Source organism: Streptomyces sp. NPDC021224 (assembly GCF_044332905.1).
Taxonomy (GTDB): Bacteria; Actinomycetota; Actinomycetes; order Streptomycetales; family Streptomycetaceae; genus Actinacidiphila.
On sequence record NZ_JBIRPW010000002.1, the window covers coordinates 415,899 to 472,563 of the forward strand.

The following is a 56,665-nucleotide window of genomic DNA, read 5'->3' on the forward strand; positions in this document are numbered from 1 at the left end:
CACGTGTACACGATCGCCTTCCTGCTCGGCGTGGTGACCGTCGTCGACAACCCCACGCGGCAGACCTTCGTCGTCGAGATGGTCGGCCCCGACGTGGTCCGCAACGCCGTCTCGCTCAACGCCGCGAACTTCCAGGCCGCCCGGCTCGTCGGCCCCGCCGTCGCCGGTGTGCTGATCACCGCGGTCGGCAGCGGCTGGGCCTTCCTGATCAACGGCCTGTCCTTCCTCGCCCCGCTCACCGGCCTGCTGCTCATGCGCACCGCCGAGCTGCACACGATCGAGAAGGCGCCGCGCGGCCGCAAGGGGCAGCTGCGCGAGGGGCTGCACTACGTCGCCGGGCGGCCCGAGCTGATCTGGCCCATCGTGCTGGTCGGCTTCATCGGCACCTTCGGCTTCAACTTCCCGATCTGGCTGTCGGCCTTCGCCAACAAGGTCTTCGACAGCGGCGCCGGCACCTACGGCATCCTCAACTCGCTGATGGCCGGCGGCTCCCTCATCGGCGCCCTGCTCGCCGCCCGCCGCACCCGCACCCGGCTGCGGATGCTGGTCGCCGCCGCCGCGGTCTTCGGCCTGCTGGAGGCCGCCGCCTCGCTCGCCCCGGCCTTCTGGGTCTTCGCGGTGCTGCTGGTGCCGATCGGCGCCTTCGGACTCACCTTCAACACCACCGCCAACGCCAGCGTCCAGCTCGCCACCGACCCCGTCATGCGCGGCCGGGTGATGAGCCTGTACATGATGGTCTTCGTCGGCGGCACCCCGATCGGCGGCCCGGTCATGGGCTGGGTCACCGACACCTACGGCGCCCGCGTCGGCTTCATGAGCGGCGGCCTGATCTCCGCGCTCGCCGCCGCCGGTGTCGGCCTGGTCCTCGCCCGCGCGGCGGGCCTGCGCCCCCAGGTCGACCTGCGGCGCGGCAGCGGCCGTCCGCTCGTCGCCTTCGTGCCCCGCGACCCGGCCGGTGTGCCGGGCGCGCAGGCCGCCCAGCCCGCATCCGCCGTGCAGTCGGTGACGCCCGTGCCCGCCGAAGCGCCGGTGAAGGCCGTCCGGCCCGCGGCGCCCGCGCCCGCCACCTCCGCCGGGCCTGTCGCGTCCAGCGCGTGCGACGACGTGCCCGCCGCTCCCGACGGGGCCGCGCGGCGCGCCGGCAACGCGCCCAGCCCGGCACTGTGAGGCTCTTCGCGGCGCTGCTGCCGCCGCCCGGGGCCGCCGCCGAACTGACGGCGGCCCTCGGCCCGCTGCACGCGCTGCCGGGGGCCCGCGACCTGCGCTGGACCGCGCCGGACGGCTGGCACTACACGCTGGCCTTCCTCGGCGAGGTGCCCGACACCCTGCGCCCCGACCTCGACGAGCGCCTCGCCCGCGCCGCCCGCCGCCACGAGCCCTGCGCCCTGCGCATCTCGGGCGGCGGGCGGTTCGGCGACCGGGCGCTGTGGGCCGGGGCCGAGGGCGACGTACGGGCCGCGGGCGCGCTCGCGGCCACCGTACGGGCGGCGGCGCGCCGGGCCGGGGCCCCCGCCGACGAGGAGCACGGCTTCCGCGCCCACCTCACGCTCGCCCGCGCCTCCCGGGGCGCCCGCACCGACCTGCGTCCCTTCGCCGCCGCGCTCGACGGCTTCCGGGGCAGCCGGTGGACCGCGGCCGAGCTCAGCCTCGTCGCGAGCCTGCTGCCGCGCTCCGGTATCCCCGGCGAGCGCTCGCACTACACGGTCGTCGGCGCGTGGCCGCTCGGCGGGGGCGCCGCCGCACCGCCGCCCGCGCGCGGGGCGGACGGCGGCGCCGGTTAACCTCGAGGGGTGGACCCCAAGACCCGTACCCGTGTGATGACCGCCGCCCTTTTCCTGATGCTCGTGGTGGTCGCGGTCGCCGCCGCGGTGCGCTGACCGCGGCGGCGTACCGGCGCACCGCCGGGGTGCCGCCCGCCTACCAGGCGAAGGCCTCCGGGGACGGTCCCGGGCCCGGGAAGACCTCGTCCAGCGCCGCGAGGAACTCCGCGGACAGCTCCAGGTCCACCGCCCGCAGCGCCGACTCCAGCTGCTCCGTGGTGCGCGGGCCGACGATCGGCCCGGTGACGCCCGGCCGGGTCAGCAGCCAGGCCAGGCCCACGTCTCCCGGGTTCAGCCCGTGCTTGCCGCACAGGTCCTCGTACGCCTGGATCTGCGCGCGCTGCGCCGGGTCGGCCAGGGAGTCGGCCGCCCGCCCGCCGGTCGAGCGGGACGCGCCGCCCTCGGCCTGCTTGCGCAGCACCCCGCCGAGCAGCCCGCCGTGCAGCGGCGACCACGGGATCACGCCGAGGCCGTAGCCCTGGGCCGCGGGGATGACCTCCATCTCCGCGCGCCGTTCCATCAGGTTGTACAGGCACTGCTCGGACGTCAGACCGAGCGAGCCGCGCCGCCGGGCCGCCTCGTTGGCCTGCGCGATGTGCCAGCCGGCGAAGTTGCTCGACCCGGCGTAGAGGATCTTGCCCTGGGTCACCAGGACGTCGACGGCCTGCCAGATCTCGTCCCACGGCGTGGCCCGGTCGACGTGGTGGAACTGGTAGAGGTCGATGTAGTCGGTGCCCAGCCGCTGGAGGCTGGCGTCCACCGCGCGGCGGATGTTCAGAGCCGACAGCTTGTCGTGGTTGGGCCAGGCCTCGCCGTCCGCGCCCATGTTGCCGTAGACCTTGGTGGCCAGCACCGTCCGGTCCCGGCGGCCGCCGCCCTTGGCGAACCAGGAGCCGACGATCTCCTCGGTCCTGCCCTTGTTCTCACCCCAGCCGTAGACGTTGGCGGTGTCGAAGAAGTTGACCCCGGCGTCGAGGGCCGCGTCCATGATCGTGTGGCTGTCCGCCTCGGTGGTCTGCGGACCGAAGTTCATCGTGCCGAGGACCAGGCGGCTGACCTTGAGACCGGTGCGTCCGAGCTGTGTGTACTCCATGACCTCCAGCCAAGCCCTTGGAGTGCGCTCGAATCAAGGGACCGTCCGGGAGCTGGACCGGACGGTGTACGGCCAGGTGGGGCGCTGCCGGGCGCAGCGGACGCGGCAGGGCTCAGTGCCCGGCGTAGGGCGATCCGAGGCCCCACGCCTGGTGCATGGCGTCGGCGAAGGCGGCCGCCAGTTTGTGCTCGCCGGCCGCGTTGGGGTGGGTGCCGTCGTAGGTGTCGAGGAGTATGTCGTAGCCGTCCGGGCGGGAGGCCAGGAGCAGCGGCGAGGCGGGCGAGTCGTGCTCGGCGACGGCCTTGGCCAGCAGGGTGTTCAGCTCCGCGCACTGCACGGCGAAGTCCGGGTCCAGGTCGGCGCGGGTGTTGGGTATCACCGGCAGCAGCACCATGCGGATCCCGGGCGCCGCGGCGCGCGCCCCGCTGATGAAGCGCTCGACGTTGGCGAGGGTCTGCCCCGCGTCGGTGTAGAAGCCGAGGTCGATCAGGCCGAGGGAGACCAGCAGCACGTCGGGCCGGTGCTCGCGGACGACGTCCCCTATCAGCGGCGCCAGGTGCAGCCAGCCCTCGCCCCAGCCCGCCAGGTGCCGCCGGGCGTGCGGCGGGAAGGCCGGGTCGGCGTAGTCGGCGGAGACCGCGGCGTCCGCCGCCCGGTCGTACAGCCCGTCGCGCGGCCCGACCACGGCGAAGGGCTCGCCCTGCGCGACCAGGTGACGCCACATGCGGTAACGCCACGTGTAGTCGCCGGAGGCGCCGATGGTCATGGAGTCGCCGACGAAGAGGTAACGCATGCCGGGCATCATCCCCGACCCCCGCGCGACCGGGGACACTGGGGTGCATGCGCGCGTACCTCCCGACGGCCGCCGCCTGCGCCGCCCTCGCCCTGGCGTGGGCGGGCACGCCCGCCGCGGCCCTCGGCAACGGCCCCACCGTGGCCTTCACGATCTCCGACCCGCGGATCGCTGAGGCCAGCGGGCTGGCGGCCAGCCGCCTGCACCCGGGGATCTACTGGACGCACAACGACAGCGGCGACGGCCCCTACGTCTACGCGGTCGACTCGGCCACCGGCAAAACCGTGGCCCGGGTGACGATGCGCGGGATCCACCCCAGGGACGTCGAGGCGATATCGATCGGCCCGGACGGCGACCTCTACGTCGGCGACATCGGCGACAACCTCGACGGCGCCTGGAAGGAGGTGTGGATCTACCGCTTCCCCGAGCCGCAGAAGCTGCGCGACCAGAGCGTCGGCGTCACCCGCTACACCGTCCGCTACGACCAAGGCCCGCGCAACGCCGAGGCCCTGATGGTCCAGCCGAGGACCGGCCGGGTCTACATCGCCAGCAAGAAGCAGTCCGGCGGCGGCCTCTACCAGGGCCCGGCCGAACTCTCCGCCCACCGCGTCAACACCTTCCGGCGCATCGCCGACGTGCCGTGGGTGACCGACGGGGCTTTCTCCCCCGACGGCAGCCGCCTGGTGCTGCGCGGCTACTTCTGGTCGGCGGAGTACCGCTGGACGGGCGGTGTGCCGAGCAAGATCGCCGACCTCGACGTCCCCATGCAGCCGCAGGGCGAGGGCGTCACCTTCACCCCGGACGGCCGGGCGCTGATGTACGGCAGCGAGGGCCGCAACAGCCAGGTGTGGCGTGCCCCCCTGACGGACTCCCAGCTGCCCGACAGCGTGCCCCCGCTGCCCCCGAAGCAGACTCCCGGGAGCGGGACGGCGGGCAAGGGCGCGACGACGGCGCCCGGCGCGCGGACGGGCGGTGCCGGGGCGGAGGCGGGCGGGCAGAGATCCGGCGGCGCGGGCGGCCGGACGGTGGGCCTCGGAGCGCTGGCCTTGGCCGTCGCGCTGGGCCTGGGGCTGCGCGCGGTGCTGCGCCGCCGCCGGGGCTGAGCCCCGGCGGCGGGATGCCGTGCGGTCAGCCGGTCAGAGCTTGCCGATGACGTAGTCGATGCACGCGGTCAGCGCCTCGACGTCCGACGGCTCGACGGCCGGGAACATCGCGACGCGCAGCTGGTTGCGGCCCAGCTTGCGGTAGGGCTCGGTGTCGACGATGCCGTTGGCCCGGAGCACCTTGGCCACGGCCGCCGCGTCCACGCCGTCGGCGAAGTCGATGGTGCCGACGACCTGCGAGCGCTTCGCCGGGTCCGTGACGAACGGCGTGGCGTAGGAGGACTTCTCGGCCCACCCGTACAGCCGCGACGAGGAGTCGGCGGTGCGCTCGGTGGCCCACTTCAGGCCGCCCTGCCCGTTGATCCACTCCAGCTGCTCCTTGAGCAGGAAGAGCGTGCCGACCGCGGGGGTGTTGTACGTCTGGTTCTTCACCGAGTTGTCGATGGCCGTCGGCAGGTCGAAGAACGCCGGGATGTGCCGGCTGCTCGCGGCGATGGTGGCGGCGCGCTCCAGGGCGGCCGGGGAGAACGCCGCGATCCACAGGCCGCCGTCGGCGGCGAAGGACTTCTGCGGCGCGAAGTAGTAGACGTCCGTCTCGGTGATGTCGACCGGCAGGCCGCCGGCGCCCGAGGTGGCGTCCACCAGGACCAGCGCGCCGTCGTCCGCGCCCGCGACACGGCGGATCGGGGCGGCGACGCCCGTCGAGGTCTCGTTGTGGGTGAACGCGTAGACGTCCACACCGCCCTCGGCGACGGGCTCCGGGTGGGTGCCCGGGTCGGACTTGACGACCGTCGGCTCGTCCAGCCACGGCGCCAGCTGCGCCGCCTTGGCGAACTTCGACGAGAACTCGCCGAACGACAGGTGCTGGGACTTGGCCGTGATCAGGCCGTGCGTGGCGATGTCCCAGAACGCGGTGGACCCGCCGTTGCCGAGGACGACCTCGTAGCCGTCCGGCAGGGAGAAGAGCTGCTTGACGCCGTCGCGCACCTGGCCCACCAGGTTCTTCACCGGCGCCTGCCGGTGGGAGGTGCCGAGCAGGGACGTCCCGGTGGCGGCCAGGGCGTCGAGCGCCTGGGTGCGCACCTTGGAGGGGCCCGACCCGAATCGACCGTCGGCGGGCTTGATGTCAGCGGGAATCTCGATATCGGCCACGGACGCAGGGTAGCCCGTTACGGGCCTGTTTCAGGGGGCGTCCCATCGGGTGAGACGGTCTTTTGACGCATCCCGGGGACGCCCGGCGCCTCCACGCGCCCCTTGGATGCGCCGGTCCGCGCAGACGTGCAAGGTGGGGGCCATGACGGGTGGCGGCAGGGCGGGCGGGACCGCCGGACTGGAACGGGCGCTGCGCGCCGCGGTGCGCGGGGACGTGGCCTGGGACGCGGGCGCGCGGGCGCTGGTGACGATGGACGCGTCCAACTACCGGCGGGTGCCGCTCGGCGTGGTGGCCCCCGCGGACGCCGCGGACGTGGCGGCGGCCCTCGCGGTGTGCCGGGAGCACGGCGCGCCGGTGACGGCCCGGGGCGGGGGCACCTCGATCGCCGGGCAGGCCACCGGCACCGGGGTCGTGCTGGACTTCACCCGGCACATGAACCGGCTGCTGGAGATCGACCCCGCCGCGCGGACCGCTCGTGTGCAGCCCGGCCTCGTCCTGGACGACCTGCGGCGGGCCGCCGCCGGGCACGGGCTGACCTTCGGCCCCGACCCCTCCACGCACAGCCGCTGCACCCTCGGCGGCATGATCGGCAACAACGCGTGCGGCGCGCACTCGGTGGCCTGGGGCACCACCGCCGACAACGTCCGGGCACTGGACGCCGTCACCTACCGCGGCGAGGCCGTCCGGCTCGGCACCGACGGTCTGGCGGGCCTTCCCGCGCGGCTGCGCGACGGCATGACCGCGCTCACCGACGGCAACCTGGCACTGCTGCGGACCGGTTTCCCGCAACTGCCGCGCCGTATCTCCGGATACGCCCTCGACCGGCTGCTGCCCGAGCACGGCAGGGACGCGGCACGGGCCTTCACCGGCAGCGAGGGGACGCTCGCGGTGCTGACGGAGGCGACCGTGGCCCTGGTGCCCGCGCCGGCCGCGCGGGCGCTCGCGGTGCTCGGCTACCCCGACGAGAGCGCGGCCGCGCAGGCCGCGCACCTGCTGCTGCCGCTGCGGCCGCTGACGGTGGAGGGGATGGCGGCCGACCTGGTGGGGGAGGCGGCCGCGGCCGAACTCCCGCGCGGCGGTGCCTGGCTGTTCGTGGAGACCGGTGGGGACGGCCCCGACGAGGCGGAGGCACACGCGCGGGAGATCTGCCGGGCGGCCGACGGCGCGACTGGTCACGCCGTCGTCGCCGACCCCGCGCGGCAGCGCGCCCTGTGGCGGATCCGGGAGGACGCGGCCGGAACCGCCACCCGTATGCCCGACGGGACGGAGGCATGGCCGGGCTGGGAGGACTGCGCGGTGCCCCCCGCCCGGCTGGGCGGCTATCTGCGGGAGTTCCGGGCCCTGCTGGCCGCTCACGGGCTGCGCGGCGCGCCCTACGGCCACTTCGGCGACGGATGCGTGCACGTGCGGATCGACTTCGACCTCGCCGCACCGGACGGCGTCGCACGCTTCCGCCGCTTCTCCGAGGACGTCGCCGACCTGGTGGTGGCGCACGGCGGATCGCTGTCCGGCGAGCACGGCGACGGGCAGGCGCGCGCCGAGCTGCTGCCGAAGATGTACGGCCCGGAAATGATGGCACTCTTTTCAGATTTCAAGGATCTCTGGGACCCCGACGGCGGGATGGGCCCGGGAACGCTTGTGCGACCCGACCCCATTGATAGCAACCTCCGCTTCGCCGTGCTGCCTTCCGGAAACGCAGGTTTGATCCCGGTGGCCTTCACCTATCCGGGTGATGGCGGCGATTTCGCTGCCGCCGTCCGGCGCTGCGTCGGGGTGGCCAAATGTCGCTCCTCGGCAGCCGATTCCGGTGGTGGTTCCGGTGTCATGTGCCCGTCCTTCCGGGTCACCGGGGAGGAGCGGCATTCCACCCGCGGCCGGGCGCGGCTGCTGCACGAGATGCTCGCCGGGGAGATCGTCACCGACGGCTGGAGATCGACGGAAGTCAAGGAGGCGCTGGATCTGTGCCTTTCCTGCAAGGGCTGCCGATCGGACTGCCCGGTCGAGGTGGACATGGCGACCTACAAGGCGGAATTCCTCCACCAGCACTATCGCGGGCGGCTGCGGCCGCGCGCACACTACGCGATGGGCTGGCTTCCGCTGTGGCTGAAAATCGCTCGCAGGTTCGCCCGGCCGCTCAATTTCCTTGGCCGGACGCGGTCAACCGCATGGCTGGCCAAACGATTCGCCGGGATCGCAAAGGAGCGCGAACTGCCCGAACTGGCGACCGAGACATTCACCTGTTGGGCGCAACGCGACACCCCGGACGGCGTAGAGCGGATTACTCCGTCCGAGTGGTCTTCCACCGGACCGCGCACGGTCGTGCTGTGGCCCGACACGTTCACCGACCACCTCGCGCCCGCCGCCGGACGGGCCGCCGTCCGGGTGCTGCGGGCGGCGGGACTGCGCGTCGTCCTCCCGCAGGCTTCCGTCTGCTGCGGGCTGACCTGGGTCTCCACCGGGCAGCTCGACCGCGCTCGGGCGGTGATGCGGCGCACCCTCGACCGGCTGGAACCCGCCCTCGACGCCGGGCTGCCGCTCGTCGTGCTCGAACCGAGCTGCGCCGCCGCGCTGCGCGCCGACCTGCCCGAACTGCTCGGCCCCGGCGAGCCCCGGGCCGCCCGGCTGGCCGCCGCCGTACGCACCCTCGCCGAGGTGCTGGAGGAACTCGCGCCCGACTGGCAGCCGCCGCGCCTGGACCGCACGGCGGTCGGTCAGACGCACTGCCACCAGCACGCCGTGCTCGGCGACGCAGCCGACCGCAGGCTGCGCGCCCGCGCCGGACTGGCCGGTGAGCTGACCGGCGGCTGCTGCGGGCTGGCCGGCAACTTCGGCTTCGAGGACGGCCACTACGAGGTGTCCGCCGCCTGCGCGGAGGAGACGCTGCTGCCCGCGCTGCGGGCGGCGGACGGCGACGCGGTGGTGCTGGCCGACGGCTTCTCCTGCCGCACCCAGATCGCCCAGCTCGCGCCCGGCACCACCGCCCGGCACCTCGCCGAGGTCCTGGCCGAGGCACTGGACGCGGCCCCGCCCGGCCCCCCGCCCGGCTCCCGCTGAACGGGGGCCGGGCGGGGGGCCGGGCGGGGCAAGGGAGGCGCGGCGCCCAACGGGCAGGCGGCGGCCCGTGGCTCAGGACGTCGTCGTCAGGTCGCCCTCGATGGTGTGCAGGCTGCGGGTGCCCGGACCGGTGTAGCGGGCGGAGGGGCGGACCAGGCGGCCGGTGCGCTTCTGCTCCAGGATGTGCGCCGACCACCCCGCGGTGCGCGCGCACGTGAACATCGACGTGAACATGTGCGCGGGGACCTCCGCGAAGTCCAGCATGATCGCCGCCCAGAACTCCACATTGGTGGCCAGGACACGGTCCGGGCGCCGCTCGTGCAGCTCGGCGAGGGCCGCCTTCTCCAGCGCCTCGGCCACCTCGTAGCGCGGCGCGCCCAGTTCGCGGGCGGTGCGGCGCAGGACGCGGGCCCGCGGGTCCTCGGCGCGGTAGACGCGGTGCCCGAAGCCCATCAGGCGCTCGCCCCGGTCGAGCGCGCCCTTCACGTAGCCGGTGGCGTCGCCCGTGCGCTCGATCTCCTCGATCATGCCGAGGACGCGGGAGGGGGCGCCGCCGTGCAGCGGCCCGGACATGGCGCCGACCGCGCCGGAGAGCGCGGCGGCCACGTCGGCGCCGGTCGAGGCGATGACGCGGGCGGTGAAGGTGGAGGCGTTCATGCCGTGCTCGGCCGCCGACGTCCAGTACGCGTCCACCGCCGCGACGTGCCGGGGGTCCGGCTCGCCGCGCCAGCGGATCATGAACCGCTCGGTGATGGACCGCGCCTTGTCGATCTCCCGCTGCGGCACCATCGGCTGGTGCTGGCCGCGCGCGGACTGGGCGACGTACGACAGCGCCATCACCGCGGCACGGGCCAGGTCGTCGCGGGCCTGCCCGGCGTCGATGTCCAGCAGCGGGCGCAGCCCCCACACGGGCGCGAGCATGGCCAGCGCCGACTGGACGTCGACCCGTACGTCACCGGAGTGCACCGGGATCGGGAAGGGCTCGGCGGGCGGCAGCCCGGGGTCGAAGCGCCCGTCGACCAGCAGGCCCCAGACGTTGCCGAAGCTCACGTGCCCGACCAGTTCCTCGATGTCGACCCCGCGGTAGCGCAGCGACCCGCCCTCCCGGTCGGGCTCGGCGATCTCCGTCTCGAACGCGACGACTCCTTCGAGTCCGGGTACGAAGTCGGACATGCGGCGGCTCCTTCGATGCTGTCGGCAGTCGGGCGGCGGTACGGCTCTCCGGTCATGCCCCGTCATGCGGGAGCCCACCCTGCTCCATTCGGACCAGCCATTCTCCCGGTATGTGGACATGTCAGAGCGCGTGAGATGCCGCACACCGCCCGGTATCGGCCGCGGACACGAACCTTCCCTCCCCTGGAAGGATGTGCGCGTGCGAGAACCCCACGACCTCCTGCGGGACGGGCCCGACCCCGCCGCCATGCGCCAGCGCTACCGCTCCGTCGGCCTCACCGAGGACGCGCTGGCTCCCGAGCCGTACACGCAGTTCGCCCGCTGGTTCACCGACGCCGTGGCCGCGGCCGAGGACGGTGTGATCGCCGAACCCAACGCCATGGTGCTGTCCACCGCGGACGGAGACGGCCTGCCCACCTCCCGCACGGTCCTGCTCAAGGGCTACGACCTGGGCGGCTTCGTCTTCTACAGCAACTACCAGTCCCGCAAGGCCCGCGCCCTGGCGGCCAACCCGCGTGCCTCGCTGCTCTTCCCGTGGCATCCGATCACTCGCCAGGTCATCGTCTCCGGCACCGTCGCCCGGGTGACGCCGGAGGAGACCGCCGCCTATTTCCACAGCCGTCCGCACGGCTCGCAGATCGGTGCCTGGGCGAGCGAGCAGTCCACGGTCGTCGCCTCCCGCGAGGCGCTGGAGAAGCGGTACGCCGAACTGGCCGCGCGCTGGCCGGAGGGCACCGAGGTGCCCGTGCCGTCCTTCTGGGGCGGATTCCGGGTCGCCCCGGTGAGCGTCGAATTCTGGCAGGGCCGGGAGGACCGGCTGCACGACCGGCTGCGGTACGTCCGCGACACGGCCGGCGGCTGGTCGGTGGAGCGGCTGGCGCCCTGAGACCCGCTGCGGCCCGGTGGGAAAGGGCCGCGGACCGCGCGCCGGGAAGAACCCGGCGTGGCCGGAAACCGACCGGCAATATGTGCGCGCCGGGCGCGGCGATATGCGGCGGGAAAAGGAACGACCCGCGGGCTGCCCTCCGGAGCCTGGCGGCTCCGGACACCGGCCGGACAAGTCCGGCGAGCCCGCGGGTCGGGTGACTGCGTGGGATTGGCGCGCAACGCGCACGCCCAGTGCGCGGAGCTAGCCCGCGGTCACCTCACGTGTCCGACTGCAAACCATGCTTCAGACCACCTCCCTTCGTGTGTGCCGCCACATTAGGAAACCGTCCGGCGGCCGCACAACTGATTTACGGAAAGTGCGTGTGACCCACCCCACACAAGGGTTGAATGTGGTGACGTGCAGCCTTTCGACGCGCAACCGAAACCGCTGGGCAACGGCAGCGGCGATGACGACACCGGCGGTCCCGCGGGAACGACGGAACCGGCCGGAGGTGGGACGGACGCCGCTCCCGGCGGCGAGGCGCACGGCGGCGACGAGCGGCTGCTGGCGGCGCTCCTCGACGGCATGGAGGCGGGTTTCGCCGCCTTCGACGACGACGGCGTGGTCACCCACTGGAACGCCGAGGCGGCACGGATCCTCGGCTGGACGGCCGACGACGCGATCGGACGGCACGGCTTCGCCGGATGGGCGGCGCGCGCGGCCGACGCGGTGGAGGCCGAGGAGTGGCTGCGCCGGGTGATGGGCTCGCCCGGCCGTCACGTCCACGAGTTCGCGCTGCTGACCAAGGACGGCCACCGGGTGCTGGTCCGTACCCAGTCCGCTGCGGTGCCCGGCCCGGACGGGCGGCCCACGGGCGTCTACTGCGCCTTCTCCGAGGTGCACGCGCAGATCGACCTGGAGCGCTCCATCGCGCTCAGCGAGGCGCTCTTCGCGGGCGCCTCCTGGGGTGTGGTGCTGATCGACGCCGACCTGCGGCCCGCCGTCGCCAACCCGACGGCCGCGCGGATGCTCAGGACCGGCCGTGACGAGGTGCTGGGGCGCCCGCTGGGGAGTCTGCTCACCCAGGGCGTCGAGGAGCTGGAGACGGCACTCCAGCACGTACTGGCCGAGGGCCCACCGCCGGCCACCACGGACCTGTGGGTGGCCCTGCGCGCCGACCCGGAGGGCAGACGGCGCTGCTGGCGCTGCGGATTCGTACGGCTCGGCTCGCCGCTCGGCGAGGAACCCGCACCACTTGGCGTGGGCTGGCTCTTCATCGACATCACCCGGCAGAAGACCGCGGAGACCGAGGGCGCGCAGGTCCGCTTCCGCTACCAGCAGCTGCACCGCGCCGACCGCGCCGCGGCCGAGTGCGGCAGCGCCCTGGAGGCCGCAGCGCTGCACCTGGACTTCGCCCTCGCCGGTTTCGCCGACCACGCGCTGCTCGACCTCGCCGACGACGCCGAGCGGCTGATACGGATCGCCGCCACGCCCGCGGGCGAGCCGGGCCCTTGCCGGCTGCTCCTGGACTCGGCCGAGAGCGGCATCCCCGTCGGCTACCCCGCCACCCACCCCGCGCTCCAGGCCCTGGAGCGGATCGGCACCGTACGCACCAGCTACGGCCCCGAGGCCCCCGGGGACCATGCGGCGGAGGCCGGGCCGCAGGCGTGGGCGGCAGCGCGCCGCTGGCCGCCCGGGACGGCGCACGGGCTGGTCACCGTGCTGCGCAGCCGCGGCCGTACGGTCGGGGCGCTGACCTTCCTGCGCGGCCCGGGGCGCCGCCTGTTCGACCGCGCCGACGCCGCCTACGCCGAGGACGTGGCCGCGCGCGTGGCCATGGCCCTGGACCTCGCGGGGCTCGCCGGGGAGCGGTAGCCGGGCGGCGGCCCCGCAGCACAGCGCGGGGGACCGGCCGTACGGGGCCGTGACGGGGCGGGTCCGGCGGTCCGCCGCGGCCTCAGTGCCGGTAGAAGATCCGGTCCCGGTACTGCTCGAAGACCTGCACGTTCCAGTCGTGCCCGCCGTCCACGTTGCCCGAGCGGAGCATCGGCGGGATGACCCCGCGCGCGGCCAGGTCGGCGGCCGCGGTCGCGACGACGGCCTGCATCAGGGCGCTGGTCACGACGGTCGAGGCCGGGGCGAACGGCGCGGGAATCGAGTCGTCGGACAGCTCGGCGTCGCCCACCGCGATCTTCGAGTCCAGGACGATGTCGCAATGGTCCCGGAGGAAGGTGCCCGACACGTGCCGGGACGCGGTCTGCTCGGCGTAGGCGACCGATGTGACGCCGACCACCGTCGCGCCGAGCGTCCGGGCCTTCTGCGCCATCTCCACCGGAAGGGCGTTGCGGCCGGACAGCGAGATCACGAACAGCACGTCGCCGCGCCGGACCGGGCTGGTGTCCAGCACCACCCCGGCGAGCCCGTCGACCTGCTCCAGAGCGCTGCCCAAGGTCGCGGGCCGCACATCGATGCCCACCACGCCCGGCACCACGAGCAGGTTCATCAGGGCGAGGCCGCCCGCGCGGTAGACGACGTCCTGCGCGGGCAGCGAGGAGTGGCCGGCGCCGAAGGCGAAGACCCTGCCGCCTGCCTCGACGGCGTCGGCGACGGCGGCCGCCGCGGCCCTGATCGCCGGGCCCTCCTCGTCGCGCGCCCGGCGCAGCAGGCCGATGGCGGCGTCGAAGTACCGGTCCGACAGATCCTCGGCTGGCTCACTCATGCGGATCACCGTGCTGCCCTGCGCCGCCGGTGTCAAGGAGAGCCCGTGGCGGGCGGACACTCCACTTGGGGGCCGGTTGTCGGCGGCATGCGTCAGAATTGGTCGAGGGCCACGCACGATTCACATGAGGGGCGCGCATGTCCGGACTCATCGACACGACGGAGATGTATCTCCGCACCATCCTGGAGCTGGAGGAGGAGGGCGTGGTCCCGATGCGCGCCCGAATCGCCGAGCGCCTCGACCAGAGCGGACCGACGGTCTCCCAGACGGTCGCACGCATGGAGCGGGACGGCCTGCTGCATGTCGCGGGCGACCGGCATCTGGAGCTGACCGCCGAGGGCCGCCGCACCGCGACCCGGGTGATGCGCAAGCACCGCATCGCCGAATGCCTGCTGGTCGACGTCATCGGCCTGGAGTGGGAGCAGGTGCACGCGGAGGCGTGCCGCTGGGAGCACGTCATGAGCGAGGCGGTGGAGCGGCGGGTGCTGGAGCTGCTGCGGCATCCCACCGAATCCCCGTACGGCAACCCGATCCCGGGCCTGGAGGAGCTGGGCGAGGAGCGGGAGACCGACCCCTTCCTGGAGGAGGGCATGGTCAGCCTGAACGATCTGCGGCCGGGCGACTCCGCGGCCAGCGTCGTCGTGCGGCGGATCGGCGAGCCGATCCAGACCGACGCCCAGGTGATGCACACGCTGCGGCGGGCGGGCGTGCAGCCCGGCGCCGTCGTCAGCGTGACCAGCTCCGCCGGGGGCGTCATGGTCGGCAGCGGCGGTGAGGCCGCCGAGCTGGACGCGGAGGTCGCCTCGCACGTCTTCGTCGCCAAGAGCTGAAAGAGCCACAAGAGCGACAAGGGCGACAAAAGCCCAAAGAGCTGGACGGGAGCCGATCCGCACACCGGGTCGGTGCGAGACGAAAGGCCGCCTCGGCGTCGTCACGACGCCGGGGCGGCCTTTTCCCTCCCGGCCCCCACCCGCGCCCCTCCCTGCCCTCCCCGACCCCCCGCCCCTCCTGCTCCCGCCGCCCGTGCGGCTGCGCACCGCGCCCTCCCCCGGGACCGGGCGGGACCCGCGGAGGCGCCGGGACCCCGAGCTTCCCGGTACCTCCCCGCGACCCGCTTCCCCTTCGCGCCGCGCCCCGCTCAGAGATCTCCCCTCGGCCCGCGCAGCCAATCCTTGAGCGTTGTCACTCGAAAGAGCGGTGTTGGGTGCGTGAGCCCCGTGTTCGAATAAAAGTTCGATAGCGTGGTCGGAGACGGGATCCAGCGACAGCACCGGGACGGACGACGACCGGGGAGGAGGGTGGTGAGGCGTATGGAGCAGCAGACGGAGCAGTACCGGCCGCGCCGCTTCGAGGTCACGGGGGCGGACGGTGTCCGCCTCGTGGCCTGGGACTATGCGGCGGCGGCCGCCATCGCGGCACCGCGCCGGACGCGGGAGTCCGGATCCGGGACCGGCCCCGTGCCCGGCGCCGGGGGCGGCCTCGGGGGCGGTCCCGGCGCGGACAGCAGGCCCGCGGTCCTGCTGCTGCACGGGCTGCTCGGCCGGGCCTCGCACTGGGCGGAGACCGCCCGCCGCCTCGCACCGCACTACCGCACCGTCGCGCTCGACCAGCGCGGCCACGGTCACAGCGGCCGCCCGCAGGGTCCGTCAGCGCCCGAGGCCTACGCGGCGGACGCAGCGGCGGTCGTCGAGCAGCTCGGGCTCGGCCCGGTCAGCGTCGTCGGCCACGGCACCGGTGCGCTGACGGCATGGCAGCTGGCGGCGCACCGCCCGGATCTGGTCGCCGCGGTCGTCATCTGCGAGATGCGGGCGGCGGCGCCGGGGGAGGCGCTGCGGCGCGCGTGCGAGGAGTGGGCGCAGTCGTGGCCGGTGCCTTTCGCGACGCTCGCCGACGCCCGCCGCTGGTTCGCCGAGCACGATCCGTTCGCCGATCCGCCGAGTCCGGCGCGCGGGGAGTTCTTCGCCGAGGTGATGGCGGAGGAGGACGACGGCTGGCGGCCGCGGTTCGCCACCCAGCTGCCGGGGCCGGGGGATCCGTGGATACGCGACGCGCACTGGGACGAGCTGGCCGGTGTGGGCTGTCCCGCCCTGGTGGTGCGCGGGCTGGACGGGCAGCTCGGGCGGGCCGAGGCGCACGAGATGGTCCGGGTGCTGCCGCAGGGCCGGTACGCCGAGGTGCCGGACGCCGGGCACCTGGTGCCGTGGGACCAGCCCGACGCCTGGTGCGCCCTGGTCGGTGACTTCCTGCGGGAGGTGGCGCCGCGGCGCCCGGTGACCGGCCGCGGGTGCGGGACGTGCAACGCGGAGGTGGGGGTGACGCGCAGGTGAGTAGCGCCGAGGGGGGCGTGACGCGCAGGTGAGAGTGGCGCCGAGGGGGGACTGGCACGGAGATGGGAGTGACGCCGAGGTGAGAGTGGTGTGAGAGGTCGGTGACAAACAGCGGGGCCGGACGGGCTGTGGCGGGCTGCTGCGGCAGGCGGGGCGACCGGGCGGTGCGGCCGCGGGCTGCGGGGCGGTGCGGCGGCGCGCGCCCGCAGGGCCTCCGGGGGCCCTGATGCGAGCGCACACATCCTCATAACGCCTGCTGGTAGCTTGCGGTCGGCCGGATTCGTATCGCGTCATGGGGGAGCAGGGTGCGTCATAGAGTGATGAGAGCGGGAATCGCCGTGGTGGCGGTTGCCGTGGCACTGGCACTGGGCGGTTGCGGCAGCAGCGGCGGTGGCAAGGACGACGCGACGGCCAGTGCGACCGGGCAGCCCGACTCGCCCTCGGTGAGCCCGTCCGCGGACGCCTCCGCCGAGCCGGCCACCTCGACGGCGGCCGCGCCCACCGCCTCCGTGACGGATCCCACGCAGACGGCCGGTACGGACGGCGGCGCCGCCGACACCGTCGAGGGCGTGTGGCTCGCGGAGGAGGGCGCGACGAAGGTCCAGCTCGTTCTCGGCGCGGGCAAGGCGGGGCTGACCAGCACTCATCTCTGCGGCGGCACCTACACCGGCAAGGACGCCATCGCCATCACGCTCACCTGCATGGACGGCGACACCCAACGCGCCACCGGGCACGGGCAACTGGCCGCCGACGGCACGACGCTCACCGTCACATGGACGGACGGGACGACCGACGTCTTCGCGCGCACGGGCCTGCCCAGCGACTGACCGCACGTCACCGGCCCCGGCCCGGCTCCCCACGGCTCCGGCACCGCCCCGCAGGTCGCGATCGTGTCTTCCCTTCGCAACAACTGTGTAGTTGGTGTCAGAGGATGGGGGTGATCTACTGCAATCGGGTGGCTGGTGCGCTAGCGTCCCGAGGGCGGGCGAGGGGCCCGTGAACGTCCTTGAGGTAACGGGGAGGCTAGATATGTCCATCCATGGTGCTGATATCCAGCAGTTGCGCGACCTGTCCGGCAAGTTCAGCACTGAGGCGGGCAACCTCGGCACGCTGATCGGTCACCTGCAGAGTGCCACCTCCAGCAGCGAGAGCTACTGGAAGGGCCCGGCGGCCGAGCGCTTCCGCAGCGAGTGGGCGCAGCTCAAGCCCACCTTCGACAAGTTCGTGGCCACGCTGCACGACGCCCAGAAGTCGGCCAGCACGAACGCGGACAACATCGAGGCCGCGACGCGCTGACGCGCGAGCGCCTGACCGCGTGACCACCCCTGGGGGGAACGCGACGCAGCGAGGGGCCGGACCGGGATCACACCCGGTACCGGCCCCTCCGTCGTTTTCTGCCGACTCCGACTCCGACTCCGACTCCGACGCCGACGCCGACGCCGCCAACGGCCCGGCCCGCGCCCGCGGGGTCCCGGCGGCCGGGACCCCGCGGTCACCGGCTAGCCCAGGGCCACGCCCTGCACCTGCACCATCTCGCCGCCCCGGATGAGCAGCCCGCGCCCGACCGGCCCGCCGCCCACGTCACGCGGCAGCCGGACGTTGAACAGGTCGCCCTCGCTCGCGCCCTGCGGCGACAGCAGCAGCCCACTGCGCGAGCGCCGCGCCTCGACGAGGAAGCCGCGGTACTGCGAGCCCATCTGGTCCGCGGACCCGGCGGCGATCAGCCCGTGCTCGCCGTCCAGACCGGACTTGACGACCGTCTCCAGCGCGGAGTCCAGCGGGGTGTCGTAGATCAGCTCGCCGTCGTCCACGACCACGACGTAGGGCGCCCCGGCCCCCGCGAGGTCCGTCAGCTCCTTGAGGTCGTCGCCCGTCGCCTCGCCCGTCAGCAGCCCCAGCACCCCGGGTTCCCCGGCCAGTTCGCGCAGCGGGGAGCGGCGCGGGCTCACGAGGATCACCGGCACCCCGGCCGCGGTCAGCGAGCGGGCCGCGGCGATGAGGGTGGTGGAGCGGCCCGACTTGGGCGGCCCGGCGATGACGAAGCCCGGCCCGGACTCGCGCAGGTCGATGCCCACCGGCATCAGCTCGTCGCCGCCCACGCCGAGCAGCGCCCACAGCGGCGACGGCGGCGCGAACTCCGGGTCCAGTGCCAGCGCCTCGCTGACGGTGATGCGCGGCGGCAGGGCGTCCACCCGCATGGGCCGGTTGACGCGGGGCGAGCCGCGGTGGAGCTCGACGGCCTCGCGTCCGATCCGCTGCAGCGCCTCCACCTGGGCCTGGCCGGACGGTTCCGCGGCGAGCAGCGCGATCTGGCTCTCCTGCACCCCGTGGTCGGTGGGCCGCAGGGCCCGCCCGGACGGCATGGACTTGGGCACCTCGCGCACCGCGAGGCCGCCGGTGGTGTAGTCGTTGGGGTCGGCCATCCGCAGGATCAGCTTGTCGGCGAAGACCGACGAGATCTGCCCGGAGAAGCCGCTGCGGTCGGAGGTCATCACGATCTTGAGGCCGGCCGCGGCGCCCTCGCGGAAGAGCCGGTTGGCGGCCTCGACGAGCTTGCCGTAGTTGTACGACTCGAAGGTCGAGACGTAGCCCTCCCAGCTGTCGAGCAGCAGCACCATCCATGGCAGCCGCTCCTCCGGAGTGGCGGCCATGGCGCGCTGCTCGGCGGCGCTGGAGGCGCCGCGCAGGGCGAGCAGCTGCTGGCGCCGGGAGACCTCGGCGGCGAGCCGGTCCAGCAGTCGTTGGAGGCGTTCGGGCTGGTCGCGGGTGACGACGGCGCCGCAGTGCGGCAGTCCCACCAGCGGCAGCAGGGCGTTGGCGCCGCAGTCGATGCCGTAGAGGTGGACGTCCTGCGGGGAGGCGATCTGCGCCAGCGAACCGGCGAAGGTGCGCAGCGCGGTGGAGCGGCCGGAGCGCGGGCCGCCGACGATGAGCACGTGCTCGCCGTGCACGATGTCGACGGCGAGCGGTGCTCGCGCCTGCTGCGCGGGCAGGTCGGTGAGGCCGTAGGGGATCGGCGGCACGTCCTGCCAGCCGCCCGCGGCGGCGGGCGCCGCGCCGTGGCCGCCGCCGACCGCCGAGGCGGCCAGTTGCGCGACGGTGACGGTCTCCGGCAGCGGGTCCAGCCACGGCTTGCGCGGGGCGGGCAGCCCCATCAGGTCGGAGGCGGCAGCGATGGCGTCGACCAGCACGGCGAGGTCGGTGACCATGGTGCCGTCGTCCTCGTCGCCGCTCGCGCCGCGCGGCAGCGGGCGGCCGAGCGCGGTCCAGCCCAGTGACTGGACGCCCGCCTTGGCGCGGGTGCCGCCGACCGCGGGGCGGCGGCCACCGATGCGCGCGGACTGCACGCCGACCAGCGACTGGGCGCCGGAGCGCACATAGGCGCGGCCGGGTGTGGACTTGGCGATGGCGCCCGCGTCGGGGGCGTCGATGACGTCCCGCGACTCGTCGGCGTCGGTGACGCGCAGCGCGATGCGCAGGTTGGTGTTGGCGCGGATGTCGGCGCTGACCACACCGGCGGGCCGCTGCGTGGCGAGCACCAGGTGCACGCCGAGGGAGCGGCCGCGGCGGGCGATGTCGACCAGGCCCGCGACGAAGTCGGGGAGTTCGGCGACCAGCGACGCGAACTCGTCGATGATCAGCACCAGCCGGGGCATCGGCTCCAGTTCGGGCCGCAGCCGCCGCGCGTCGCCGTAGTCCTCGATGTCCTTGGTGGCGGCGTTGAAGAGGATCGTCTCGCGGTGGTGCAGTTCGGCGGCGAGCGAGGCCAGGGCCCGTTCGGTGAGGTGCGCGTCGAGGTCGGAGACCATGCCGACGGTGTGCGGCAGCCGGGAGCAGTCCAGGAAGGCGCTGCCGCCCTTGTAGTCGATGAGGACGAAGTTGAGCGCGTCGGGCCGGTTGGCGACGGCGAGCGAGGTGATCACCGTCTGGAGCAGCTCCGACTTGCCCGCGCCGGTGGTGCCCGCGACGAGCGCGTGCGGGCCGTCGCGGCGGATGTCGAGCACGAAGGTGCCGTCGGCGCCGATGCCGATGGGCGCCGCGGTGCTGGAGCCGCCGCGCTGCCAGATGCCGGCGACGTCCGGCCCGGCGGGGTCGGGCATGCCCAGCAGGTCCAGCAGCCGGGCGGAGGTGGGCAGCGCGCTGTCGGCGTCGTCCCGGCTGACGTCCCGGACGGGCGCGAGCGAGCGGGCGACCAGCTGGCACCAGTCGCCGCCGACCTGGTCGGCCAGCACGTCGCCGAGCGCCTCCAGGCCGGCGCCGCGCAGGTGGACGCGGGCGTTGTCCTGCGGCGACCAGCACACCGCGGCCCGTACCTCCTCGGGCAGCAGCCGCTCGTCGGCGTCCAGGCACAGCGCGAGGATGCCGAACCGCGGGCCCTCCTGGAGCAGTTGCGGTACGCCCGGGGTGCGCCGCAGCAGCCGGGCGCCGTCCAGGACGACCAGCACGAACGGGTCGGGCCGCAGGCCGCCGCCCCCGCCGGAGGAGACCGCCTCGGCCTTGCGCCGCTCCAGCTCCTGGAGCAGCTCGTTGATCCGGCGGCCGGTCGTCTCGCCGTCGGTGCCGACGAGCGAGACGCAGTCCTGGCCCTGCTGCGGGGCCAGGTGCGGCAGCCAGTGCGCCCAGCCCCACGCCTGCCCGGCGTCGTGCTCGGACGACAGCAGCACCATCGACAGGTCGCGCGGGCTGTGCAGCACGGCCGCCTGCGCCACCAGCCAGCGCGCGGTGGCCAGGGTGCGCTCACGCAGTCCCGCGACGCCGACGACGCCCAGCTCGGGCAGCGGCAGCGGCACCGGCACGTCGTTGACCTTCGGCGGCACCGGCTGCGGCGAACCCTCCTGCACATGGCCGCCCTTGGGCAGCAGCTCGATGTCGGCGAGCAGGTCGGCGACACCGATGCGCAGCCGCAGCACGTCGTGGTCGGTGAGTCGGCGCTCCCACAGCCGCATGCGCGGGCCGGTGGCCCACAGCAGGATCTGCGCGGCGTCCGGGAAGGCCGCCCGGCGCTCGGCGCGGTCGGTGAGCCGCGCGCTCTCCAGGGTCATCTCGTGCTGGGCCAGTTCGGCCTTGAACTGCTTGGCGGTGGTGCGGTCCTTGCGCTTGCCCTCGCGCGACTCGCTGAGCCACTGCCCGGCCAGCATCATGGGGCTCATCAGGCAGAAGAGCAGCATGTAGATCTGGTGCACCATGAAGAACATCGCCAGGCCGAAGATCAGCGGCACCAGTGCGGCGATGTACTGGAAACGGGCGCCCTCGCCCTTCTGCGGCGGCTGCGGCACGTACAGCCGGGGGCGCGGCGGCAGCGACTTCAGGCGCGGCGGGCGGTTGTAGGCCAGGCCGCCCTCGCCCATCGGCGACAGGTGCGCGTCGGGCTCGCTCGGCACGTCCAGCACCACGACGGTGTCACCGGCGCGTATCTGCGCGCCCAGCGGCCACTCGCGGTCCCCGGTGACCGGCTCGCCCTCCAGGGTCAGTTCGGCGCCCGGCTCCACGGCCAGCGTGACCGTGCCGTCCGCGGCGACCGACACCCGGGCGGCGGCCTGCGGGAGCAGCGGGTCCGGCACCGAGACCGTGCAGTGCTGCCCCGCGCCGATGGTGGCCTTGCCCAGGCCGAGCCGGGCGACCCGGCCGGCGCCGGGGCCGCCGCACACCCGCAGCTCGACCCGCCCGGAGGGCTCGCCGGTGCGCATGAAGGGGCCGATGGAGTCGTCGGTGGTGACGCGCATGCCGTCGCGCAGCACCGCGCCGGCCGGTGCCTGCGGGTCGCACAGCAGGCCGTCCGCCCACAACCGAGGCGCGCCGGGGGCCGCCTCGCGGGTGCCGGGGAAGGCCAGCACCGTGCCGCCGCCCACCGCCGCGGCGTTGAGCTGCGGTGCGCCGCCGCCCGCCGCCTGGGCCAGCGCGGCGGCCACGTCGCCGGCCGAGGCCCCGTCGTCCGCCGCGACGACGACGTCGCGCGCTTCCTCGCCTTGCTGTACGACCGTCACGGTCACCCGCATGGGATGTTCCCTCCCCCGCCGCGGCCGGCCGGCCCGAACCTCACGCTCCGGCCCCGGCCCGGGCGCACGTACCTGTCCCAGGAGGCTATCCGCCTCCGGAAACCTCACGTAACCCCCTCCCGGCCGGGCCGGTTGTGAGCAAACCGTGAACATCGCGCCGGACATCCCGGTACGGGTCCCGGTCCGGCGCGGCCAACGGTGCCCGTACGGGGCCGTGTTACCCGGCAATACAGGCCGCGACCGGCGGTGACGCGGTGCGGAACTGTTGCACGGCTGTGGTCCGTCTGTCGCCCAACGTCCTTGAGGGCCTTTGACGGGCGCTGGTAGCGTCCCGGTGACTTGACATTGGAAAGCGGTTCGGCAGCCAGGCACCCCGGTGACGGCCCGTCCGCGAACGACCGTAAGTCGCGTATGAGCGACGGGGGCAGTCACGTGAGGACCAGGGATCGTTCCAGCGGCGGCGGTGGCGGACACCGCCAGGCCGGTATGCCCGCACCCGCCATGGGTGTGCCGGGCGGCGGTGAGCGGCTGCCGACGGCGCCGCGCGAGCGCAAGCCGGCGCTCGCGGCGCTCGCCGTGCTGCTCATCCTGCTCGGCGCGTTCGGCGCCGTGCTGACGGTGGTGCGGGCGAGCCACAAGGAGTCGTACGTCGAGATCACCCAGTCCGTCGCGGCGGGTGACCCGATACCCGAGTCCGCGATCCGCTCGGTGGACCTGTCCGACGACTCCGGACTCGGCCTGATCCGCTGGGAGCAGCGCGGCGACCTGCTGGACAACTACCGGGCCGCGGTCACGCTGGTGCCCGACTCGATCCTGTCCGGCAACATGATCACCAAGAAGGACAACGTCCTGACGCAGGGCAAGTCCCTGGTCGGACTGTCCCTCCAGGACGGGCAGTTCCCCCGCAACTCGCTCAGCGTCGGCGACACGGTGGCCGCGTACCTCGTCGGCGACAGCGCCACCAAGGACAGCGGCGACGACTCGTCCAGCAGCGGCAGCGGCGGCGGCTCCCAGCAGAGCACCCTGATCAGCAACAAGCTGATCGTGAAGTCCATCGACGTGGACACCTCGGGCAACGGCAGCGGCAACACCTACGTCACCGTCCTCGCCGACACCGCGGACGCCGGTCCGCTGACCAACGCGGCCTCGGCCGGCAACGTCACCCTGGTGCGCATCGCGCCCGCCAGCGGGAACTGAGCGAGCGGCGGCACCTGACCCATGGCACTGATCGCCCTCGCGGCCGACAAGGGCTCGCCCGGCGTCACCACGACCGCGCTCGCGCTGGCCGCGGTGTGGCCGCGGCGCGCCCTGCTCGCCGAGACCGACCCGGCCGGCGGCGACCTGGTCTACCGCTCGCGGGCTGCCCACGGCGGCATGCTCGACCCCAACGTCGGCGTGCTCTCGCTCGCCGCCACCGCCCGCCGCGGCCTGGCCGCCGAGCAGGTGTGGGAGCACACCCAGCCGCTCGCCGGCGGCCTGGACGTCCTCGTCGGACTCGGCGGCTCGGAGCAGGCCGCGGGCCTGACCGGGCTGTGGCCCGTCCTCGGCGAGGTCTTCTCGATGCTCGGCCAGTCGCCGAGCGGCGCGGCCGACGTCATCGCCGACTGCGGCCGGATCAGCGGCGACTCCGCGTCCCTCGGCCTCTTCCAGCACGCCGCGCTGGTGCTGCTGGTGGCCAGGACCGAGGCCGAGCACCTGGCCCGGGTACGGGACCGGGCCGGCGCGCTGTCGGCGAAGCTGCACGGCTCGCAGCGCGGCGCCGGCGCCCTCGGCCACCCGCCGATCGGCGTGCTGCTGGTGGCCGACCCCGGGCACAGCGCCCGGATCGCCGGGCAGGCCAACGACATGCTGGTCGCCTCGCAGATATCCGCCCGGGTCGTCGGCACCGTCGCGCACGACCCGGCGGGCGCCGAGATGCTCACCGGGCGGCGCCGCGGCCGGCTCGACAAGTCCCTGCTGATCCGCTCCACGCGGCAGATCGCCGGCGACGTGCCGAACCGGTACGGGGTCTTCCGATGAGCGAGATCGACCACCAGCTGGTCAAGCGCTTCCGGGAGCAGGCCGGCGACCGGATCGCCGAACAGCGCAGGCTGGACCAGGTCTCCGGCGCGCCGGCGATGAGCCCGGAGGACGAGCGGCAGTTCGCCCGGGCGATCATCGCCCAGATCCTGGAGGACTACGCCCGCCGGGAGATCAACGCCGGCCGCACCCCGCTGGACGCGGTCGCCGAGGAGGCGTACGCGGCCGCCGTGCACGCGGCGCTCTTCGGCGTCGGACGGCTCCAGCCGCTGCTGGACGACCCGGACGTCGAGAACATCGACATCAACGGCTGCGACCAGGTCTTCGTCGGCTACTCCGACGGCCGCGAGCTCCAGGGCGAGCCGGTCGCCGAGAGCGACGAGGAACTGATCGAGCTCATACAGGTGCTGGGCGCCTACTCGGGCCTGTCCTCGCGCCCCTTCGACTCGGCGAACCCGCAGCTCGACCTGCGGCTGCCGGACGGCTCCCGGCTCTCGGCCGTGATGGACGTGACGCGGCGGCCCGCGCTGTCCATCCGCCGCGCCCGGCTCGGCAAGGTCTTCCTCGCCGACCTGGTCGGCAACCGCACGATCACCCCGGAGCTGGCCAGCTTCCTGCACGCGACCGTCATGGCCCGCAAGAACGTGATGATCGCCGGCGCCACCAACGCCGGCAAGACCACCCTGCTGCGGGCGCTGGCCAACGTCATCCCGGCGCACGAGCGGCTCATCACCGTCGAACGCGCCCTGGAACTCGGCCTCGACCAGTTCCCGGAACTCCACCCCAACGTGGTGGCGTTCGAGGAGCGGCTGCCCAACTCCGAGGGCCTGGGCGCCATCTCCATGGCCGAACTGGTCCGCCGCTCGCTGCGTATGAACCCCTCCCGGGTCATCGTCGGCGAGGTCCTCGGCGACGAGATCGTCACCATGCTCAACGCGATGTCGCAGGGCAACGACGGCTCGCTGTCCACGATCCACGCCAACAGCTCGGCCGAGGTGTTCAACCGCATCTCCACCTACGCGCTGCAGGCCAGCGAACGGCTGCCGATCGAGGCCTCGCAGATGCTCGTCGCGGGCGCCATCGACTTCGTGGTCTTCATCCAGCGCCGCAACGACTTCCAGCACGGCGGCACCCTGCGCCGTATGGTCACCTCGGTCCGCGAGGTCAACGGCGTGGACGGCAGGGTACTTTCCAGCGAGGTCTTCGCCGAGGGCAGGACCGGCGCGGCGATGCCGCACGCGCCGATCGCCTGCCTCGACGAACTCCTCGCCAACGGCTACCAGCCCACGGGGGTGTGGCGGTAATGACCGGTGTCTTCTCCTTGACCGTGATGTACGGGCTGCTGGCCGGCGCCGTCGTCGGCGGCGGCATCGCGCTGTTCGTGGTCGCGATCCGCGGCTGGGCGCCAAAACCCGTCGCACCCGGTGAGGCCCCCGCCGAGAAGGCGGGCGAGATGATGCGCTTCCTGTCGCAGCGCGGCTCGATCGCCGCCGTCGCCGGGATCGCGATCATCGCGCTCACCCGCTGGGCGGTACTCGGCATCGCCACCGCGCTGCTCGTCTTCACCTGGGACAAGCTCTTCGGCGGCGCCGCCGACGAACGCGCCGCGATGAAGCGGGTGGAGGCGCTGGCCGGGTGGACGGAGTCGCTGCGCGACACCATCGCCGGCGCGGTCGGCCTGGAACAGGCCATCCCCGCCTCGGCCCGCGCCGCCGCGCCCGCGCTGCGCACCCACCTGGAGTCGCTCGTCGACCGGCTGCGATCCCGCACCCCGCTGCCGGACGCGCTCCAGCACCTCGCCGACGAGATCAACGACGCGTCCGCCGACATCATCATCGCCGCGCTCATCCTCAACTCCCGGCTGCGCGGCCCGGGTCTGCGCGAGGTTCTGGGCGCGCTGGCCAAGTCGGCGCGCGAGGAGGTCGACATGCGGCAGCGCGTGATGGCGCAGCGCGCCAGCACCCGGCGCAGCGTGCAGATCGTCGTCATCGTCTCGGTCGTCGTGGTGCTCGCGCTGGCCATCTTCAACCGCGGCTTCGTCAAGCCCTACGGCACCCTGCTGGGGCAGATGGTGCTGCTGATCGTCTGCGCGCTGTTCGGCGCCGGCTTCTGGTGGCTGCGCAGCCTGTCGAAGGTCGAGACCCCGGCCCGCTTCCTCGTCCACTCGCCCGAACTCCACGCCCAGCGGCAGGAGGTGCTGCACCGGTGAACATGCTCGCACTGGCCGGACTGCTCGGCGCCGTGACCGGTATCGGCATCTACGCCCTCGTCCGGGCGCTCGCCCCGGGCCGCAGCAGCGCCGCGGCCACCGTCGCCCAGATCGACGCCCTGCGCGCGCAGGGCCCCGTGGCCGGCCCCGCCCCGCGCGCGACCGACCTGCGCGGCCGGATCGGGCAGCGGGTCGCCGCCTTCTACCTCGAACAGGGCTGGGAGCTGCGCTCGATGCGCGCCGACCTGGCCGTACTGGACCGCAGCTGGGAGGGCTTCCTCGCGACCAAGCTGCTGCTCGGCGCGGCCGGCCTGGTCTTCGGGCCGTTCCTCTACGCACTGGTCTGGCAGCTCGGTTTCGGCATCAGCCCCATCGTCCCGGTGTGGCTGGCGCTGGCCTGCGCGGGCCTGTTCTTCATGCTGCCCGACCTCGAAGTGCGCCGCGACGCCACCGAGAAGCGCAAGGACCTGCGCCGGGTGATCGGCGCCTACCTGGACCTGGTGTCGATGAACCTGGCGGGCGGCCGCGGTCTGCCCGAGGCGCTGATGGCCGCGGCCGAGGTCAGCGACGGATGGGCGCTGGTCCGTATCCGCAGCTGCCTCAACGACGCCCGGATCACCGGCATCAGCCAGTGGGTCGCGCTCGGCCGGCTCGGCACGGAGCTAGGCGTCGAGGAACTGCAGGACCTGTCCGTCGCGCTCGGCCTGGTGGCCGACGACGGCGCCAAGATCCGCGAGTCGCTGGCCTCCCGCGCGGAGACCATGCGGCACCGCGAGCTCGCCGAGATCGAGGGATCCGCGGGCGAGAACTCGCAGTCCATGCTCGTGGCGCAGCTGATGCTCGCCGCGGGGTTCCTGGTCTTCCTGATGTTCCCGGCCGCCATGCGCGTCTTCCAGGCGTGAACCGGCACCACCTCGGACGCGTCCCACCGACCGGGCGGCAACGGCGCCGCGGGCAGGACGCCCGACGCACGACGTATGAAGCACACGCACCACGCACCACGCACGACATGCACCGCACGACCGACAACCCGACTGAGAGTCGTCCGCCAGAAAGGATCCGGACCATGAACCGTCCCAACCCCCTCGCCAAGGCGACCACCGCGGTCGCCGGGCTCGTCCGCCGCCGTATCGCCTGGGCACGCAACGAGGGCCGCAGCATCGGCGCCTCCGCCGTGGAATGGGTGATCATCTCGGCGATCGTCGCCGCGCTGGTCGCCGGTATCGGCGTGACCATCAGCAAGGCGCTGAACAAGAAGACCGGCGACGTCAAGAGCTGCATCCAGAATTCGAGCACCACGACGAAGTGCTGACGCCCGCCGGACACCGGCGGACGGCAGGACAGCGGAAAGGACGGGGGAGACGATGAAGGCGGTGGGCCGCGTGCTGCGCGACCGGTTCGCCGCCGCGCGCGGCGACAGCGGCGTGGGGCGGCGCAGGGCGGACGACCGCGGGATGACCGCGATCGAGTTCGTCTTCCTGACGCCGTTGGTCTTCGGGGTCATCATCATCACCGTGCAGTTCGCGATGTACTACTTCGCCACGCACGTCGCGATCGCCGCGGCCCGCGCGGGTGCCCGGGAGGCCCGTACCCAGGCGGCCGTGAGCGGCAGCGACTGGCAGGGCCGGGCGCAGAAGAAGGCCGGCTCCTACATCGACGGGCTCGGCGGCAGCCTGCTCACCAGCCCGAAGGTCACCGTCCAGCGGGTCGCGGGGCACCGCGACCGGATCAGCGTCGAGGTGTCGGGCCACGTGCCGTCCATCCTCGGCATCGGCATCACGGTGGACCGCAAGTCCGAGGGCCCGATCGAGCAGTTCATGCCCAACGGGTGAGGGAGCGGCCCGGCATGACGGCAACGGGGACGGCACGCGAGGCCCGCAGCGCGCGTGCGACACGGAAGACGACGGGGACGACGGGGAGTTCGGGGATCTACGGGGATGACCGGGACGGGGACAGTGAGGACGGCGGGACGGTGACGTACAGGACGGCGACGGCCGCCGCGGGGGAGGAGAAGGGCGCGGGGGAGAGGGCCGGGGACGCCGGGATCTCGACGATCGAGGTCGTGATCATCGCACCGGTGCTCATCCTCTTCATCCTGGTGCTGGTCGCCTTCGGGCAACTGGCCGACGCCCGCGGCGAGCTGGACGGCGCCGCGCGCGACGCGGCACGGGCCGGTTCGCTGCACGGCAACCACGCCAAGGCCAACACCGCGGCCCGGCAGACCGCGACGCAGGACCTCCAGCACATCTGCTCCGGCCCGATCCGCATCACCCACGACAACACCCGGTGGGCCCCCGGCGGGGTCTACACCGTCCAGGTCTCCTGCTCGGTACGCGGCCTGTCCGACCTCGGCCTGCCCATCACCACCACCCTGAGCAGCGAGTTCGCCTCGCCCCTCGACCCCTACCGGAGGTTCGAGTGAAGCCCCTGCTGCGCGCCCGCCTGCGGGCGGTACGGGAGGCGTACGACCGGGCGGGCCGGCGGGCGTACGGTCGGGCGGGCGACCGCGGTTCGGGCGCCATCGCGCTGCTCATCTTCGCGCTGCTCTTCGTCACGCTCGCCGCCTTCGTCGTCGACGGCGGCCGGGTGCTGTCCACCCGCGAGCGCGCCGCCGACCTCGCCGAGCAGGCCGCCCGCGCGGCCGCGCAGGACATCGACGTCAACGCCCTGCGCTCGGGCGCGAACCTGGGGAAGACCGCGCCGATCCTCTACGGCAACTGCCAACGGGACATCACGCGGTACCTGCTGTCGGCCGGCGTCAGCAAGCAGGACGTCGGCCGGGCCAGCTGCCACGGGAACGCCCGGCGGATCACCGTCACCGTCAAGATCAGCTTCCAGCCCATGGTGACCAGCCTCTTCGCGCTCGACAACCACACGGTCACCGGAACGGCCACCGCGGAGGCGCTCACGCAGTGACCGCGGTGCCGTGCCGGGGCAGGGCACCGCGCACACGTATCGCGCCACCGGGCGCGTCGCATAACGTCAGGACCGCACAGCACGCAACGGAGCAGAGGAAGCAGGGCAGCAGCGATGGCACGCTCCACCGCCACGGGACGCCACCAGTCGCAGGCGCGGCCGGGGCCGGGGCAGCACCCGGGCCGGCCGCCGCGCAGGCAGCGTACGTTCGGCGACGTCGTCCGCGCGCTGGGCGCCTTCGTGGTGCTCGCCGCGCTCGTGGTCGGCGTGCCCGGAGCGCTGCTGCACTTCATCGGCTCGCCCTTCCCGCACCACTTCGACTCCGACGTGCTGCGGCAGCCCATCACCACCGAGACCTTCGTCAACTGCCTCGCGGTGCTGGTGTGGATCGCCTGGGCGCAGTTCACCGCGTGCGTGCTGGTCGAGGGCAAGGCGGCGTTCTCCGGTGTGGGCGTGCCGCGGCACATACCCGGCTCCGGCGGCAGCCAGCTGCTGGCCCGCCAGCTCGTCGCGGCGCTGCTGCTGCTCGGCGTCGGCGCGGCCACCCTGTCGCCCGTGCTCGGCCAGCACGGCACCCACCACCAGGCCGAGCACCAGGGCCGTCCGGGCGCCGTCGCCGCCGCGCAGCAGACCCCGGGCGTCCCGCACCAGGGCTCCTCGAACGTCGTCGCCCCGCCGGAGGGCGGCGCGGGCCACGCCGGGACCGTCCGCAGCGTCGAACACGCCCAGCAGGACACGAAGTTCTACCGGATCCAGCCGCCCGAAGGCCGCCACCACGACTCCCTGTGGGACATAGCCCAGCGCCACCTCGGCGACGGGCGCCGCTACAAGGAGATCTACTCCCTCAACAAGGACCGTGTGCAGCCCGACGGTTCAAAGCTCTCGCAGGCCAGCCTCATCCGGCCCGGCTGGATCATGGAGATGCCCGGCGACGCGACCGGCGGCGAGATCGTCGACATGCCGGCCGCCGGGGCGCAGCAGGTCCAGCACGTCGCCCACGACATCCAGCACTACGCCGAGCACGGCGGCGCCAAGGACACCGCGGCCGAGGGCGCGGGCGGCGGCGCCCACCAGGCCCCGCACCAGACCCCGGCCCACACCCCCGCGCCCGACCAGCACCAGTCGCCCGCCGTACCCGGCCCCGCCCCCGCCCCCGAACAGGCCGGCGCGCACGGCCCCGGGCACGTCCCCACCGTCCACGCCGCCGCCCACCACGGCGGGCTCTCCCAACTGCCCGAGGCGCTCATCGCCGCCCCGCTGCTGGCCGCGGGCCTGCTCGCCGCGCTCGGCAGGCGGCGCCGCACCGAACTGTGGCAGTCCGTCGCCGAGGGCATCCTGCGCGTCCCGCGTACCCTGCAGGGCCCCGCCGCCGACGCCGACGACGCGCTGCGGATCGGCGCCGACCCCGAGACCGTCGCCTTCCTCGACCGGGGCCTGCGCGCGCTGTCCGCCCAGCTCGACAGCGAGGGACGGCAACTGCCCACCGTCTACGCCGCCTGGCTCACCCCCGACGAACTGCACCTCCAGCTCGCCTGGTCCGAAGGAACCCCGCCCGCGCCCTGGGTGCTGGGCCAGGACGAGACCTTCTGGCGGCTCGCCCGCACCTCGCTGCCCGCCGACGCCGACACCGCGGCCGCCGCCCCCTACCCGGGCCTGGTCACCCTCGGCACCCTCGACGAGGCACGCCTGCTGCTCAACCTCGAAGCGGTGCCCGGCGTCGTCTCGCTCGCCGGCGCCAAGGCCGACCGCGACGCCGTCCTCGCCTCCATCGCCGCGGAACTGGCCACCAACGGCTGGTCCGACCGCATGACCGTGACCCTCGTCGGCTTCGCCGAGGACCTCACCGCCCTCGCCCCCGGCCGGGTACGGCACGTCGCCGACGTCTCCGAGGCCATCGAGACCATGACCGCCGAGACCGAGCAGCGCCGCGCCGCGCTCCAGGCCGCCGGGCAGGACAGCGTCCTCACCGGCCGCGCCGGGCGCGCCCAGCACAGCCACTGGGCACCCCACCTGGTGCTCGTCGCCGACCGGCCCGACGACCCGCAGACCCAACGGCTCGCCGAACTCGCCGCCGACGCCGGACGGCTCGGCCTCGGCTACCTCCTCGCCGCCGACACCACCGCCGTCCCCGGCGCCGCCTGGGAGCTGGAGATCAGCCCCGCGGGCCGGCTCACCGCCCCGCTGCTCGGCCTCGACCTCGCCGCACAGCGACTGCCCGCCGCGCAGTACGCCGCCGTCCTCCAGCTCTTCGCGCAGGCCGGGGCGGGCGACGGCAGCGACGACGGGCGCGACCCCGACCCCGGCGCCCCCGCCTTCCTCGTCGACCTCAGCGACCGCGGCCGCCCCGGCGTCTACGCCCGCCTCCTCGGCGCCTTCGAGGTCAACGGCGTCCCGGCTCCCGAGGCCGACCGCGGCCCGTTGCTCCACGAAGCCCTCGCGCTGCTCCTGCTGCACCGCGAAGGCGTCCACCCGCGCGTCCTGGCCTCCGCGCTGTGGCCGCGCGGCGTCACCGAGGACGTCCGCGACGGACTCGTCGACCGGCTCCGTGACTGGCTCGGCACCGACCCCGACGGCACCCCCCGGCTCACCCACGACGAGACCGGCCGCATCGTGCTCGCCCCGTCCATCGTCTCCGACTGGGACGTCCTCCAGACCCTCCACCACCAGGCCGAACAAGGCGTCGGCGCACACGACCCCGCCGCCCGCCGCCGACTCCTCACCGACGCCCTCTCCCTCGCCCGCGGCCGCCTCCTCGACGACCGCGCCGCCGGCCGCTACGGATGGCTCTCGCACGAGATCGTCGAGGCCCAGCACCCGGTACTGGTCGCCGAGATCGCCCTCGCGCTCGCCACGCTGCACCTCGACGCGGGCAAGCCGAAGGCGGCGGTCGCCGCGGTGGAGACGGCCATGGGCGTCGCCCCCCAGGACGAGCGCCTCTGGCTCGCCCTGCTCCGCGCCGCCCACGCCACCGGCGACCCGGCCCGCCTCGAATTCGCCGCCGCGTCCCTCCTGAGCCGCACCACCACCGCCGGCCCCGCCCGGGGCCTCCCCCCACGCGTCGAGGCACTCCTCGACGACCTCCACCCCGCCTGGCGCCAGTCTCTCGCCGAGCTGGCGTAAACCGCCCTACGCGGCCGAGCCCCCGCTCTGCGCTGCCGCGCCGGGCCCACCGGTGGGGCCGCGCCGACGCCGCCGAGCCCCCGCTCTGCGCTGCCGCGCCGGGCCCACCGGTGGGGCCGCGCCGACGCCGCCGGGTCCTCGTTCTGCGCTGGCGCGCTGGGCCCACCGGTGGGGCCGCGCCGACGCCGCCGGGTCCTCGTTCTGCGCTGGCGCGCTGGGCCCACCGGTGGGGCCGCGCATGCGCCGCCGGGTCCCCGTTCTGCGCTGGCGCGCTGGGCCCGCTTCTCGCGCTGCGGCTGCGCTACTGGGCCGCCGCTCTTCGGGCCGCGCCGACGCCGCGGGGCCCCTGTTTCGCGCTGCCGCGCGGGGGACCCGTTTTGGGGGTGCGCGTGCCGCGCGCGGCGAGCGTTTTTCGGGGTGCGCGTGTCGCGCTGGGGACCCGTTTTTTAGGGGCGCGGGGAACTGCGCGACCAGCCTCCACCGGGGGCGCGGGTAGTCACCGCCCGAAAGGGGCAGTTGCTGTCGTGTCCGGACCACCGGCCGGTGGTGGGTTGCGCGCGCAGTTCCCCGCGCCCCTAGAAACGGGTGCCCCGCAGCGCAGGCGCAGGCTGAAAACGGGTGTCCCGCGGTGCAGGCGCAGGCTGAAAACGGGTGTCCCGCGGTGCAGGCGCAGGCTGAAAAACGAGTGACCGGTGGCGCAGGCGGAGCCTGAGTGCGCGGCCGCGCGGAGGGGGAACGGGGTGAGGCCCCGGGAGAGGCGCGGGTCAGGTACGCGCGCGGTACGTGGACTTCTTCGCACGGTTGCCGCACACATCCATCGAGCACCACCGCCGCGTCCCCGGACGCGACGCGTCGAGGAAGACCGCTCCGCAATCCGCGGCAGCGCATTCGTGGAGGCGGGCCAGAAGCGCGGGCGCGGCCGCGAGTTCGAGGGCGTCGCGTGCGACGAGGGCGAGGACGGCGCCGACGGGCTCCTCGGCCCGCCAGCGCAACTCGCCGTCGGGGGCCAGGCGCGGTACGGGGACGGGCTGCGCGGCGGCGCGGTTGAGGCGGGTACGGACCGAGGGCGCGGCGACGGCGCCGTCCCCCGCGCGGGCGGCGGCGATGAGCGCGTACACCGCCTCCCGCAGGGCGCGGGCCTCGCGGACGGCCGCGTCGGTGGGCTCCGCCGCCGAGCGGGACGTGTCGAGCGCGGGCCCGCACTGCCGTACCCACGCGGCGAGCGCGGCGCCGTCCGCCAGTTCCTCCTCCGGGCGCGGCGTCCCGCGGTACCGCAGGGTGCGCAGGTAGTCCAGGCAGAGCCGCCCGGCCCCCTGCCGGAAGCGCGGCGGCGCGGTGGTGTCCGTCATGCGGGCCAGCGTACCCCCGGAACCGGTATGACTGGTACCGTCATCGCACCGGTTATACCGGTGCCGTGAACTCCGCGCAGTGAGGTGACGATGTCCCAGCCGAACGGCCCCGCAGGCCTCGCGATGCCCGCCCGGGGAAGCGCGCACCGCCCGGCCCCGGCGGCGGCGCCGCAGGACGGCCCGCCGCGCCGCCTCGTGGTGCTGCTCGCCGTCGCGTGCGGCCTGACCGTCGCGAACCTCTACTACGCGCAGCCGCTGCTCAGCGAGCTGCGCCGGTCCTTCCACATCGGCACGGTCACCGCGGGCAGCCTGGTGACCGCCGGCCAGCTCGGCTACGCGCTCGGGCTGCTCCTCGTCGTGCCGCTCGGCGACGTGCTGGAGAAGCGGCGGCTGGCCACGCTGCTGCTCACCCTCACCGTCGCCGCGCTCGCCCTGGCCGGCCTCGCACCGGACTTCGGGGTGCTGCTCGCCGCGTCCCTCGTGCTGGGCTGCACCCTGACGGTCGCCCAGGTCCTCGTGCCGTACGCCGCCGACCTCGCGCCCGACGCGAGCCGCGGACGGGTCGTCGGGCAGGTGATGAGCGGGCTGCTCACGGGCATCCTGCTGTCCCGCACGGTCGGCAGCCTCATTGCCGACGCCACGAGCTGGCGCGCCGTCTACCTCGGCTCGGCGGCGCTCATGACCGTCCTCACGCTGGTGCTGCGCTCCGCCCTGCCGCCGCGGCAGCCCGCGGCGGCGCTGCCGTACGGGGCACTGCTGCGCTCCACGCTGCGCCTGCTGCGGGTCCATCCGGCGCTGCGCCGCCGGGCGCTGTACCAGGCGGCGATGTTCGGGGCGTTCAGCGTCTTCTGGACGACGATCTCCTTCGTGCTCACCGCCGCGCCCTTCCACTACAGCCAGTGGCAGGTCGGGCTGTTCGCCCTCGCGGGCGCGGGCGGCGCGCTCATCGCCCCGCTGGCCGGGCGGTGGGCCGACCGCGGCCTGGTCCGCCCGATGACCGCCGCGGCGTTCGTCGCCGCCGCGGCCGCGTTCGGCCTCGCGGCGGCCGGGCGGCACAGTGTGCTCGCGCTGGGTGCGGCGGCGGTGGTGCTGGACATGGCCGTCCAGACCACGCTCGTCCTGGGCCAGCATGTCGTCTACGCCCTCGACGGCGGCGCCCGTGCCCGCCTCAACAGCGCGTACATGGCCACGTTCTTCGTCGGCGGGGCGGTGGGCTCCCAGGCGGGTTCCGCCGCGTACCACCTCGGCGGCTGGCCTCTGACGACGGCCCTGGGCGCCGTCCTCCCCCTCCTGGCCCTGGCCTCCACACTGCGGCTGCGCCGCGGATGAGCACTTCCCGGCCGCGCCGGGCAGCCGTTTTCAGGGGCGGGGGGAACTGCGCGGCCAGCCACGACGGGGGCGCGGGTAGTCACCGTCCGAAAGGGGCAGTTGCTGTCGTGTCCGGACCACCGGCCGGTGGTGGGTTGCGCGCGCAGTTCCCCGCGCCCCCAAAACGCGTGCCCGGCAGCGCAGCCGTGCCCTGAAGACGCGGGCCCGGCGCGGCAGCGCAAGACGCTCGCCCCCGGCGAAGGGGGAAGCCCCGCCGGCTAGAGGCGGACCGCGGTGAGGATTTCGGGGAGGCGGCCGAGGAGGCGGGGCGCGGAGAGGCGGAGGGAGAGGGCGGCGAGGGCCCCGCCGTAGAGGATGCCGACCGGGAGGGCGAGCCAGAGCAGGCCGTGGTGGCCGGTCACGTGGAGGACGACGACGGGCACGAGGACGGGCACGCACAGCACCGCCGCGGCGAGTGTGCCGCCGAGCAGGTTGAGGCCGGCGAGGCTGCTCTGGCCGGGTGCGGCGGAGCCGAACGGGTTGTCGTGCGGGAGCGCGTACGGGTAGCGCACGCTCGCGGCGCACCCGGTGGCGACGAGGGCGCCGAGGAACGCGTACGACACCCCCAGTGTCTCGGCCAGCGAACCGGCCTGGCCGAGGACGAGGTCCGCGCCGACCGTCACCACGGTGACGTAGGGCAGGGCTATCGCGCCGACCGCGAGGGCCCGTCCGCGCAGTTCCAGTTCCGCGTCGCGGCGGTCGGCGATCGTGGCCGCGACCGTCCAGAAGGCGGAGCCGTCCGTGCCGAACAGGTTGAACATCTGGACGCCGAGCAGCCCGGCGGCCCACAGGCACTGGTAGACGCTGCCGTGCTGGAAGACGGCGACGGCCGGCAGCAGCAGGCCGATCGCGAGTCCGGTCACCATCGAGGCCTTGGTGCGCGGTTCGCGCCACATGTAGCGGAACTGCCGCTGCACGACCGTGCCCGTCCGCCCCTCGGGCAGCCGCGGCCAGGGCAGCCGCCGGGTGCGTCCGGCGCCGTCCGCGCGGCTCGCGGACTCCTCCGGGGCGGCGGAGATCGTGGACGCGTCGGGGGAGACCATGAGCCGCACCAGGCTGTGGTGCCACCAGCGCAGCACCGCGGCCAGCACCACGGCGGTCAGGGCGAGTTGCAGGGCCGCCAGGCCGTACGCGCCGCGGTCGGCGGAGCGGACGGCGTCGACGGCGGTGCCGGGCGGTATCCAGCGGACCACGGACAGCGCGGAGTCGGCGTGGTCCAGCCCGTTCCCGCCGGACAGCGAATCCGCGCCTATCCGCACCAGTTGCGCGCCTATCGCCACGAAGACGCCGCTGAGCACCGCGAGGTCGCGGCCCTTGCGGCTGGTCAGCAGCCGGGTGTTGGCCGCGGCGACGGCCCGGGAGAGGGAGACGCACAGGGCGAGGACCAGCAGCGCGGCGGGTACGGCGGCGACGGCGGACACGGCCCCGTACGCGAGGGACACGACGGCGCCGGCGATGAGCAGCGCGGTGAGCAGCGGGCCGACGCCGACGAGTGAGGAGACGAGCAGCGCGGTCAGCAGCGGGCGCGGGCGCAGCGGCAGCATGGTGAGGCGGGTCGGGTCGAGGGTCTCGTCGCCGCCGAAGAAGAAGAGCGGTACGACGGCCCACCCCACCGCGAGCACCACGGCCACGGTGACGGCGACCGCCGGGGCGTGCTCGCTGTGCCGCATCGAGAGCAGGGCCGCGGTGTTGGCGAGGGTGAAGACGAGGGCCAGGCCGACGCCCGCGCACCAGCCGACCGTACGCCCGGTGGACTGCCGCAGTCCGTTGCGCAGGAGCGTCAGCTTGAGCCGGACGAAGACGGCGGTCACCGGCGTGGCGGCCGCGGGCGGGGGAGCGGTGGTGGCGGTCATCGCGCGCCGCCGCCCAGCCATTCCAGGCCCTCGCCGCCGGAGCGGTTCGCGCCGACCAGCGACAGGAAGGCGTCCTGGAGGCTGCCGGACGCGCCGCGCACCTCGGCGAGGGTGCCGCGGGCCACGATCCGGCCCGCGGCCATGACCGCGACCCAGTCGCACAGGCTCTCCACCAGCTCCATCACGTGCGAGGAGAAGACGACCGTGCCGCCGCCGCCGGTGAAGCGCTCCAGCACCCCGCGGATGACCTGCGCGGACACCGGGTCGACGCCCTCGAACGGCTCGTCGAGGAAGAGGACGTCCGGATTGTGCAGCAGGGCGGCGGCCAGGCCGATCTTCTTGCGCATACCGGTCGAGTAGTCCACCACCAGCTTGTTCTGGGAGCCGGTCAGGTCCAGCACGTCCAGCAGCTGGGCGGCGCGCCGGTCGGTCTCGGCGCCGGGCAGGCCGCGCAGCCGTCCGGTGTAGGCGAGCAGTTCGCGTCCGGACAGCCGCTCGAAGAGCCGCAGGCCCTCGGGGAGGACGCCGATCCTGGCCTTGACCGCGACCGGGTCCGCCCACACGTCGTGGCCGTGGATCTGCACCAGGCCGTCGTCCGGCCGGAGCAGTCCGGTGATCATGGAAAGGGTCGTCGTCTTCCCCGCCCCGTTCGGCCCCACCAGGCCGACGAACAGGCCCGCGGGCAGGTCGAGATCGACACCGGCCACGGCGGCCTGGGTGCCGAACTGCTTCCACAGCCCGCGCACCCGCACCGCGGGGACGGGCCCTTCCTCCTGCCCGCCGGCCCCCTCCGCGCGGTTGCCGTAGTACGGCAGCGGTGTGCCCCGCTGTGCTCCCTGCTCCGACTCGGCCATGACCTGCCGCCTCCCCCTGCCCCGTGCCCTGCGCCGCGGCTTCCCACGGACAGTGACACCCTAGACGGGGCCACTGACAGTGACCGTTTCTCGCGCTGGGTGACGGCCGGCCGGGGGGTGGCGGCCGGACCGGGGAGGCCGCGGAACCGCCCCCGTCCGGCGGGAGTTCAGCGTCCTCGTGGGGGCGCGGCCGCGGCCGCGGCGCCGGCGGACGGCCGGTGGGCGGGGGCGGTTCCGGCCCGCGCGGCGTCCGTCGCCTCGCGGGCGCACGCGTAGGCGAGCGCGCCGAGCGCCTGGGTGGCGTCCGGCAGCCAGCGGTTCGCGGGGACGGGGCGGCGGGCCCACACCACCGCCCCTGCAGGAACGGTTCTGGTGGGCGGGGCGACGACCCAGCTGCCCCGGCCGCGGACCGAGAGGTCGAGCGTCGAGGGCCGGCAGCCGAAACGGCGCAGCGTGTCGGGCACCTTGTCGCCGCTGCCCGGCAGGACGAAGAACATTATCCGGCGGCCGGGGGCGCCGAGCACCGGTCCGAGCGGCAGGTCCATCCGCTCGCTGCGGGCCAGCGCGAGGCAGCCCGCGTCCTCCGACACCTCCAGGACGTCGAAGGAGCGCCCGGTGGGCAGCAGGACGGAGGAGCGCGGCTGTTTCTGCCACATGTGCCGCACCGCCGCGACCGCGCCGCTGGCCCCCGTCGCCCAGTCGGGGCGCGTGGGGTGTGCGCCGGGCGCCGGGCAGTCGGGGGAGTTGCAGGAGCAGCAGGGCGCACCGGTGGGGTCTGCCTCCAGCCAGGTGCCGGGCAGGACGTCCCACTGGCGGTCCTCGGCGTAGCGGACAGCCGCCTCGGCCAGGTCGCCCGTGAGCCGGGGCGGGAGTGGGTTGCTTTTGTCCACGCGGTGCTCAACACCCCCTCGTGGCCGGGGGTTACGGGCGGTCGCGGGCTGGGTCATGGCAGGCGCACGGATGCACTAACGGGGGCGCGCGCGAGCGCCGGGGCCTGGTGACGGGTAGTCAGTGGGAGCAGGCATCGGCGCTTGCCGGTGAAATCCCGCAAAGCGGGGCATTTCCCGGTCACGGACTGGGAAAGTATCGCCCAGCGGAGCCGCACAGCCATGCGGGACGTGCCACCGGGCGATGCGAACGCCCGCCGGGCACACCGCAGTCGGGCCGCGGCGCAGCGCACCGCGGAGCCGTAAACGGACGTCGGTCACCGGGACGGGTCGACGAGGACGAGGGGGACAACCATGGCCGCACGACCACTTGTGGCGCGCCAGCCCAACGAGCGGCTGCAGTCGCTCATCCAGGAGGCCGGCTGCTCCAACGCCGGGCTCGCCCGCAGGGTCAACATGTGCGGGGCCGAACACGGCCTCGACCTGCGCTACGACAAGACGTCGGTGGCGCGCTGGCTGCGCGGGCAGCAGCCGCGCGGCAGGGCGCCGGGCATCGTCGCCGAGGCGCTCGGCCGCAAGCTCGGCCGTGCCGTGTCGATCGAGGAGATCGGCATGGCGGACGGCAAGAACCTGGCGACGGGCATCGGCCTGCACTTCTCGCCGACCGTGCTCGGCGCGATCGAGCAGGTCTGCGAGCTGTGGCGCAGTGACGTCGGCCGCCGGGAGTTCCTGACCGGCTCCACGGTCGCCGCCTCCGCGCTGGTCGAGCCCAGCAGGGACTGGCTGATCACCCGCCCCGACCAGGGTGTGGCCCGCAACGGCGGTGCCAGGGTGGGTGCTTCGGACGTCGAGGCGGTCCGTGCGACCACCCAGGCGCTCACCGACCTGGACCACCGCTTCGGCAGCGGCCACGTCCGGCCGGTCGTCGTGCACTACCTCAACAGCGTGGTGTCGGGCCTGCTGGCGGGCAGTTACCGGGAGTCGGTGGGCCGCGAGCTGTTCTCCGCGGTGGCCCGGCTGACCGAACTGGCCGGGTACATGGCGGTGGACACCGGCCAACCGGGCCTGGCGCAGCGCTACTACATCCAGGCGCTGCGGCTCGCGCAGGCCGCGGGCGACCGCGGGTACGGCGGCTACATCCTGGCGGCGAGCATGAGCCACCTCGCCGCGGCCCTCGGCAATCCCCGGGAGATCGCCCAACTCGCCCGCGCCGCCCAGGAAGGCGCCAGGGGCCAGGTCGGGCACACCGCTGAGGCGATGTTCTACGCCGCCGAGGCGCGCGGCCACGCGCTGCTCGGCGACGCGCGGACCTTCGCGACGGTCGCGGGCCTCGCGGTGGGCGCCATGGAGCGCTCGCAGCCGGACCAGGACCCGGCGTGGATCGCGCACTTCGACCACGCCTACCTCGCGGACGAACTGGCGCACTGCCACCGCGACCTGGGCCAGGCCGCGCCCGCCGCCCGGCGCGCGGAGGAGGCGCTGGCCGCGCACCCGGTCAGCCGCACCAGGCGGCGGGCCATCGACATGCTGCTGCTGGCCGACGCGCAGGTGCAGCAGCGGGAGATCGAGCAGGCCTGCCACACCGGCACCCAGGCGGTGGCCCTGCTGTCGGGGCTGCGCTCGGACCGCGGCGCGGAATACCTGGAGGACTTCCGCCGCCGTCTCGACCCCTTCTCGGCCGAGCCGTCGGTACGGGAGTTCGGCGCCCGCCTGGAGGCGCAGGAGGCGGCGTGAGCCAGAGCCGGACGGCGCCGGAACACGCCGCGTGAAACGGTGAACGGGCCGGAGCACACCGAATCGTTACCGTACCGACACCGTTTTCACCGGCGCGTCCAAAGCGCTGGAAATCCCGGCGCCGCGGCCCTCCGCGGCGCTGCGGACCACCGGTCCGCAGCCCTGCCAGGCGCTCACCCGTTCGGGTTCGTGGCCCCCCTTCAGGTTGACCCGGTAGCGTGTGCGCTCGTCCGACACTTGGTGAAGGCGGGAGTCAACGGCGATGCACAGCAGCGGACGCGGCGAGGAAACGCCCGAACCGTACTCAGGCGCCGTCCAGCCCACCGGGCAGCCGCAGACGTACGGAGGGCACGTGCAGCCCGCTGCGGGTACCCCGTGGGGTGAACCGGCCGGAGCCCCCGGCATGCCGCCGCAGCTCCCCCAGCAGCCCGTGGAGGCCGCGGACGCCACGCAGATGCTGCCGCCCTACCCGGCCGCGGGCCCCGCCGCCGCCCCGCCGCCCGTACCCGCGGCCCCGCCGCAGGTGCCCGCCCAGCCCCCCGCGCCCTTCCCCGGGCAGGCCCCCCAGCCGCCCGCACAGGGCCCGTTCCCCGGCCTGGCGCCCCAGCAGCCCGCCTTCCCGGGCCAGGCGCCGCAGCAGCCGCTGGAGGCCGCGGAGGCCACGCAGATGCTGCCGCCCTACCCGGCGGGCGGCCCCGGTGAGCCCGCGCCCGCCGAGGCGACCCAGCCGCTGGCGGTCTTCCAGGAGCAGCAGGGCTACGACCAGTACGGCCACGGCGCCCCCGCCCCGCAGCAGTTCCCGGAGCAGGCCGGCTACCCCGGGCAGGCGCCGTACCCGGACCAGCAGTCGTACGGCGGCCAGCAGCAGTACACCGACCCGGCGGCCTTCGAGCAGCCCGCGCAGCCGGACAGCGACTACGACCACCTCTTCCGCAGCGACGTCCCCGCCCCCGAGCCGATGCGCCCGCGCATCCTCCAGCCGCACGACGGCCGGGACCGGCAGCAGGGCGGGCAGCAGCAGTGGCAGCAGGGTCCCGGCGGCGACGGTTACCAGGGCTACGACGGCTACGACGGCTACGACGGCTACGCGGACGACGACGACCACCGCGGCCGCCGCATCTCGCCCAAGGTGCTCATCGGCATCGTCGTGGCGGGCTGCGTGGTGGCCGGCCTCGTGGTCGGCGGGATGATGAGCGGGGGCGGCGGCAAGACGAAGTCCGACGCCGGCCGGCCGTCCGCGACCGCCGCGACCGCCCCCGGCGGCACGGCCGACGGTGACGGCAAGAAGGCCGGTGCGGGCGCCGACACCGCCGAGGCGCAGGCCAAGGCGCTGGACGCGCTGCTGGCCTCCAGCGGTGCGAGCCGCAGTTCGGTGGTCAGCGCGGTCGAGTCGATCAGGGGCTGCAAGAACCTCCCCGGCGCCGCGGCCGACCTGCGCTCGGCCGCGTCCCAGCGCGACGGCCTGGTGACCCAGCTCGACGCCCTCAAGGTCGACAAGCTCCCCCAGCACGACGAGCTGACCACGGCGCTGACCAAGGCCTGGAAGGCGTCCTCGTCCGCCGACGGCCACTACGCGGCGTGGGCCGACCAGGCGGCGAGCAACGGCAGCGTCTGCAAGGGCGGCCACGCCCGCACCACCGCGGAGGCGCAGGCGGGCAACAAGGAGAGCGGCACGGCGACCGCCCAGAAGAAGACCGCCGTGAAGCTGTGGAATTCCATCGCGGCCACGTACAACCTCACCAAGCGCCAGTACAGCCAGCTCTGACCCTTGCCGGTGCGGCCCGCGCCCCGGGCGGGCCGGACCGAGCCCGCGGGGGCGTCAGCCGAGGGCGGCCGCCGTCCGCAGCGTCGGCGCCATGTCCACGAATCCGGGCTTCTGCTGCACCAGCTTGCCGCCGGTGATCACCTGGTAGGTGACCTTCGCGTTGCTCAGCCGGACGTGGTCGGGCAGGTTGAGCAGGTCGTTCTCGGTCCAGCCGAGGTCGGGGGTGAGCCCGCCGGTGGAGAGCCCCGTGGTGCGGTCGAAGGCCCGCTCGACGCTCGTCGAGGTCACCGCGGTGCCCGTGTCCATCGCCCTGACCACCTTGGTGAAGGCGGTGTAGGCGATCCAGGTGGTCTGCACGCCGGGGTCGGCGACGTCGATGCGGTCGTCGGAGAAGGCGTACTTGTCGACGACCGACTTCATCTCCGCCCACTTCGGGTCGGACGCCGGCGGGTACCAGTCCGTGACGAGGGCGTTCTCCAGCGGGCTGTTCGCACCGCCGGTGGCGTTCACCAGGGACTGCTGCACACTGCCGATGACCGACGACAAACGCACTTTGGGCCTGTCGTCGCCCAGCCGGCGCAGCGAGTCGAAGAAGGTGCTGGTGTGGTCGCCGAGCACCGCCGACACGCAGCCGCTCGCCTTGTTGTCGCCCACCGCCTGCTCGGCGACCCCGGAATACTCCGAGGCGTCGTCCTTGGCGAGCAGGTCGCGCGCGGGCGCGTGGCCGCCGGACTTCAGACCCTGGTCGAGGAAGATCGGGAACTGGTCGCCGGTGATCGAGTCGGGGCGCACCAGCGCCACCTTCTTGCAGGTCTCGGCCAGTTGCTCGCCGCTGCCGGCGAGCAGCGCCGGCAGCCCGCCGTTGACCGGGTACGACAGCGGGCTGAGGTACTCGTCCTGCGTGATGCCGTAACCGCCGATGTACGGGATGTCGGTCGAGGCGAGCGCGGTGGTGAAGGCCCGGCCCTGTTCGCTGTAGGAGCCGACGACGGCGACCGCGTGCGCGGCCGCGGCCTGCTGCACGCAGTCGGACACGGCGACGGCGTCGTTGCGCTCGTTGCACGTGAGCACCTTGAGCCTGCGGCCGTTCAGCCCGCCGTTGTCGTTGACGTACTTCTCGTACGCCTGGGCCATGGCCACCATGCCCGGCATGTTCGTGGCCTTCGTGCCCTGTGGTGCCCATGTCATCACCACGACGGGACCCGTCGAGCCCCCCGAGTTCCCGGGGAGCACGCCGCAGCCGCTGAGCAGCGCACTTGTGGCCAGCAGCGGGACGACAACGTGGCGAACCCTGCGTATGCGCCGTTCGGTCATGGTTACGGAAGATGGTGGTCCGCGCCCAACGTCAGGGTGATCGCGCCCAAACGGGCGGTCACTTTCAGGTGAATTACAGGTGGCGCAGTTCGATTGCGTACGATGACCGGCCGTGCAAGGTTCCGAGAAGTCTTCCCGCCGCGGCCGTGTCTCCTCCACGATGGGAGGCATGCCTGTCAACGACATGCCGTGGTGGCGCTGGCGCAGCAACGTGCGCTCGGCGCTGCACATGATCAGCGATCCGGTCTTCCAGCGCGAGGTGTGGCAGGCCGGCCGTCCGGGCTACGGGGACGTCACCGACGCCGTCTACCGGCTGGTCGAGGACACCTGGCTCGACAACTGGTCGGCCGACAAGTACGTCGGCACCATATTCCGCGACGCACAGGAGGCGGCGCTGGTCGACGTCGCGGTGCTGCGGGTGCTGAAGATCCTGCACCAGGTGGGCGCGGACGCGCCCGTGACCGCCTACCTGGAGCACGCCGGATGGCCCGACGCGGTCCGCGCGGCACGGGACGCGCACGTCCTCATGGCCCGTGCGGACGGGGAGGATCCGGACATCGCGCCGCGCTCGCTGGAAGTGCTCGCCATTTACACCAGGTCCGCGTGACGGACACAGCGGCGCGCCGACGGCCCGGTGTGCGAGGCTGACCGGGTGACCGATCAGCCGCCCCGGCAGCCCGCCGACCCGCAGTACGTCCTGACCCTGTCCTGCCCGGACAAGCAGGGCATCGTGCACGCCGTGTCCAGTTACCTGTTCATGACCGGCTGCAACATCGTGGACAGCCAGCAGTTCGGCGACCGCGGGACCGGTCTGTTCTTCATGCGGGTGAGCTTCTCCGCCGAGCCGCCCGTCGACCTGGAGAAGCTGCGCGCCAGCTTCGCCGCGATCGCCGGCGCCTACCACATGGACTGGCAGATCCACCCGGCCGCCGAGCGCATGCGTGTCGTCCTCATGGTCAGCAAGTTCGGGCACTGCCTCAACGACCTGCTGTTCCGGGCGAGCATCGGCGCGCTGCCGGTGGAGATCGCCGCCGTGGTCTCCAACCACACCGACTTCCGCGAGCTCGCGGGCTCCTACGGGGTGCCCTTCCACCACATCCCGGTCACCCGCGAGACCAAGGCGGAGGCCGAGGCGCGGGTCCTGGAACTGGTGCGTGAGCAAGGCGTCGAGCTGGTCGTCCTGGCCCGCTACATGCAGGTGCTCTCGGACGGTTTGTGCCGGGAGCTGTCGGGAAAGATCATCAACATCCACCACTCGTTCCTGCCGAGCTTCAAGGGCGCCAAGCCGTATCACCAGGCGCACGACCGCGGGGTGAAGCTGATCGGTGCGACCGCGCACTATGTGACGGCCGACCTCGACGAGGGCCCGATCATCGAGCAGGAGGTCGAGCGGGTGGGCCACGCGGTCACCCCGGAGCAGCTGGTCGCCCTGGGGCGGGACGTGGAGTGCCAGGCGCTGGCCCGCGCCGTGAAGTGGCACAGCGAGCGCCGGGTGCTGCTCAACGGCAGCCGCACGGTGGTCTTCGCCTGAGACCGGGGCGCCCCGCCCGGACCGGCCGGTCCTGTCCTGGAACCGGTCGGGTCGGCCCGCGGGCCGGTCAGAGCCGGGAGAGCGACGCCGCCGCGTAGAGCACGTCCCGGACGACCTCGCGGTCGCCGTGCAGCCCGATCGCGATCCGCTCCGGGTCCAGATGGCCCGCCGCGAGCTGGCAGAACTCGACCCCGTCCATCGCCACCTCGGCGACGGCGTGGTCCCGCGAGGCGACCGCGCCCGGCGAGTCCAGCGGCAGGCACCACCGGCCGCCGCCCGCGCCGTCGATCTGCAGCAGCAGCGAGCGCCCCGGCGCGCCCGCGTCGGCCAGCCGCGCCTGGGAGGCCGCGAGCCCCTGCCGCCGCCGGGCGGCCAGCGCGCCCGGCAGCATCCGCGCGGCCAGGTCGATGATCCGGTTCAGGTTGCGCGGCGCCGGAGGGTCGTACGGGTACGCCACCGCCTCGGCGATGTCCGCGGCGTGGATCCAGCACTCGAAGGCCCGGTCCACGAAGGCGTCCTGCAAGGGCATCGTGCACGACCCGAAGTCGACGGCTATCCCGGCGGCCCCGGCACCCGCGAAGGACACCGTGCGCAGCAGGGTGTGGCTCTGCTCCCGCCAGGTGTCGCGCAGCGCGGCCGACCGGGCGGCGTGCGCGCCGGGGCTCTCGGCGGCCGCAGCCCGCTGCGCCGCCCACAGCGCCTCGGTGCGGCCGACCGCGTCGAGCGGCAGCTCCGCGCCCTCGCCGCCCTCCGTTCCGTCGGCGCCCTCGGCGTTCGCCCCGTCCGGCAGGCGCGCGTCCGACAGGTCGAGGGCGACCGCGACGAGGCCGTCCACCGACGTCAGATGGGCGATGACCTCGCCCACGGTGGCCTTCCTGGTGACCGGTCCGTTGTCGTACCAGCGCAGCGCCACCGGCTCCTGCCAGGACGTCTCGCCCAGGTCGCGCAGCAGCGCGTCCAGCCGGGCCGCCTCGGCGTCGTACGGTCCGGCCCACTCGGGCACCGGGATACGGGCCGGACGGCGGCCCAGGCAGCCCTCCAGCACCCGGGCCCGCAGGAGCGGGTCCAGATCGAGCGGCTCCTCGTGGTGCAGCAGGCCGACCGCGTCCCGCAGCCGCAGCGCCTCCTCCGCGCACGCGGCGCAGTCGGTGAGGTGCACCTCGACCGCGAGCGCCTCGTCGCGCGAGCACGCGGTGAGCGCCCAGGCGCCGAGCAGCGACTTGAGGGTGCCGTGGTCGTACAGGGGCAGCCGCGACTCCGGCTCCGGTTCGGGCCCGTACGCGTCGTACGGGCCGGGCGGCTGCGGCAGGGGGCGCGCGGCGCCCTGCTGGTCGCGCTGCTGCGGCACGCGGGGCAGGCCGTCGCCCTCGCCGCCGCCGTGCGGGCCGCCGCCGTTGCTGTAGGCCGCGCCGCTCACGGCTGCCCCCGGTGGTCCGGCGCGGGCACACCGGGCGCGTCGCGGGTGCCGGGCGCCTCGGGGAGGCGGGTCTGCCGGGCGTCGCCGGGCTCCATGGCGGTGGACAGCAGTTGCAGGCCCAGCCGCAGCCGGCGCCGCGACTCGTCGGCGCTCACCCCGAGTCCGGCGGCGGCGTCGCGGTAGTCCAGCCGCCGCCGGTAGGCGAGTTCGAGCGCGTCACGCAGCGGGGCGGGCATGGAGGTCACGATGAAGTCGGCGCGGGCGGCGGTGTTGGCCTCGCGGACGCGCGCCTCGACCTCGTCGGAGGTGGAGTGGCCGCGGCTGGCGTACTGCCGCAGCCGGTGCACGGACTGGCGCTGGGTGAGGGCGGCGAGCCACGAGCGCAGCGAGCCGTGCTTGGGGTCGAAGTCGTCCGGATTCTCCCAGACGTAGCCGAAGACCTCACGGGTGATCTGGTCGGCCGCGTCGTCGTCGTCGAGCACCCGGTAGGCGAGGTTGTGCACCATGGAGGCGTAGCGGTCGTAGAGCTCGCCCAGCGCGGCCTCCTCGCCGCGCGCCAGCCGCTGCCGCATCTTGCGGTCCCAGCGCGGTGGTGCGGGTGTCGCCATCTGCCGCCCCCTTTTCGCCTCGCCCCTGCGTCGCAGCCGCCGTACCGGCCCAGGTGGCCGCTCCTCCCGACCGTACCCGTCGGGTGCTGTGGCATGCGTCCCTTTGCACCAAGCTGGCCCTTCATGTGATCGCTTCTGTCGGTCTGTTATGCGGGTGTGACCGGAAGATTGCAGGGTTACGGCTGTGAACGGGCATAGGGTCCTTGTGATGACGAATCCGATACCGAAGCCGGCACCCGCGGTGCGGCCGGCAGTGAGGCCGGCCCCGCCGGCCGCGCGGAGAGGTGCGCCCCTGTGCTGGTGACCCGGGCCGAACACGACGGCTGGGCGGTGATGACGGTCACGGGCGAGATGGACCTGGTCTCGTCCCCCGCGGTACGCCAGCAGGTGCACGACGCGGTCGCGGACGGGCGTCGCAACGTGGTCCTCGACCTGACCGGCGTGCGCTTCTGCGACTCCAGCGGCGTGGGCGTGCTGATCGGCGCCCGGCGGCTGATGCGGTCGTGCGCCGGGCGGCTGCGCATCGTGCTGCCCGCCGGCGGCCCGGCCGCCGACGACGGCGCGCACGTCAACCGGGTGCTCGCGGCACTCGGCGTGCGCCGGCTGTTCGAGGTCTACCCCGACCTGGCCGCCGCGACCGACGACTCCGCCCAGCCGCTGAGCGCCTGAGAAAGCCCTGCCCGCTGCCCGCGACGTCCGATAACGGAGCGTCCGCTCGGAGTTGTGTCCGATGCGTGACTTGTTACACCGTGGAGTCGGCTGCCGCCTCGGGTACGCTCCATCGGGTGCGCGTACGTCCCTGGTCCCGGACTGCCGCCCGGCTCCGCCGGGTGGGGGTGAGCCCTGGTCGGCCGACCGGTGCGCCGACCGGCGCACTGCGGGGCACAGTATGCAGCACGCGTGCTCCGTTGCGCTGGAATATGACGGAAGCGCTTGTTGGGGTGACTGACGGTCAATCATGCTATGGAGGGCCGGGATCACGCACGGTGATTCCGTGGAAGCATGAAGTCCGGTGTCCGCCGGTTCGGATGGTGTGAACGTGCAGATGCTGCAGGTGCAACTGGAGCTGGGCGTCGACCCCGCGGAAGTGGGGCGGGCGCGCCGCTGGGCGAGGTCGCGGCTGGTCAGGTCGGGCATAGGTGCCGACGAGCCGGTGGCCGAGACGCTGATCCTGCTCATCTCCGAACTCGTCACCAACGCCGTCGTGCACACCGGCTGCCCCGCCGTCCTGCGGATGCTCTTCTCCTCCGCGCCCGCGGCCCCGGTGCGCGTCGAGGTCGCCGACTCCAGCGACACCCCGCCCGCCCCGCGGCACGCCCGCAAGGACGACACCGGCGGCCGCGGCCTGGAGCTCGTCGACGGCCTCGCCGACCGGTGGGGCTGGCAGCCGGAGGGCGCGGGCAAGCAGATCTGGTGCGAGGTCGACCGCGGGGCGGGCGACACCGACGGCTGCCCGGCCCGGGTCGGCCTCGGCGACCGGGTCCTGCACGCGGCCGCCCTGAGCTGACCCCGGCGCCCGGCCGCCCGGCCGTCCAGCCGTCCGGTCCCGGCTTCCCGGACCGGCCGCGGCCGCGGCTCAGCGCGGCGGCGCGGCCGGCTGGAAGGCGCGGCGGTACGCGGTGGGCGACACGCCCAGCGTGAGCTGGAGGTGCTGCCGCATCGAGGCGGCGGTGCCGAAGCCCGCCCTGTCGGCGATCCGGTCCACGCTCAGGTCGGTCGACTCCAGAAGCTGCCGGGCCAGTTCGACCCGCTGCTGCGTCAGCCAGCGGCCCGCGCTCATGCCCACCTCCTCCCGGAAGCGCCGGGTGAAGGTGCGCACGCTCATCGCCTCCCGCTCGGCCAACTGCCGCAGCGTGAGCGGCTGGTCGAGCCGGTCCAGGGCCCACGCCCGAGCCCGCTCGGTGCTCGCGAGCTGCGGCTCGGGCAATGGCCTGCGGATGAACTGCGCCTGCCCGCCCTCGCGGTGCGGCGGCACCACGGTGCGGCGCGCGACGTCGTTCGCGACCGCCGCGCCGCAGTCGCGCCGCACGATGTGCAGGCACAGGTCGATGCCCGAGGCCACCCCGGCCGACGTCAGCACGTCCCCGTCGTCCACGTAGAGCACGTCGGGATCCACCGTGACCCGCGGGTAGAGCCGCTGGAAGTGCTCGGCGTGCATCCAGTGCGTGGTGGCCCGCCGTCCGTCCAGCAGCCCCGCGGCCGCCAGCAGGTACGAGCCGGTGCAGATCGACACCACGCGCGCGCCCTGCCGGATCGCCGCGACGGCCCCGGCCAGCGGGGCGCTCAGCACCCCGTCCTCGTAGGCCGGACCCACCTCGTGCGAAGCGGGCACCACGACGGTGTCGGCCTGCGCCAGCGCCTCCGTGCCGTGCGCGACCACGATGGGGAAGTCGGCGTCCGTCCGCACCGGCCCCGGCGCGAGACCGCACGTCACCGTCTCGTAGTACGGCACGCCTTCGGCGCTGCGGGCGGCGCCGAAGATCCGGTGCGGGACGCCCAGTTCGAACGGGATCACGCCGTCCAGCGCGAACACCGCGACCCGGTGCCGCCCGGGGTGGCGGAACACGCCGGCACGGTCGTGTCCCGCCCCGCCTCCGGTTCTGTGCCCGGTCCCGTTCCCGGCCCTGTCGGCGGTCGCGCGGTCGGTCGCGTCCTCGGCCACGTCCCTGGCCATGTCCTCGGCTCGGCTCATGGCCCGATCCTTGCACATGATGGCCATCGGGCCACTCGCTGCCCGGTACGGGCCGCCGGAGACTGGCCCGGTGACGCAGACAACCCCCGCAACCGCCCCCGCAACCGCCCCCGCCACCGGCGGCGGAGCCGCCGCTCCCGGCCGTCGACCGCGCCCGCACCGTGCCTGGGCCGTCGCCGCCGTCACCTTCCTCACCCTCATCGGCGCCGCCGCGTTCGCCTCCCTCCCGGGTCTGCTGATCGACCCACTGCACTCCGAATTCGGCTGGTCGCGCGGGATGATCGGGCTGGCCGTCTCGGTCAACCTCGCGCTCTACGGACTGACCGCCCCCTTCGCCGCCGCGCTCATGGACCGCTTCGGCATCCGCAAGGTGGTCGTCTGCGCCCTGCTGACCATCGCGCTCGGCGCGGCGCTGACGGTCTCCATGACGCAGGTGTGGCAACTCGTGCTGTGCTGGGGCGTCCTGGTCGGCCTCGGCAGCGGCTCGATGGCACTGGCCTTCGCCGCTACCGTGACCAACCGGTGGTTCGTCGCCCGCCGCGGCCTGGTCACCGGCGTCCTCACCGCTGCGGGGGCGGCGGGGCAGCTGGTCTTCCTGCCGCTGCTGTCCTGGATCACCGAGAACCACGGCTGGCGGCCCGCATCCGCGGCGGTCGCCTGCGCCGCGGTCGCCGTGGTCCCCTTCGTCTGGCTGCTGCTGCGCGACCACCCCGCCGACGTCGGCCTCGCCCCGTACGGTGCCGCGGACTTCGTCCCCAAGCCGCCGCCGGTCACCGGTGCCGCCGGCCGTGCGCTGCGCGCACTGCGCCAGGCCTCGGGCACCAGAACCTTCTGGCTGCTCGCGGGCGCGTTCGCGATCTGCGGGGCGTCCACCAACGGGCTGGTCAAAACGCACTTCGTGCCGGCCGCGCACGACCACGGCATGCCCGTGACCGCGGCGGCGTCACTGCTCGCCGTGATCGGCGCCTTCGACATCGTCGGCACGGTGGCCTCCGGATGGTTCACCGACCGCATGTCGCCGCGCCGCCTGCTGGCCGTCTACTACGGCCTGCGCGGGATCTCCCTCATGTTCCTCCCCATGCTGCTCGCCGACAGCGTCCATCCGCCGATGGTGCTGTTCATCGTCTTCTACGGCCTGGACTGGGTGGCCACCGTCCCGCCGACGATCACCCTGTGCCGCGAGCACTTCGGCGAGGACAGCGCGATCGTCTTCGGATGGGTGCTGGCCGCCCATCAGGTCGGCGCCGCGCTGGTCGCCTATCTCGGCGGTGTGGCCCGCGATGCGTTCGGTTCGTACGATCCCGTCTGGTACACCTCCGGTGCGCTGTGCGCGCTGGCCGCGCTGATGTCGCTGGTGGTCCGCCGCGCCCCGGTCGCCGCTCCGGCCGCGGTGGCTGTCGCAGTGTGAACGGACAGCCGTGCGCGGCCCGTTCCCGATCCGTCCACGATCACTCGAACGGGTGAACGATTTCTGTGGCGCCGCAGCTCACGCACGGGCGGCGGCACCGGGCCGCCCGCCCAGTCGCTCCTGACCGTCCGGGCGGGCGGTCCGCCCGAGCCGCCCGCCCAGTCCCCCCAGTCCCCCCAGTCCGCCCAGCCCGTCCGCCGGATCCGTCAGTCAGGAAGCGAGACGAGCAGCCGGGCCGCCGCGCGGGCGATCTTGCGGGCGTCGATCGCCATCTCCCGGAACATCCCGCTGATGGGGTTGGTGAAGCCCGTGAAGAACAGGCCCGGCGCGCCCTGCGGCTGCCGCGCCCCGTGCACCACCGGCCGCCCCCGCCCGTCCAGCACCCCGAGGTGGCCGACCAGCGGCTCCAGCCCGCGCCGGTAGCCGGTCGCCGCGACCACCGCGTCGGGCGTCACGTGCGAGCCGTCGGCGAGCGCGATCCCGCCGTCCTCGAAGCGCTCGACGGCGGCCACGATCTCGACCCGCCCCGCCCGCACCGCGTCGATCAGCCCGACGTCCTGCACCGGGATCGCGCCGTCGAGCACCCGCGCGTACAGGCCCTCCGCCGGGCGCGGCAGCCCGTACCGCGACAGGTCGGGCACGCTCATCCGCTCCACGCGCGGGGCCACCTTGTCCACCAGCCGCGGTGGCAGGCGCCGTACCAGGATCCCGCTGGCCTGGGCGGGCCACCCCGCCGTCGAGCGGCGCATGATGTGCGGCGGGGTGCGCACCGCGAGCCGTACCCGGGCGGCGCCGCCCTCGACGAGATCGACGGCGATCTCCGCGCCGGTGTTGCCGATGCCGACGACCAGCACGTCGCGACCGGCGTACGGCCCGGCGTTGCGGTAGCCGGAGGCGTGCAGCAGCTCGCCGGGGAAGGTGTCGCGGCCCGGCCAGTCGGGGACGTACGGCGTGTGGTTGTGGCCGGTGGCGACCACGACCACCGGCGAGCCCAGCACCCGGCCGCCCGTGGCGGGCAGGTCCCAGCCCTCGGCGCCGCGCTCGACGCGGTCCACGGTGATGCCGGTCGCGATGTCGAGCGCGTGGTGTTCGGCGTACCGCTCCAGGTAGCGCACGACGTCGTCGCGGCCCACCCAGCGGCCGTACGCCCGGGGTATCGCCAGTCCCGGCAGGGCGGAGAGTCTTCGGGTGGTGTGCAGGTGCAGGCGGTCGTAATGGCCGCGCCAGGAGGCGCCGAGCCGTTCGGAGCGCTCCAGCACCAGCGGGCGGACGCCGCGCTGCCGCAGGGCCGCGGCCGCGGCCAGACCGCCGGGGCCCGCCCCGATCACGATGGCGTCCGGCGTCGCGGCCTGGCCCGCTGGCGTGGGGGGTGGGGTGGGTGCGGACATGCGGAACTCCTGCGCTGCTGCGGCCTACTGGGTGCGACGTGAGCGTAACGGGTGCCGCCCCGCGGGCCGTCGCCTCCTTGCGTATGCGGCCGCGGGGCGGTAGCGGAGCGTCAGGGGAGGGGGAGGGAAAGGCTGCGGGGTGTCAGGAGCGGGTGGCGGCGCGGTAGAGGGAGAGGACGGCGTCGCCGAAGAAGGGGCTGTAGGAGATGCGGTCGTTGGGGCCGCCGCCGTCCAGCCCGCCGATCAGGCCGACCACGTTGCCGGTGCGGGTGCGGGGGTCCCAGCCGAGCAGCCAGGGGCCGCCGGAGGTGCCGCCCGCGAAGCCGTCGCACAGGATGCGCAGTTGGCGCCGCCGGTCGAGGCGCTCGCTGCTGGTCGTGCAGATCACCGGCAGGTCGTGCGGGTCGCCCGCGCGGCTCGGGTAGCCGACGACGGTGACGCGGGTGCGGTAGCCGGGGGTGCGGGCCAGCCGGTCGGCCCCGGTGACGTCCTCGATGTGCTGCCCCCGCGGTCCGGGCAGCACGCGGGCGAAGGCGACGTCGAGGTCGGAGGCCGCGTCGTCGTCCGGCTTCCAGCGCGGGTCGGTGAAGACCTCGTCCACCGCCCAGATCCCGTAGGGCTGCCGGGCGGCGCCCGCGCGGTAGTCGGGGACGAAGCCGATGTCCGCGCCCGGCCGGCAGTGCGCGGCGGTGAGGATGAGGTCGCGGCCGGGGCTGTGCACGACACTCGCCGTGCAGCGGTGCGCCGTCAGGTCGTCGCCGACCGAGAAGAGGACGCCCACGGTGGGCAGCCCGCCGAAGTAGACGGCCGTGTCCACGGGTTCGGCCGCCGCGGGGCCCGCGGCGGCGCGCACGGCGGGCGGCAGCCGGTCGTGTCCTGCCGCCGGCATCGAGTCGGCCATCCGCTCGGGCGTCCAGAAGCGCACGGCGGCCTGCGCCGTCCACGCCCGGCCGGGCGGGGCGGCGGCGTGGTGCACCGGCCACAGCAGGGCCACCCCGCACAGCAGCGCGGTGGACACGAGGGCCGGCAGCGTGCGGTGCGGCATGGCGGCCGGCTCCTTCGGCGTGCGGGCGGGCCCGCCGGACCGCGGGCCTCCGCCGCGCCGGGCCGCGGTGCGGGCCGTGCGCCGCCGGGAGGTGCCCGGCTCTCCTGCCGCCTGTGCTGCTTCCTGCCGGGGCTCGGCGGGACCAGGGGCCCGCCGGGAGGCGCCCTGGTCTACTTGGGCGGCTTCTTGCCGGTCACCCCGAGGTGGACCAGCAGTGCCAGGTTCGGCTTGAGGTCGGCCTGCTTGACGCCCGAGCCGGTGAAGCCCTTCTGGTGGGCGGCGACCCCGGCGAGCATCGTGACCAGCGAGCCGGCGATGGCGGGAGCGCTGACGTCCTTGTCGACCCGGCCCTTGCCCTGGAGCTCCTTGATGGAGTCGGTGAGCGAGCCGGTCACCGAGTTCAGGACCTTGGTGCGGATTTTGGAGAAACGTTTATCCCCTTCCGCCGCACCGAGATCGATGACCCGGAGGATCGCGTCGTTCTTCCGCCAGAAGGCCAGGAAGCCGTCGACCAGTTCGTCGGCCGCCTGCGCGCCCGACTTGCCGACCCACGAGCGGCCCGCGACCAGGTCGGTCAGGCCCGCGCCTTCCTTCGCCATCTCGTCGGCGAGCTCCAGGACGGCGCCCTCGACGTCGGGGAAGTACTGGTAGAAGGTGGCCGGTGACGTTCCGGCCATCCGTGCGACGTCGATCACCTTGACGTCCCGGTACGGCGACGTGCTGAGCATCTCGCTCAGGCAGTCGAGCAGCTTCTGCCGCGTCGCCTGCCCTCGGCGACCCGCGACACGTCCGTCGACGGTGCGAACTTGTCCTGTCATGCCGTCAGTTTACCGGCGGGCGGTCCGCGCGCGATCTGGCGGCGTGCAAATGGGGAGGGGGAGTCTGGTGATACGGAAGACGCAGGTCAATGGGGGTTTCCAGAGCCTAAGCGGAACGCGTTCGCGGCTTCCGGAGGCGCTTTCGGTGTCCATTTTTGTCCCGATATGGTGCGACTGGGTGGGTGGCCCGGGAAGAATTGACCATATGTTCGAATTGTGACGCGTTCGTGTGGGCAAGATCACTGGTGTCGGGCGAGGATGCCGACGGGACGGCAGGAACGGAAGAAAAGGGGACGGGACGATGTCCGCATTCGACGAGGGGGCGCCCTGCTGGGCCGACGCGGCGCTGCCGGATCTCGCGGCCGGGAGGCGCTTCTACGGGGAGCTGTTCGGCTGGGAGTTCGACGACCAGGGGGAGGATTTCGGCCACTACACCCTCGCCCTGCAAGACGGGAAGCCGGCCGCGGGGCTGATGCCCCGGCCCGATCCCGCCATGCCCTCCGCGTGGACGGTGTATCTGGCGTCGCCGGACGCGAAGGCGGCCGCCGCCCGCATCGCGGAGGCGGGCGGACGGCTGCTCTTCGGGCCCGACGGCGCGGGGGAGGCCGGGGTGATGGCCGGCGCCGCGGATCCGGCGGGCGCCCTCTTCGGGGTGTGGCAGCCCGGCGGCCTCCAGGGCTTCGGCGTCACGGAGGTGCCCGGCTCCTTCTGCTGGGCGGAGACGTGGACGCGTGAGCCCGCCGCGGTCGACCGCTTCTACGCGGCGGTGTTCGGCTACCGGGCCGAGCAGGTCGGGGACGGGCAGCACTTCGACTACGCGGTGTGGTCGTCGGCGTCCGACCCGGAGCGGAAGTTCGGCGGGCGGCTGGCCCTCGGCGCGGACACGCCGGACGAGGTGCCCGAGGGCTTCCGGGTCTACTTCGCGGTGGCCGACTGCGACGCGGCGGCGCAGACCGTGCGCGCGCTCGGGGGCACCGTGCCGAGGGAGCCGCAGGACTCGCCCGAGGGCCGGGTCGCCTTCGTCACGGACGACCGGGGGACGCCCTTCACGATCATCGACCGGGAGCGCAAGACGGGTTCCATAGCGGGGAGTTGACGGACGGCGGGCGGTCGCCGGTGTGTTGCGGTGCGCGCGGTGCCCCGGATGGCGGATGATAACGAGTTCGCTCCGCGGGCGTGTCGTGGCGGCCCCGGGTTCGCAACGGACGCCCTTCCCAGGAAGAATCAGGTCCGTACCCTGGCGTGGGCGCGGGGGAACGGGCCGCGGAGGGCGAGGACGTACGAACGCGGAGTACGGCCGCAACAACGCGGGTACGGGGAGGTGGCAAGGGCAGTGATGGAGCAGCTGACGCAGCACGACCCGAGACGGATCGGCCCTTTCGAGGTGCTCGGACGGCTCGGCGCCGGCGGCATGGGGCTGGTCTATCTCGCCCGCTCGGCCTCCGGCCGCCGGGTGGCGATCAAGACCGTGCGCGCGGAACTGGCCGAGGACCAGCTCTTCCGGGTCCGCTTCACCCGTGAGGTCGAGGCCGCCCGAGCCGTCTCCGGCTTCTACACCGCGGCCGTGGTCGACGCCGACCCGCGCGCGGCCGTGCCGTGGCTCGCCACCGCGTACGTGCCCGCGCCGTCGCTGGAGGAGATCGTCAACGAGGCCGGGCCGATGCCCGCCCAGGCGGTGCGCTGGCTCGCCGCCGGGATCGCCGAGGCCCTGCAGTCGATCCACGCCGCCGGCCTGGTGCACCGCGACATGAAACCGTCCAACGTGCTGGTGGTCGAGGACGGCCCGCGGGTCATCGACTTCGGCATCGCCTCCGGGGTGTCCAACACCCGGCTGACGATGACCAACGTCGCCGTCGGCACCCCCGCCTACATGTCGCCCGAGCAGGCCCGCGACTCCCGCAGCGTACGCGGCGCGAGCGACATCTTCTCGCTCGGCTCCACCCTGGTCTTCGCCGCCACCGGGCACGCCCCCTTCCACGGCGCCAACCCGGTCGAGACCGTCTTCATGCTGCTGCGCGAGGGCCCCGACCTGACCGGGCTGCCGGACGAGCTGCGCCCGCTCATCGAGTCCTGCATGCGGATGGAGGCCGAGGCCCGGCCCACCCCGGCCGACCTCCAGGCCCAGCTGGCCCCGCACCTGTTCTCGACCGGCAACGACGACAACACCGGCACGGCCTCCGCCTGGCTGCCCGCGGGCGCGGTCGCGCTGATAGAGCAGCGCCGCCTCGGCGGGCACCCGGTCAACGGCGGGCGGCCGCACCAGCCCGCGCG

The 56,665-nt window shown here is 74.2% G+C and carries 47 protein-coding genes (2 of these 47 only partly in view); 30 read left to right on the top strand and 17 right to left on the bottom strand.

Annotated features, from left to right (window positions below; genetic code table 11):
• On the top strand, positions 1-1,167 hold the 3' portion of the coding sequence (locus tag ACH4PY_RS06945) for an MFS transporter (RefSeq protein WP_398176764.1). 372 nt of this gene lie to the left of the window's left edge; 1,167 of the gene's 1,539 nt are visible here — the last part of the coding sequence; its start codon lies off the left edge, out of view; its stop codon occupies positions 1,165-1,167.
• Positions 1,164-1,781: an RNA 2',3'-cyclic phosphodiesterase gene (thpR, locus tag ACH4PY_RS06950; RefSeq protein ID WP_398176766.1), complete on the top strand. Its 618-nt coding sequence runs from the start codon at positions 1,164-1,166 to the stop codon at positions 1,779-1,781. Before ACH4PY_RS06945 ends, thpR begins: the two co-directional genes overlap by 4 nt.
• A 136-nt stretch (positions 1,782-1,917) precedes the next feature.
• Here the strand turns inward: thpR and ACH4PY_RS06955 are convergent, their stop codons facing one another.
• Both ACH4PY_RS06955 and ACH4PY_RS06960 read right to left on the bottom strand, forming a co-directional pair.
• Positions 1,918-2,913 (bottom strand): aldo/keto reductase, encoded by a 996-nt coding sequence (locus tag ACH4PY_RS06955; protein ID WP_398176768.1) that lies wholly within the window; start codon positions 2,911-2,913, stop codon positions 1,918-1,920.
• A 112-nt stretch (positions 2,914-3,025) separates the two neighbouring features.
• Positions 3,026-3,706 (bottom strand): GDSL-type esterase/lipase family protein, encoded by a 681-nt coding sequence (locus ACH4PY_RS06960; protein ID WP_398176770.1) that lies wholly within the window; start codon positions 3,704-3,706, stop codon positions 3,026-3,028.
• 47 nt (positions 3,707-3,753) lie between these two features.
• Here ACH4PY_RS06960 and ACH4PY_RS06965 point away from each other — a divergent pair, with 47 nt between their 5' ends.
• The gene (locus ACH4PY_RS06965; protein ID WP_398176772.1) at positions 3,754-4,809 is read left to right on the top strand and encodes a hypothetical protein; all 1,056 of its coding nucleotides are present in this window, start codon (positions 3,754-3,756) and stop codon (positions 4,807-4,809) included.
• A gap of 33 nt (positions 4,810-4,842) precedes the next feature.
• Here ACH4PY_RS06965 and serC read toward each other — a convergent pair whose 3' ends face one another.
• Complete coding sequence (gene serC / locus ACH4PY_RS06970; RefSeq protein ID WP_398176774.1) at positions 4,843-5,961, bottom strand: phosphoserine transaminase; 1,119 nt, start codon at positions 5,959-5,961, stop codon at positions 4,843-4,845.
• A 142-nt stretch (positions 5,962-6,103) separates the two neighbouring features.
• Between serC and ACH4PY_RS06975 the strand changes: the two genes are divergently transcribed.
• Positions 6,104-9,016, top strand: a complete 2,913-nt coding sequence (locus ACH4PY_RS06975; RefSeq protein WP_398176777.1) for an FAD-binding and (Fe-S)-binding domain-containing protein — start codon at positions 6,104-6,106, stop codon at positions 9,014-9,016.
• Between the two features lie 72 nt (positions 9,017-9,088).
• Here the strand turns inward: ACH4PY_RS06975 and ACH4PY_RS06980 are convergent, their stop codons facing one another.
• Complete coding sequence (locus ACH4PY_RS06980) at positions 9,089-10,189, bottom strand: citrate synthase 2 (RefSeq protein ID WP_398176779.1); 1,101 nt, start codon at positions 10,187-10,189, stop codon at positions 9,089-9,091.
• A gap of 247 nt (positions 10,190-10,436) precedes the next feature.
• Here ACH4PY_RS06980 and pdxH point away from each other — a divergent pair, with 247 nt between their 5' ends.
• Both pdxH and ACH4PY_RS06990 read left to right on the top strand, forming a co-directional pair.
• The gene (gene pdxH / locus ACH4PY_RS06985) at positions 10,437-11,075 is read left to right on the top strand and encodes a pyridoxamine 5'-phosphate oxidase (RefSeq protein ID WP_398177608.1); all 639 of its coding nucleotides are present in this window, start codon (positions 10,437-10,439) and stop codon (positions 11,073-11,075) included.
• Between the two features lie 399 nt (positions 11,076-11,474).
• Positions 11,475-12,932, top strand: a complete 1,458-nt coding sequence (locus tag ACH4PY_RS06990; protein WP_398176781.1) for a PAS domain-containing protein — start codon at positions 11,475-11,477, stop codon at positions 12,930-12,932.
• Positions 12,933-13,014: 82 nt separating this feature from the next.
• Here the strand turns inward: ACH4PY_RS06990 and ACH4PY_RS06995 are convergent, their stop codons facing one another.
• Entirely contained in the window at positions 13,015-13,776 is a 762-nt protein-coding gene (locus tag ACH4PY_RS06995; protein ID WP_398176783.1) for an SIS domain-containing protein, read from the bottom strand.
• Positions 13,777-13,913: 137 nt separating this feature from the next.
• On the opposite strand from ACH4PY_RS06995, the gene ACH4PY_RS07000 reads away from it, so the two are divergent.
• The 4 genes from ACH4PY_RS07000 (at position 13,914) to ACH4PY_RS07015 (ending at position 17,399) form a co-directional block, all read left to right on the top strand.
• A complete protein-coding gene (locus ACH4PY_RS07000; protein ID WP_398176785.1) occupies positions 13,914-14,606 on the top strand; it encodes a metal-dependent transcriptional regulator in 693 nt (230 codons plus the stop codon).
• 480 nt (positions 14,607-15,086) lie between these two features.
• A complete protein-coding gene (locus ACH4PY_RS07005) occupies positions 15,087-16,103 on the top strand; it encodes an alpha/beta fold hydrolase (RefSeq protein WP_398176787.1) in 1,017 nt (338 codons plus the stop codon).
• Between the two features lie 320 nt (positions 16,104-16,423).
• On the top strand, positions 16,424-16,930 hold the full coding sequence (locus tag ACH4PY_RS07010; protein WP_398176789.1) for a hypothetical protein: 507 nt from the start codon (positions 16,424-16,426) through the stop codon (positions 16,928-16,930).
• Positions 16,931-17,132: 202 nt separating this feature from the next.
• Positions 17,133-17,399, top strand: coding sequence for a WXG100 family type VII secretion target (locus tag ACH4PY_RS07015; RefSeq protein ID WP_031514107.1), 267 nt, complete (start codon positions 17,133-17,135; stop codon positions 17,397-17,399).
• Between the two features lie 203 nt (positions 17,400-17,602).
• Here ACH4PY_RS07015 and ACH4PY_RS07020 read toward each other — a convergent pair whose 3' ends face one another.
• Complete coding sequence (locus tag ACH4PY_RS07020) at positions 17,603-22,099, bottom strand: FtsK/SpoIIIE domain-containing protein (RefSeq protein ID WP_398176792.1); 4,497 nt, start codon at positions 22,097-22,099, stop codon at positions 17,603-17,605.
• A 486-nt stretch (positions 22,100-22,585) separates the two neighbouring features.
• Between ACH4PY_RS07020 and ACH4PY_RS07025 the strand changes: the two genes are divergently transcribed.
• The 10 genes from ACH4PY_RS07025 to ACH4PY_RS07070 all read left to right on the top strand — a co-directional run bounded on the left by ACH4PY_RS07025 (position 22,586) and on the right by ACH4PY_RS07070 (position 32,363).
• Positions 22,586-23,296 carry a hypothetical protein gene (locus ACH4PY_RS07025; RefSeq protein ID WP_398176794.1) on the top strand — a complete coding sequence of 237 codons (711 nt, stop codon included), beginning with the start codon at positions 22,586-22,588 and terminating at the stop codon, positions 23,294-23,296.
• Positions 23,297-23,317: 21 nt separating this feature from the next.
• A complete protein-coding gene (locus tag ACH4PY_RS07030; RefSeq protein WP_398176796.1) occupies positions 23,318-24,118 on the top strand; it encodes a hypothetical protein in 801 nt (266 codons plus the stop codon).
• Entirely contained in the window at positions 24,115-25,422 is a 1,308-nt protein-coding gene (locus tag ACH4PY_RS07035) for a CpaF family protein (RefSeq protein ID WP_398176798.1), read from the top strand. The genes ACH4PY_RS07030 and ACH4PY_RS07035 overlap by 4 nt, the downstream gene beginning before the upstream one ends.
• Complete coding sequence (locus ACH4PY_RS07040; protein WP_398176800.1) at positions 25,422-26,327, top strand: type II secretion system F family protein; 906 nt, start codon at positions 25,422-25,424, stop codon at positions 26,325-26,327. Before ACH4PY_RS07035 ends, ACH4PY_RS07040 begins: the two co-directional genes overlap by 1 nt.
• 2 nt (positions 26,328-26,329) lie before the next feature.
• Entirely contained in the window at positions 26,330-27,229 is a 900-nt protein-coding gene (locus ACH4PY_RS07045; protein WP_398177611.1) for a type II secretion system F family protein, read from the top strand.
• A 164-nt stretch (positions 27,230-27,393) separates the two neighbouring features.
• Positions 27,394-27,639, top strand: a complete 246-nt coding sequence (locus ACH4PY_RS07050; protein ID WP_398176802.1) for a hypothetical protein — start codon at positions 27,394-27,396, stop codon at positions 27,637-27,639.
• A 52-nt stretch (positions 27,640-27,691) separates the two neighbouring features.
• The gene (locus tag ACH4PY_RS07055; RefSeq protein WP_398176804.1) at positions 27,692-28,159 is read left to right on the top strand and encodes a TadE/TadG family type IV pilus assembly protein; all 468 of its coding nucleotides are present in this window, start codon (positions 27,692-27,694) and stop codon (positions 28,157-28,159) included.
• A 140-nt stretch (positions 28,160-28,299) separates the two neighbouring features.
• Complete coding sequence (locus ACH4PY_RS07060) at positions 28,300-28,749, top strand: TadE/TadG family type IV pilus assembly protein (protein ID WP_398176806.1); 450 nt, start codon at positions 28,300-28,302, stop codon at positions 28,747-28,749.
• Positions 28,746-29,243, top strand: a complete 498-nt coding sequence (locus ACH4PY_RS07065; protein ID WP_398176808.1) for a pilus assembly protein TadG-related protein — start codon at positions 28,746-28,748, stop codon at positions 29,241-29,243. Before ACH4PY_RS07060 ends, ACH4PY_RS07065 begins: the two co-directional genes overlap by 4 nt.
• Before the next feature lie 114 nt (positions 29,244-29,357).
• Positions 29,358-32,363, top strand: coding sequence for a BTAD domain-containing putative transcriptional regulator (locus tag ACH4PY_RS07070; protein ID WP_398176810.1), 3,006 nt, complete (start codon positions 29,358-29,360; stop codon positions 32,361-32,363).
• Positions 32,364-33,127: 764 nt separating this feature from the next.
• On the opposite strand, the gene ACH4PY_RS07075 is transcribed toward ACH4PY_RS07070, so the two are convergent.
• Positions 33,128-33,712, bottom strand: a complete 585-nt coding sequence (locus ACH4PY_RS07075; RefSeq protein ID WP_398176812.1) for a CGNR zinc finger domain-containing protein — start codon at positions 33,710-33,712, stop codon at positions 33,128-33,130.
• Between the two features lie 90 nt (positions 33,713-33,802).
• Here ACH4PY_RS07075 and ACH4PY_RS07080 point away from each other — a divergent pair, with 90 nt between their 5' ends.
• Positions 33,803-35,041, top strand: coding sequence for an MFS transporter (locus ACH4PY_RS07080; RefSeq protein ID WP_398176814.1), 1,239 nt, complete (start codon positions 33,803-33,805; stop codon positions 35,039-35,041).
• Between the two features lie 257 nt (positions 35,042-35,298).
• Here the strand turns inward: ACH4PY_RS07080 and ACH4PY_RS07085 are convergent, their stop codons facing one another.
• The 3 genes from ACH4PY_RS07085 to ACH4PY_RS07095 all read right to left on the bottom strand — a co-directional run bounded on the left by ACH4PY_RS07085 (position 35,299) and on the right by ACH4PY_RS07095 (position 38,677).
• Positions 35,299-36,933 (bottom strand): transporter, encoded by a 1,635-nt coding sequence (locus tag ACH4PY_RS07085; protein ID WP_398176816.1) that lies wholly within the window; start codon positions 36,931-36,933, stop codon positions 35,299-35,301.
• Positions 36,930-37,787 (bottom strand): ABC transporter ATP-binding protein, encoded by an 858-nt coding sequence (locus tag ACH4PY_RS07090; RefSeq protein ID WP_398176818.1) that lies wholly within the window; start codon positions 37,785-37,787, stop codon positions 36,930-36,932. The genes ACH4PY_RS07085 and ACH4PY_RS07090 overlap by 4 nt, the downstream gene beginning before the upstream one ends.
• A gap of 167 nt (positions 37,788-37,954) precedes the next feature.
• Positions 37,955-38,677, bottom strand: a complete 723-nt coding sequence (locus tag ACH4PY_RS07095) for a bifunctional DNA primase/polymerase (protein ID WP_398176820.1) — start codon at positions 38,675-38,677, stop codon at positions 37,955-37,957.
• 351 nt (positions 38,678-39,028) lie between these two features.
• Between ACH4PY_RS07095 and ACH4PY_RS07100 the strand changes: the two genes are divergently transcribed.
• Together ACH4PY_RS07100 and ACH4PY_RS07105 are read left to right on the top strand one after the other, a co-directional pair.
• Positions 39,029-40,408 (top strand): transcriptional regulator, encoded by a 1,380-nt coding sequence (locus tag ACH4PY_RS07100; protein WP_398176822.1) that lies wholly within the window; start codon positions 39,029-39,031, stop codon positions 40,406-40,408.
• 403 nt (positions 40,409-40,811) lie between these two features.
• Entirely contained in the window at positions 40,812-42,173 is a 1,362-nt protein-coding gene (locus ACH4PY_RS07105; protein ID WP_398176824.1) for a hypothetical protein, read from the top strand.
• Positions 42,174-42,227: 54 nt separating this feature from the next.
• On the opposite strand, the gene ACH4PY_RS07110 is transcribed toward ACH4PY_RS07105, so the two are convergent.
• Positions 42,228-43,361, bottom strand: coding sequence for an ABC transporter substrate-binding protein (locus tag ACH4PY_RS07110; protein WP_398176826.1), 1,134 nt, complete (start codon positions 43,359-43,361; stop codon positions 42,228-42,230).
• A gap of 286 nt (positions 43,362-43,647) precedes the next feature.
• Here ACH4PY_RS07110 and ACH4PY_RS07115 point away from each other — a divergent pair, with 286 nt between their 5' ends.
• Together ACH4PY_RS07115 and purU are read left to right on the top strand one after the other, a co-directional pair.
• On the top strand, positions 43,648-44,094 hold the full coding sequence (locus tag ACH4PY_RS07115) for a hypothetical protein (RefSeq protein WP_398176828.1): 447 nt from the start codon (positions 43,648-43,650) through the stop codon (positions 44,092-44,094).
• 45 nt (positions 44,095-44,139) lie between these two features.
• Positions 44,140-45,018, top strand: a complete 879-nt coding sequence (gene purU, locus ACH4PY_RS07120; protein WP_398176830.1) for a formyltetrahydrofolate deformylase — start codon at positions 44,140-44,142, stop codon at positions 45,016-45,018.
• Positions 45,019-45,085: 67 nt separating this feature from the next.
• Here the strand turns inward: purU and ACH4PY_RS07125 are convergent, their stop codons facing one another.
• Together ACH4PY_RS07125 and ACH4PY_RS07130 are read right to left on the bottom strand one after the other, a co-directional pair.
• Entirely contained in the window at positions 45,086-46,435 is a 1,350-nt protein-coding gene (locus tag ACH4PY_RS07125; protein WP_398176832.1) for a maleylpyruvate isomerase N-terminal domain-containing protein, read from the bottom strand.
• On the bottom strand, positions 46,432-47,043 hold the full coding sequence (locus ACH4PY_RS07130) for a sigma-70 family RNA polymerase sigma factor (protein WP_398176834.1): 612 nt from the start codon (positions 47,041-47,043) through the stop codon (positions 46,432-46,434). The genes ACH4PY_RS07125 and ACH4PY_RS07130 overlap by 4 nt, the downstream gene beginning before the upstream one ends.
• Before the next feature lie 300 nt (positions 47,044-47,343).
• On the opposite strand from ACH4PY_RS07130, the gene ACH4PY_RS07135 reads away from it, so the two are divergent.
• Together ACH4PY_RS07135 and ACH4PY_RS07140 are read left to right on the top strand one after the other, a co-directional pair.
• Positions 47,344-47,712 (top strand): STAS domain-containing protein, encoded by a 369-nt coding sequence (locus ACH4PY_RS07135; protein ID WP_398177614.1) that lies wholly within the window; start codon positions 47,344-47,346, stop codon positions 47,710-47,712.
• 370 nt (positions 47,713-48,082) lie between these two features.
• Positions 48,083-48,550 carry an ATP-binding protein gene (locus ACH4PY_RS07140; RefSeq protein ID WP_398176836.1) on the top strand — a complete coding sequence of 156 codons (468 nt, stop codon included), beginning with the start codon at positions 48,083-48,085 and terminating at the stop codon, positions 48,548-48,550.
• A gap of 69 nt (positions 48,551-48,619) precedes the next feature.
• On the opposite strand, the gene ACH4PY_RS07145 is transcribed toward ACH4PY_RS07140, so the two are convergent.
• Positions 48,620-49,735 (bottom strand): GlxA family transcriptional regulator, encoded by a 1,116-nt coding sequence (locus tag ACH4PY_RS07145; protein WP_398176838.1) that lies wholly within the window; start codon positions 49,733-49,735, stop codon positions 48,620-48,622.
• Between the two features lie 70 nt (positions 49,736-49,805).
• Between ACH4PY_RS07145 and ACH4PY_RS07150 the strand changes: the two genes are divergently transcribed.
• The gene (locus tag ACH4PY_RS07150) at positions 49,806-51,143 is read left to right on the top strand and encodes an MFS transporter (protein ID WP_398176840.1); all 1,338 of its coding nucleotides are present in this window, start codon (positions 49,806-49,808) and stop codon (positions 51,141-51,143) included.
• A gap of 206 nt (positions 51,144-51,349) precedes the next feature.
• On the opposite strand, the gene ACH4PY_RS07155 is transcribed toward ACH4PY_RS07150, so the two are convergent.
• The 3 genes from ACH4PY_RS07155 to ACH4PY_RS07165 form a co-directional block, all read right to left on the bottom strand.
• Complete coding sequence (locus tag ACH4PY_RS07155) at positions 51,350-52,531, bottom strand: flavin-containing monooxygenase (RefSeq protein ID WP_398176843.1); 1,182 nt, start codon at positions 52,529-52,531, stop codon at positions 51,350-51,352.
• A gap of 142 nt (positions 52,532-52,673) precedes the next feature.
• On the bottom strand, positions 52,674-53,576 hold the full coding sequence (locus ACH4PY_RS07160) for a trypsin-like serine peptidase (RefSeq protein WP_398176845.1): 903 nt from the start codon (positions 53,574-53,576) through the stop codon (positions 52,674-52,676).
• Between the two features lie 170 nt (positions 53,577-53,746).
• Complete coding sequence (locus ACH4PY_RS07165; RefSeq protein WP_398176847.1) at positions 53,747-54,394, bottom strand: TetR/AcrR family transcriptional regulator; 648 nt, start codon at positions 54,392-54,394, stop codon at positions 53,747-53,749.
• 301 nt (positions 54,395-54,695) lie between these two features.
• On the opposite strand from ACH4PY_RS07165, the gene ACH4PY_RS07170 reads away from it, so the two are divergent.
• Together ACH4PY_RS07170 and ACH4PY_RS07175 are read left to right on the top strand one after the other, a co-directional pair.
• A complete protein-coding gene (locus ACH4PY_RS07170; protein ID WP_398176849.1) occupies positions 54,696-55,490 on the top strand; it encodes a VOC family protein in 795 nt (264 codons plus the stop codon).
• Positions 55,491-55,730: 240 nt separating this feature from the next.
• Positions 55,731-56,665, top strand: the 5' portion of a protein-coding gene (locus tag ACH4PY_RS07175) for a PQQ-binding-like beta-propeller repeat protein (RefSeq protein WP_398176851.1). It continues 1,459 nt past the right edge of the window; the window shows 935 of its 2,394 coding nt (coding positions 1-935); its start codon is at positions 55,731-55,733; its stop codon lies off the right edge, out of view.

Excerpts from the sequence above, each read along its gene's own strand:
- ACH4PY_RS06955 (WP_398176768.1), bottom strand. The coding sequence starts at position 2,913 with ATGGAGTACACACAGCTCGGACGCACCGGTCTCAAGGTCAGCCGCCTG.
- ACH4PY_RS06960 (WP_398176770.1), bottom strand. The coding sequence starts at position 3,706 with ATGCGTTACCTCTTCGTCGGCGACTCCATGACCATCGGCGCCTCCGGC.
- ACH4PY_RS06965 (WP_398176772.1), top strand. The coding sequence starts at position 3,754 with ATGCGCGCGTACCTCCCGACGGCCGCCGCCTGCGCCGCCCTCGCCCTG.
- ACH4PY_RS06975 (WP_398176777.1), top strand. The coding sequence starts at position 6,104 with ATGACGGGTGGCGGCAGGGCGGGCGGGACCGCCGGACTGGAACGGGCG.
- ACH4PY_RS06980 (WP_398176779.1), bottom strand. The coding sequence starts at position 10,189 with ATGTCCGACTTCGTACCCGGACTCGAAGGAGTCGTCGCGTTCGAGACG.
- pdxH (WP_398177608.1), top strand. The coding sequence starts at position 10,437 with ATGCGCCAGCGCTACCGCTCCGTCGGCCTCACCGAGGACGCGCTGGCT.
- ACH4PY_RS06995 (WP_398176783.1), bottom strand. The coding sequence starts at position 13,776 with ATGAGTGAGCCAGCCGAGGATCTGTCGGACCGGTACTTCGACGCCGCC.
- ACH4PY_RS07000 (WP_398176785.1), top strand. The coding sequence starts at position 13,914 with ATGTCCGGACTCATCGACACGACGGAGATGTATCTCCGCACCATCCTG.
- ACH4PY_RS07005 (WP_398176787.1), top strand. The coding sequence starts at position 15,087 with ATGGAGCAGCAGACGGAGCAGTACCGGCCGCGCCGCTTCGAGGTCACG.
- ACH4PY_RS07010 (WP_398176789.1), top strand. The coding sequence starts at position 16,424 with ATGAGAGCGGGAATCGCCGTGGTGGCGGTTGCCGTGGCACTGGCACTG.
- ACH4PY_RS07015 (WP_031514107.1), top strand. The coding sequence starts at position 17,133 with ATGTCCATCCATGGTGCTGATATCCAGCAGTTGCGCGACCTGTCCGGC.
- ACH4PY_RS07020 (WP_398176792.1), bottom strand. The coding sequence starts at position 22,099 with ATGCGGGTGACCGTGACGGTCGTACAGCAAGGCGAGGAAGCGCGCGAC.
- ACH4PY_RS07025 (WP_398176794.1), top strand. The coding sequence starts at position 22,586 with ATGCCCGCACCCGCCATGGGTGTGCCGGGCGGCGGTGAGCGGCTGCCG.
- ACH4PY_RS07030 (WP_398176796.1), top strand. The coding sequence starts at position 23,318 with ATGGCACTGATCGCCCTCGCGGCCGACAAGGGCTCGCCCGGCGTCACC.
- ACH4PY_RS07035 (WP_398176798.1), top strand. The coding sequence starts at position 24,115 with ATGAGCGAGATCGACCACCAGCTGGTCAAGCGCTTCCGGGAGCAGGCC.
- ACH4PY_RS07040 (WP_398176800.1), top strand. The coding sequence starts at position 25,422 with ATGACCGGTGTCTTCTCCTTGACCGTGATGTACGGGCTGCTGGCCGGC.
- ACH4PY_RS07045 (WP_398177611.1), top strand. The coding sequence starts at position 26,330 with ATGCTCGCACTGGCCGGACTGCTCGGCGCCGTGACCGGTATCGGCATC.
- ACH4PY_RS07050 (WP_398176802.1), top strand. The coding sequence starts at position 27,394 with ATGAACCGTCCCAACCCCCTCGCCAAGGCGACCACCGCGGTCGCCGGG.
- ACH4PY_RS07055 (WP_398176804.1), top strand. The coding sequence starts at position 27,692 with ATGAAGGCGGTGGGCCGCGTGCTGCGCGACCGGTTCGCCGCCGCGCGC.
- ACH4PY_RS07070 (WP_398176810.1), top strand. The coding sequence starts at position 29,358 with ATGGCACGCTCCACCGCCACGGGACGCCACCAGTCGCAGGCGCGGCCG.
- ACH4PY_RS07075 (WP_398176812.1), bottom strand. The coding sequence starts at position 33,712 with ATGACGGACACCACCGCGCCGCCGCGCTTCCGGCAGGGGGCCGGGCGG.
- ACH4PY_RS07080 (WP_398176814.1), top strand. The coding sequence starts at position 33,803 with ATGTCCCAGCCGAACGGCCCCGCAGGCCTCGCGATGCCCGCCCGGGGA.
- ACH4PY_RS07085 (WP_398176816.1), bottom strand. The coding sequence starts at position 36,933 with ATGACCGCCACCACCGCTCCCCCGCCCGCGGCCGCCACGCCGGTGACC.
- ACH4PY_RS07090 (WP_398176818.1), bottom strand. The coding sequence starts at position 37,787 with ATGGCCGAGTCGGAGCAGGGAGCACAGCGGGGCACACCGCTGCCGTAC.
- ACH4PY_RS07100 (WP_398176822.1), top strand. The coding sequence starts at position 39,029 with ATGGCCGCACGACCACTTGTGGCGCGCCAGCCCAACGAGCGGCTGCAG.
- ACH4PY_RS07105 (WP_398176824.1), top strand. The coding sequence starts at position 40,812 with ATGCCGCCGCAGCTCCCCCAGCAGCCCGTGGAGGCCGCGGACGCCACG.
- ACH4PY_RS07110 (WP_398176826.1), bottom strand. The coding sequence starts at position 43,361 with ATGACATGGGCACCACAGGGCACGAAGGCCACGAACATGCCGGGCATG.
- ACH4PY_RS07115 (WP_398176828.1), top strand. The coding sequence starts at position 43,648 with ATGGGAGGCATGCCTGTCAACGACATGCCGTGGTGGCGCTGGCGCAGC.
- ACH4PY_RS07130 (WP_398176834.1), bottom strand. The coding sequence starts at position 47,043 with ATGGCGACACCCGCACCACCGCGCTGGGACCGCAAGATGCGGCAGCGG.
- ACH4PY_RS07145 (WP_398176838.1), bottom strand. The coding sequence starts at position 49,735 with ATGAGCCGAGCCGAGGACATGGCCAGGGACGTGGCCGAGGACGCGACC.
- ACH4PY_RS07155 (WP_398176843.1), bottom strand. The coding sequence starts at position 52,531 with ATGTCCGCACCCACCCCACCCCCCACGCCAGCGGGCCAGGCCGCGACG.
- ACH4PY_RS07160 (WP_398176845.1), bottom strand. The coding sequence starts at position 53,576 with ATGCCGCACCGCACGCTGCCGGCCCTCGTGTCCACCGCGCTGCTGTGC.
- ACH4PY_RS07165 (WP_398176847.1), bottom strand. The coding sequence starts at position 54,394 with ATGACAGGACAAGTTCGCACCGTCGACGGACGTGTCGCGGGTCGCCGA.
- ACH4PY_RS07170 (WP_398176849.1), top strand. The coding sequence starts at position 54,696 with ATGTCCGCATTCGACGAGGGGGCGCCCTGCTGGGCCGACGCGGCGCTG.